The 57,671-nt window shown below is 40.3% G+C and carries 55 protein-coding genes, 1 rRNA gene and 1 pseudogene (1 of these 57 running past the window's edge); 3 read left to right on the plus strand and 54 right to left on the minus strand.

Annotated features, from left to right (window positions below; translation table 11 throughout):
• Positions 1-420: 420 nt before the first annotated feature.
• The 27 genes from HMPREF1504_RS09020 to ylxM all read right to left on the minus strand — a co-directional run bounded on the left by HMPREF1504_RS09020 (position 421) and on the right by ylxM (position 23,619).
• A 16S ribosomal RNA gene (locus HMPREF1504_RS09020) occupies positions 421-1,983 on the minus strand.
• 507 nt (positions 1,984-2,490) lie between these two features.
• The gene (locus HMPREF1504_RS09025) at positions 2,491-3,666 is read right to left on the minus strand and encodes an MFS transporter (RefSeq protein ID WP_038125191.1); all 1,176 of its coding nucleotides are present in this window, start codon (positions 3,664-3,666) and stop codon (positions 2,491-2,493) included.
• A gap of 143 nt (positions 3,667-3,809) precedes the next feature.
• The gene (secF, locus tag HMPREF1504_RS09030; RefSeq protein WP_005378319.1) at positions 3,810-4,700 is read right to left on the minus strand and encodes a protein translocase subunit SecF; all 891 of its coding nucleotides are present in this window, start codon (positions 4,698-4,700) and stop codon (positions 3,810-3,812) included.
• On the minus strand, positions 4,697-5,971 hold the full coding sequence (gene secD, locus HMPREF1504_RS09035; protein ID WP_005378325.1) for a protein translocase subunit SecD: 1,275 nt from the start codon (positions 5,969-5,971) through the stop codon (positions 4,697-4,699). Before secD ends, secF begins: the two co-directional genes overlap by 4 nt.
• Positions 5,972-5,986: 15 nt before the next feature.
• The gene (locus HMPREF1504_RS09040; protein ID WP_005378327.1) at positions 5,987-6,553 is read right to left on the minus strand and encodes a 5-formyltetrahydrofolate cyclo-ligase; all 567 of its coding nucleotides are present in this window, start codon (positions 6,551-6,553) and stop codon (positions 5,987-5,989) included.
• A complete protein-coding gene (gene yajC, locus HMPREF1504_RS09045; protein WP_005378318.1) occupies positions 6,553-6,843 on the minus strand; it encodes a preprotein translocase subunit YajC in 291 nt (96 codons plus the stop codon). The genes HMPREF1504_RS09040 and yajC overlap by 1 nt, the downstream gene beginning before the upstream one ends.
• 78 nt (positions 6,844-6,921) lie before the next feature.
• The gene (gene tgt / locus HMPREF1504_RS09050) at positions 6,922-8,037 is read right to left on the minus strand and encodes a tRNA guanosine(34) transglycosylase Tgt (protein WP_005378320.1); all 1,116 of its coding nucleotides are present in this window, start codon (positions 8,035-8,037) and stop codon (positions 6,922-6,924) included.
• Between the two features lie 8 nt (positions 8,038-8,045).
• Entirely contained in the window at positions 8,046-9,071 is a 1,026-nt protein-coding gene (gene queA / locus HMPREF1504_RS09055) for a tRNA preQ1(34) S-adenosylmethionine ribosyltransferase-isomerase QueA (protein WP_038125192.1), read from the minus strand.
• Positions 9,072-9,079: 8 nt separating this feature from the next.
• A complete protein-coding gene (locus HMPREF1504_RS09060) occupies positions 9,080-10,675 on the minus strand; it encodes a SpoIID/LytB domain-containing protein (RefSeq protein WP_038125193.1) in 1,596 nt (531 codons plus the stop codon).
• A gap of 1 nt (position 10,676) precedes the next feature.
• A complete protein-coding gene (ruvB, locus tag HMPREF1504_RS09065; protein WP_005378326.1) occupies positions 10,677-11,681 on the minus strand; it encodes a Holliday junction branch migration DNA helicase RuvB in 1,005 nt (334 codons plus the stop codon).
• Between the two features lie 2 nt (positions 11,682-11,683).
• Positions 11,684-12,292 (minus strand): Holliday junction branch migration protein RuvA, encoded by a 609-nt coding sequence (ruvA, locus tag HMPREF1504_RS09070; protein WP_005378323.1) that lies wholly within the window; start codon positions 12,290-12,292, stop codon positions 11,684-11,686.
• Positions 12,289-12,786, minus strand: a complete 498-nt coding sequence (ruvC, locus tag HMPREF1504_RS09075; RefSeq protein WP_005381796.1) for a crossover junction endodeoxyribonuclease RuvC — start codon at positions 12,784-12,786, stop codon at positions 12,289-12,291. The genes ruvA and ruvC overlap by 4 nt, the downstream gene beginning before the upstream one ends.
• 186 nt (positions 12,787-12,972) lie before the next feature.
• Positions 12,973-13,710, minus strand: coding sequence for a YebC/PmpR family DNA-binding transcriptional regulator (locus tag HMPREF1504_RS09080; protein WP_038125194.1), 738 nt, complete (start codon positions 13,708-13,710; stop codon positions 12,973-12,975).
• 9 nt (positions 13,711-13,719) lie between these two features.
• The gene (locus tag HMPREF1504_RS09085; protein WP_005377916.1) at positions 13,720-14,292 is read right to left on the minus strand and encodes an RNA methyltransferase; all 573 of its coding nucleotides are present in this window, start codon (positions 14,290-14,292) and stop codon (positions 13,720-13,722) included.
• Between the two features lie 57 nt (positions 14,293-14,349).
• Positions 14,350-14,910: a hypothetical protein gene (locus HMPREF1504_RS09090; RefSeq protein ID WP_005377925.1), complete on the minus strand. Its 561-nt coding sequence runs from the start codon at positions 14,908-14,910 to the stop codon at positions 14,350-14,352.
• 11 nt (positions 14,911-14,921) lie between these two features.
• Positions 14,922-15,353, minus strand: a complete 432-nt coding sequence (locus tag HMPREF1504_RS09095) for a DUF350 domain-containing protein (RefSeq protein ID WP_005377920.1) — start codon at positions 15,351-15,353, stop codon at positions 14,922-14,924.
• A gap of 10 nt (positions 15,354-15,363) precedes the next feature.
• The gene (locus HMPREF1504_RS09100) at positions 15,364-16,434 is read right to left on the minus strand and encodes a hypothetical protein (protein ID WP_038125195.1); all 1,071 of its coding nucleotides are present in this window, start codon (positions 16,432-16,434) and stop codon (positions 15,364-15,366) included.
• A gap of 104 nt (positions 16,435-16,538) precedes the next feature.
• Positions 16,539-17,846 carry a glutathionylspermidine synthase family protein gene (locus tag HMPREF1504_RS09105; RefSeq protein ID WP_038125196.1) on the minus strand — a complete coding sequence of 436 codons (1,308 nt, stop codon included), beginning with the start codon at positions 17,844-17,846 and terminating at the stop codon, positions 16,539-16,541.
• Between the two features lie 14 nt (positions 17,847-17,860).
• Positions 17,861-18,433: a hypothetical protein gene (locus HMPREF1504_RS09110; RefSeq protein WP_038125197.1), complete on the minus strand. Its 573-nt coding sequence runs from the start codon at positions 18,431-18,433 to the stop codon at positions 17,861-17,863.
• Positions 18,434-18,477: 44 nt separating this feature from the next.
• Complete coding sequence (locus HMPREF1504_RS09115; RefSeq protein WP_038125198.1) at positions 18,478-19,524, minus strand: DUF4178 domain-containing protein; 1,047 nt, start codon at positions 19,522-19,524, stop codon at positions 18,478-18,480.
• A complete protein-coding gene (gene trmD / locus HMPREF1504_RS09120) occupies positions 19,521-20,336 on the minus strand; it encodes a tRNA (guanosine(37)-N1)-methyltransferase TrmD (protein ID WP_038125199.1) in 816 nt (271 codons plus the stop codon). Before trmD ends, HMPREF1504_RS09115 begins: the two co-directional genes overlap by 4 nt.
• 114 nt (positions 20,337-20,450) lie before the next feature.
• Positions 20,451-20,948, minus strand: coding sequence for a ribosome maturation factor RimM (gene rimM, locus HMPREF1504_RS09125; RefSeq protein WP_038125200.1), 498 nt, complete (start codon positions 20,946-20,948; stop codon positions 20,451-20,453).
• Positions 20,948-21,355, minus strand: a complete 408-nt coding sequence (locus tag HMPREF1504_RS09130) for a YlqD family protein (protein ID WP_005377933.1) — start codon at positions 21,353-21,355, stop codon at positions 20,948-20,950. Before HMPREF1504_RS09130 ends, rimM begins: the two co-directional genes overlap by 1 nt.
• Before the next feature lie 15 nt (positions 21,356-21,370).
• Entirely contained in the window at positions 21,371-21,598 is a 228-nt protein-coding gene (locus HMPREF1504_RS09135; protein WP_004695567.1) for a KH domain-containing protein, read from the minus strand.
• Between the two features lie 21 nt (positions 21,599-21,619).
• Positions 21,620-21,883 (minus strand): 30S ribosomal protein S16, encoded by a 264-nt coding sequence (gene rpsP / locus HMPREF1504_RS09140; protein ID WP_005377914.1) that lies wholly within the window; start codon positions 21,881-21,883, stop codon positions 21,620-21,622.
• A 58-nt stretch (positions 21,884-21,941) separates the two neighbouring features.
• A complete protein-coding gene (gene ffh, locus HMPREF1504_RS09145) occupies positions 21,942-23,294 on the minus strand; it encodes a signal recognition particle protein (protein WP_005381771.1) in 1,353 nt (450 codons plus the stop codon).
• A gap of 1 nt (position 23,295) precedes the next feature.
• Positions 23,296-23,619: a YlxM family DNA-binding protein gene (gene ylxM / locus HMPREF1504_RS09150; RefSeq protein WP_005377912.1), complete on the minus strand. Its 324-nt coding sequence runs from the start codon at positions 23,617-23,619 to the stop codon at positions 23,296-23,298.
• A gap of 189 nt (positions 23,620-23,808) precedes the next feature.
• Between ylxM and HMPREF1504_RS09155 the strand changes: the two genes are divergently transcribed.
• On the plus strand, positions 23,809-25,134 hold the full coding sequence (locus HMPREF1504_RS09155; protein WP_038125201.1) for an FAD-containing oxidoreductase: 1,326 nt from the start codon (positions 23,809-23,811) through the stop codon (positions 25,132-25,134).
• 129 nt (positions 25,135-25,263) lie between these two features.
• Here HMPREF1504_RS09155 and HMPREF1504_RS09160 read toward each other — a convergent pair whose 3' ends face one another.
• Together HMPREF1504_RS09160 and HMPREF1504_RS09165 are read right to left on the minus strand one after the other, a co-directional pair.
• Positions 25,264-25,791 (minus strand): ECF transporter S component, encoded by a 528-nt coding sequence (locus HMPREF1504_RS09160; protein WP_005383003.1) that lies wholly within the window; start codon positions 25,789-25,791, stop codon positions 25,264-25,266.
• Between the two features lie 151 nt (positions 25,792-25,942).
• A complete protein-coding gene (locus HMPREF1504_RS09165) occupies positions 25,943-28,117 on the minus strand; it encodes a cation-translocating P-type ATPase (RefSeq protein ID WP_038125202.1) in 2,175 nt (724 codons plus the stop codon).
• Between the two features lie 339 nt (positions 28,118-28,456).
• Between HMPREF1504_RS09165 and HMPREF1504_RS09170 the strand changes: the two genes are divergently transcribed.
• Positions 28,457-29,107, plus strand: coding sequence for a YigZ family protein (locus HMPREF1504_RS09170; RefSeq protein ID WP_038125203.1), 651 nt, complete (start codon positions 28,457-28,459; stop codon positions 29,105-29,107).
• A 28-nt stretch (positions 29,108-29,135) separates the two neighbouring features.
• Here HMPREF1504_RS09170 and HMPREF1504_RS09175 read toward each other — a convergent pair whose 3' ends face one another.
• Positions 29,136-29,324: a hypothetical protein gene (locus tag HMPREF1504_RS09175; RefSeq protein ID WP_005377902.1), complete on the minus strand. Its 189-nt coding sequence runs from the start codon at positions 29,322-29,324 to the stop codon at positions 29,136-29,138.
• Positions 29,325-29,514: 190 nt separating this feature from the next.
• Here HMPREF1504_RS09175 and HMPREF1504_RS09180 point away from each other — a divergent pair, with 190 nt between their 5' ends.
• Complete coding sequence (locus HMPREF1504_RS09180; protein ID WP_005381802.1) at positions 29,515-30,405, plus strand: LysR family transcriptional regulator; 891 nt, start codon at positions 29,515-29,517, stop codon at positions 30,403-30,405.
• An 89-nt stretch (positions 30,406-30,494) separates the two neighbouring features.
• Here HMPREF1504_RS09180 and HMPREF1504_RS09185 read toward each other — a convergent pair whose 3' ends face one another.
• The 24 genes and pseudogenes from HMPREF1504_RS09185 to HMPREF1504_RS09300 all read right to left on the minus strand — a co-directional run.
• Positions 30,495-31,445 carry a dihydroorotate dehydrogenase gene (locus tag HMPREF1504_RS09185; RefSeq protein ID WP_038125204.1) on the minus strand — a complete coding sequence of 317 codons (951 nt, stop codon included), beginning with the start codon at positions 31,443-31,445 and terminating at the stop codon, positions 30,495-30,497.
• On the minus strand, positions 31,445-32,212 hold the full coding sequence (locus HMPREF1504_RS09190) for a dihydroorotate dehydrogenase electron transfer subunit (protein WP_038125205.1): 768 nt from the start codon (positions 32,210-32,212) through the stop codon (positions 31,445-31,447). Before HMPREF1504_RS09190 ends, HMPREF1504_RS09185 begins: the two co-directional genes overlap by 1 nt.
• A 4-nt stretch (positions 32,213-32,216) precedes the next feature.
• Positions 32,217-35,417, minus strand: coding sequence for a carbamoyl-phosphate synthase large subunit (gene carB, locus HMPREF1504_RS09195; protein ID WP_038125206.1), 3,201 nt, complete (start codon positions 35,415-35,417; stop codon positions 32,217-32,219).
• A 1-nt stretch (position 35,418) separates the two neighbouring features.
• A complete protein-coding gene (carA, locus tag HMPREF1504_RS09200; RefSeq protein WP_005377893.1) occupies positions 35,419-36,486 on the minus strand; it encodes a glutamine-hydrolyzing carbamoyl-phosphate synthase small subunit in 1,068 nt (355 codons plus the stop codon).
• On the minus strand, positions 36,486-37,772 hold the full coding sequence (locus HMPREF1504_RS09205) for a dihydroorotase (protein ID WP_038125207.1): 1,287 nt from the start codon (positions 37,770-37,772) through the stop codon (positions 36,486-36,488). The genes carA and HMPREF1504_RS09205 overlap by 1 nt, the downstream gene beginning before the upstream one ends.
• Positions 37,756-38,706: an aspartate carbamoyltransferase catalytic subunit gene (locus HMPREF1504_RS09210; RefSeq protein WP_005377928.1), complete on the minus strand. Its 951-nt coding sequence runs from the start codon at positions 38,704-38,706 to the stop codon at positions 37,756-37,758. Before HMPREF1504_RS09210 ends, HMPREF1504_RS09205 begins: the two co-directional genes overlap by 17 nt.
• 289 nt (positions 38,707-38,995) lie before the next feature.
• Complete coding sequence (locus HMPREF1504_RS09215; RefSeq protein WP_038125208.1) at positions 38,996-41,677, minus strand: ATPase; 2,682 nt, start codon at positions 41,675-41,677, stop codon at positions 38,996-38,998.
• A 4-nt stretch (positions 41,678-41,681) separates the two neighbouring features.
• On the minus strand, positions 41,682-42,629 hold the full coding sequence (gene whiA, locus HMPREF1504_RS09220) for a DNA-binding protein WhiA (RefSeq protein WP_038125209.1): 948 nt from the start codon (positions 42,627-42,629) through the stop codon (positions 41,682-41,684).
• A gap of 12 nt (positions 42,630-42,641) precedes the next feature.
• Entirely contained in the window at positions 42,642-43,991 is a 1,350-nt protein-coding gene (yvcK, locus tag HMPREF1504_RS09225) for a uridine diphosphate-N-acetylglucosamine-binding protein YvcK (protein ID WP_005381793.1), read from the minus strand.
• Positions 43,992-44,002: 11 nt separating this feature from the next.
• The gene (rapZ, locus tag HMPREF1504_RS09230) at positions 44,003-44,914 is read right to left on the minus strand and encodes an RNase adapter RapZ (RefSeq protein WP_038125210.1); all 912 of its coding nucleotides are present in this window, start codon (positions 44,912-44,914) and stop codon (positions 44,003-44,005) included.
• Positions 44,915-44,925: 11 nt separating this feature from the next.
• The gene (locus tag HMPREF1504_RS09235; protein ID WP_038125211.1) at positions 44,926-45,738 is read right to left on the minus strand and encodes a Cof-type HAD-IIB family hydrolase; all 813 of its coding nucleotides are present in this window, start codon (positions 45,736-45,738) and stop codon (positions 44,926-44,928) included.
• Between the two features lie 107 nt (positions 45,739-45,845).
• The gene (locus HMPREF1504_RS09240) at positions 45,846-47,090 is read right to left on the minus strand and encodes a putative porin (protein WP_038125212.1); all 1,245 of its coding nucleotides are present in this window, start codon (positions 47,088-47,090) and stop codon (positions 45,846-45,848) included.
• A 559-nt stretch (positions 47,091-47,649) separates the two neighbouring features.
• Entirely contained in the window at positions 47,650-48,912 is a 1,263-nt protein-coding gene (locus HMPREF1504_RS09245; RefSeq protein ID WP_038125213.1) for an S-layer homology domain-containing protein, read from the minus strand.
• 497 nt (positions 48,913-49,409) lie between these two features.
• Positions 49,410-50,060, minus strand: a pseudogene (locus tag HMPREF1504_RS09250) (putative porin); the annotation flags it as partial.
• A gap of 171 nt (positions 50,061-50,231) precedes the next feature.
• Complete coding sequence (lepB, locus tag HMPREF1504_RS09255; protein ID WP_005381809.1) at positions 50,232-50,804, minus strand: signal peptidase I; 573 nt, start codon at positions 50,802-50,804, stop codon at positions 50,232-50,234.
• Positions 50,805-50,814: 10 nt separating this feature from the next.
• A complete protein-coding gene (locus HMPREF1504_RS09260; protein ID WP_038125214.1) occupies positions 50,815-51,684 on the minus strand; it encodes a YitT family protein in 870 nt (289 codons plus the stop codon).
• The gene (locus HMPREF1504_RS09265) at positions 51,677-52,201 is read right to left on the minus strand and encodes a hypothetical protein (protein WP_038125215.1); all 525 of its coding nucleotides are present in this window, start codon (positions 52,199-52,201) and stop codon (positions 51,677-51,679) included. The genes HMPREF1504_RS09260 and HMPREF1504_RS09265 overlap by 8 nt, the downstream gene beginning before the upstream one ends.
• 96 nt (positions 52,202-52,297) lie before the next feature.
• Positions 52,298-53,506 carry a DUF3084 domain-containing protein gene (locus tag HMPREF1504_RS09270; RefSeq protein WP_038125216.1) on the minus strand — a complete coding sequence of 403 codons (1,209 nt, stop codon included), beginning with the start codon at positions 53,504-53,506 and terminating at the stop codon, positions 52,298-52,300.
• Positions 53,507-53,551: 45 nt separating this feature from the next.
• Entirely contained in the window at positions 53,552-54,643 is a 1,092-nt protein-coding gene (locus HMPREF1504_RS09275; RefSeq protein ID WP_005376634.1) for an LptF/LptG family permease, read from the minus strand.
• An 8-nt stretch (positions 54,644-54,651) separates the two neighbouring features.
• A complete protein-coding gene (gene lptB, locus HMPREF1504_RS09280; protein WP_005376602.1) occupies positions 54,652-55,371 on the minus strand; it encodes an LPS export ABC transporter ATP-binding protein in 720 nt (239 codons plus the stop codon).
• 13 nt (positions 55,372-55,384) lie between these two features.
• Positions 55,385-56,104, minus strand: coding sequence for an LptA/OstA family protein (locus HMPREF1504_RS09285; protein WP_005376608.1), 720 nt, complete (start codon positions 56,102-56,104; stop codon positions 55,385-55,387).
• 15 nt (positions 56,105-56,119) lie between these two features.
• The gene (gene lptC / locus HMPREF1504_RS09290; RefSeq protein WP_005376610.1) at positions 56,120-56,656 is read right to left on the minus strand and encodes an LPS export ABC transporter periplasmic protein LptC; all 537 of its coding nucleotides are present in this window, start codon (positions 56,654-56,656) and stop codon (positions 56,120-56,122) included.
• Entirely contained in the window at positions 56,643-57,575 is a 933-nt protein-coding gene (locus HMPREF1504_RS09295; RefSeq protein ID WP_005376592.1) for a lysophospholipid acyltransferase family protein, read from the minus strand. The genes lptC and HMPREF1504_RS09295 overlap by 14 nt, the downstream gene beginning before the upstream one ends.
• A 14-nt stretch (positions 57,576-57,589) precedes the next feature.
• Positions 57,590-57,671, minus strand: the end of a protein-coding gene (locus HMPREF1504_RS09300) for an HAD family hydrolase (protein ID WP_005376638.1). It continues 440 nt past the right edge of the window; only the last 82 of its 522 coding nucleotides appear in the window; its start codon lies beyond the right edge, outside the window; its stop codon occupies positions 57,590-57,592.

Raw genomic sequence — 57,671 nt, forward strand, 5'->3', positions numbered from 1 at the left:
AAAATCATATTTAAGATTTTTAGACATGCATTAGATACATTGTCGTTTTTTGTAGCCGTACATTTTCATGTACGTCACCAATAAGTCAGAGAATTATTTCCTATGTGCTCGGGTCAACCTACTTAGAAATTCTAAGAGATGACCTTACAAATATATAATAATTATCTTCTATGCAGTTTTCAAAGAACAAATCTGCCGATAAATTCCGTGTTACTCGTCGTTGCATTCGTTTCACTTGTCTTACGTAATTACCATTACGTGGCGACGTCGTTCAACTCATGCGCCTAGATTAACGCGTAATTTATACGTCATATTAAATTGAGAAATCATTTACAGATCTCTCAAAACCGAACAATGTTAGGTGCCAAAGTGTCGACCTAAGTGACATCCAAGCTCTTGGCTCGGTGTATGTCTCCCTAGAAAGGAGGTGATCCAGCCGCACCTTCCGATACGGCTACCTTGTTACGACTTCACCCCAATCATCGACTTTACCTTAGACGGCTGGCTCCCGAAGGTTACCCCACCGGCTTTGGGCACTTCCGACTTTCGTGGTGTGACGGGCGGTGTGTACAAGGCCCGGGAACGTATTCACCGCAGTATGCTGACCTGCGATTACTAGCGATTCCGACTTCACGTAGGCGAGTTGCAGCCTACGATCCGAACTGAGAGAGTGTTTCTCGGGTTTGCTCCACCTCGCGGTTTCGCTTCCGTCTATTAACTCCCATTGTAGTACGTGTGTAGCCCAGGTCATAAGGGGCATGATGATTTGACGTCATCCCCGCCTTCCTCCGCATTGTCTGCGGCAGTCTCTCATGAGTTCCCACCCGAAGTGCTGGCAACATAAGATAGGGGTTGCGCTCGTTGCGGGACTTAACCCAACATCTCACGACACGAGCTGACGACAACCGTGCACCACCTGTTTTCTGGCTTCCGAAGAAGAGGAACCATCTCTGGTTCTGTCCATCAATGTCAAGACCTGGTAAGGTTCTTCGCGTTGCGTCGAATTAAACCACATACTCCACCGCTTGTGCGGGCCCCCGTCAATTCCTTTGAGTTTCAACCTTGCGGTCGTACTCCCCAGGCGGGGTACTTATTGCGTTAACTCCGGCACAGAAGGGGTCGATACCTCCTACACCTAGTACCCATCGTTTACGGCCAGGACTACCGGGGTATCTAATCCCGTTCGCTCCCCTGGCTTTCGCGCCTCAGCGTCAGTTTTCGTCCAGAAAGTCGCCTTCGCCACTGGTGTTCTTCCTAATATCTACGCATTTCACCGCTACACTAGGAATTCCACTTTCCTCTCCGATACTCTAGATTGGCAGTTTCCATCCCATCACGGGGTTAAGCCCCGAACTTTTAAGACAGACTGACCAATCCGCCTGCGCGCGCTTTACGCCCAATAATTCCGGACAACGCTTGCCACCTACGTATTACCGCGGCTGCTGGCACGTAGTTAGCCGTGGCTTTCTATTCCGGTACCGTCAAATCCTCGCACTATTTGCACAAGAACCATTCGTCCCGATTAACAGAGCTTTACAACCCGAAGGCCGTCATCACTCACGCGGCGTTGCTCCGTCAGACTTTCGTCCATTGCGGAAGATTCCCCACTGCTGCCTCCCGTAGGAGTCTGGGCCGTGTCTCAGTCCCAATGTGGCCGTTCATCCTCTCAGACCGGCTACTGATCATCGCCTTGGTGGGCCGTTACCCCTCCAACTAGCTAATCAGACGCAATCCCCTCCTTCAGTGATAGCTTATAAATAGAGGCCACCTTTCATCCAGTCTCGATGCCGAGATTGGATCGTATGCGGTATTAGCAGTCGTTTCCAACTGTTGTCCCCCTCTGAAGGGCAGGTTGATTACGCGTTACTCACCCGTTCGCCACTAAGATTGATAGAAGCAAGCTTCCATCGCTCTTCGTTCGACTTGCATGTGTTAAGCACGCCGCCAGCGTTCGTCCTGAGCCAGGATCAAACTCTCCAAGATATCTTGAAGCTATTTGAGTAGCTCAATATTTGTTGTCGTTACATGTATGTAACTTTGAATTATGGTTGGTTTTGACTATGTCAAAACCCGCACTCTGGCATATGTTCAATCATATGATTGATTACCTATCATTGTTCAGTTTTCAAAGATCTGTTTGCTAGTCACTGTCGTGCGCTAGCGACTTGATTATAATACCAAGTTCAGAGTATTTCGTCAAGCACTTTTTTAAAACTTTTTGAATTAAATTCAACGGTTTTAATGATGTGCTGTCATCCGAATTACGCTGTGTCCTAACGACTTGTATTAGTATATCACAAACAAAGAAAACGTCAACCGCTTTTTCACCACTTTTTACAACTTCATTATTAACTCATTTATATTCAATGTTTTGCCTTACGTAGCTTGTTACTATATCATTACTATTTCATATAAAAAACACGTATTTACCTAGTATTTTGATAGTTTACTATCATACATACTATAAGAAATACGTGCTTTTTATAATGCTTATTCCGCTATATATGAGTGTTTACGAATTACAAAATGATATAAAGCCAATGCTATGATCATTATGAGTGATGTAATTTGATATAAAGATTGATATCCTAATGCATTTGCAATTAAGGCTAAGATAACCGATCCAGCCCCGACGGCTATATCAAGTGCTAAAAAGTATGTGGCTGTAGAAACGCCTGCACGTTCTATTGGTGCTGATTGAACTGCTAACGCTTGAAATGCAGGTTGAGCTGCTCCATAGCCTAGCCCAAGTAATGGCGCAGTACAAATAATCCCAACCGGAGTCGATACCACTCCAAGAATAGCGAGGCCTACGATAAATAGGCCTACACCAGGATAGATGACGAACCGTGATCCATATCTAGCATATACTTTACCTACTAATGGTCGGCTAATAATTATCATGAGCGCAAACAAAGCAAAGAACACACTCCCCCATACACCTGCTCTCATACTATTCAATTCAATAGGAATAAATACTAGAACACCAGAGTATGTAAAACCTATAAACAATCCCATTAATGCCCAAGGAAGACTTCGTTTCTCTATAAACTGAGATATACTCCATCCCTTAGAAGATTTTTGTTTCGATTTAGCTAACTCTTTTGGCAATCGAATGACATTACTCAAAATAAAAGCTAGCGCAGTCATTATAGTCAGAAATATATATAGCGCTGAACTTCCATAGGCTTGTAATGCATATAAGCCAACAGCAGGACCTAATACCATAGCAATATTTGAGAATACAGCAAACATATTGATGCCTTCACCTTTGCGTGAAGCAGGCAAAACAACTACGGCCAGTGCTGCCATAACAGTAGTACCTAATGCAAATATAGCGCCATGTAAACCCCGTAGCACAAAAATCGTTTGTAACGATGTGGTTAAATTAAACAACCCCATAATAATAAAGAATAAAACAGATGAAATCAATAAAATTATGCGTTTGTCCAATCCATCAATTAAACGTCCTGCAAAAGGACGACATAAGATGGTCCCGATTTGGAAGTATGTCATAGCCAATCCCGCATCTAAAGCGGTGCCACCTAATTCAGCTGTTAAAATTATGGGCAATGCCGCCACTAAGACATATTGGGTCATATAAAAAATGCCACTACTTACACCATAATTGATAAAAGCAGGACTCCATAAACGTTCTGAACTCACTATATCACTCTTTCTACTTAAAACCTTATATAGTATTTATTGTATGTTATTTCTATTTGAATCACAATGATCTTACTCATAAGAAAAACCCCAATCGCAATAAAATGCGATTAGGGTTTATAGCTTTCACCATAACAATCAAATTATTGATTGCGAATATCGTTCTTATTTCTATTTTTCCAGAGCACCCATAAAGATGTAGCGACACAGATGGAGGAGTATGCACCACTGGCGAAACCAATAATCATACATAGAGCGAAGTTTTTTGTTGTATCCCCACCAAATACAAATAGAGATACACAGGCAAACATTACAGTAGCTAATGTATAGATACTACGATGAATACTTTGTGCAATAGAAGCATTCGCCAAATCTTCAAATGTATCAGTACGTTTATGAGTATGAGCATTTTCACGAACGCGGTCAAAGATAACTACAGATTCGTTCATGGAATAACCTACAACGGTTAAGATGGCCGCCAAGAAAGATGCATCGATTTCTAATTGGAAGAATGAGAATACACCTAATACCATAATCAAATCATGGAAAATAGCAGTCAATGCAGATACGGCTATTCTATATTCAAAACGATAAGAAATATAGAGCGCCAATACAGCAAAGGCAATAACAAGATTCAATAGCGCATGTTGCGTTACTTCAGAGCCGATAACAGCACCAACGGTTTCAATACGTTTTACTGTGTTTTCACCGATATCACTATTCAATTTTTCTACTACAGCTGCACTTTCACTTGGCTCCAAGTTACGAGTTCGAATCATAACATCTTCGCCTGCTGTTTCTGCAGTATCACCAGACAATTGAATTTGTGCATTTTCAAGGTCGAATGTTTTCAATACATCACGAACTTGGCTAACCTCTACAGGTTTAGTGAATTGAACCTCTACAATGGTACCACCAGTATAGTCAATACCAAAGTTAAAGCCTTTTGTAAAAATAGAAATTAAACTAATGATTACTAGAATGGAGGAAATCACAAACCACCAACGATGATGTCTAATTACGTTGAAACTCATTTGCGCTTACCTCCTTTCAAAGATTTTGGTGCAAAATCATCAGAACTTTTACTTGGTGAGATATTAGCACCAAACCAGAATGGATGATTAGTAAAGTTACAATCAATTAATAGGCGAAGCAAGAAATGGCTGACAGTAATCGCTGTAAACATACTTACAACAACACCTACGCCCAAGCTGATAGCAAACCCCCTTACCGGACCAGAGCCTAAGACTGTCAAGATACCAGCTGTGATGATAACGGATACGTTCGCATCAGTGATTGTAGAAAGAGCCCGTTTAAAACCAGCCTCCATAGCAACACGCATGGATTTACCAGAGAAAACCTCTTCCTTAAAACGTTCGAAAATCAGGATGTTCGCATCTACCGCAACACCCATAGACAAGATAATACCCGCAATGCCCGGCAAGGTCATAGTTGCATTAAAACCTTTACCTAACACGAGAAGTAATAACATAACATATACAAGCAATGCTACATTGGCAACAAAGCCGGATAAACGATAGAGCAAAAGCAAGAATACCATGATCATGGCAATACCAGCGCCAAATGCTACTACGGATTTATCCTTTGAGTCTTGACCCAAAGAAGGACCTACAGTACGAACTTCAAGGACATTAATTTTTACAGGTAATGCACCAGAACGCAATAAAATTGCTAAATCTTTTGCTTCATCTAAGGACTTACTACCAGAAATAGTAGCCTTACCACCGGTAATAGCTTGTTGTACTACAGGGTTTGTGAGTACTTCACCATCGAGAGTAATGGAAATATGACGACCAATATTTTTAGATGTTAAATCAGCAAATTTCTTTGCCCCTTCATCACTAAGCTCGATAGCAACTAAAGGTTGTTTATTTTGACCCATTTCCTCTTTTGCATCTTTTAGGTCATCACCGGTCATAACAGTTTCGCCTTTTTCATTTTTAAATTCAAGGACCGCTGTTTTACCGATACGTTTCATTGCTTCATCAGGATCTTTAACACCTGGTAATTCAATGATAATACGTTTTGCCCCTTCCCGTTGCACAATAGGTTCGGACAGACCCATTTCATTAATGCGTCGTTCAAGAATTTGTTTTGCTCGTTCTACCGCATCATTATCAGCTGTACCATGCTCAGTATCCTCTGCTTCTAGCACAATATGCGTACCACCTTGTAAATCAAGGCCTTGTTTTAATGAACCAGCTAGAGGTCCAATAAAATACGCAAAACAACCAATAATTGCAGCAATAACGACTAAGAATTTAACTATAGCCTTGCCTTTCAAAATCGTTGCTCCCTTCTAAATAACATGAATTACACCCTGTTCTGTAACGATAGCGGGCATACGTTGATCATAGCGTTCCATCGGAATCGGGTTTTTCATAATTTGCGCTTCCCATGCGACACCGATATAGTTCGATGGTGAAAGTTCCTTAAGGAAACGATCATAATAACCATTTCCCATTCCCATACGACCACCAAGCCGATCAAATCCGGCACCAGGCACTAGCACAAAATCAATATCCTTAGGGTTTATGATTTCATAGGGCTCCTTTGGGACACGGATATTTAGGACGCCATGCACTACATCGTGAAGATTATGAAGTCGTACAGCAATCATCGTAGTCTTATCAGTACAAACAGGTACATAAACGCGTTTACCTGCCTGTAAAGCATGTTCTATAACATCATCCAAATTGGCTTCTTTAGGCATCGCTAAATAGGCCATAATCGATTGTGCCTGTTCATACTGAGGTAATTTAACAATCTCATGACATAGCTTAGGTGCCCAAGATTCACAATCTGCAATAGATAAAGCAGCGCGCTGGGACTTGCACGCCTGGCGCACTGCTTCTTTTGTTATCATTACTTAGTTTCCTTATTTTTTTTAGAAACTACGGATGCGATAGCAGTACGAGCAAATGTCATTTCTACTTTTTCCGCTACTTGTACCTTAACTTTTTCATCATCAAGTTCGATAATTTCGCCATAGATACCACCAATAGTTACAATTTTTTGGCCTTTTTTCAAGCTGCTCAACAAATTAGTACGTTCTTTTTGTTGTTTCTTTTGTGGACGCCACAACAAGAAATAAAAAATTACGACCATCAAAAGGATTGGCCAGCTAGTTTGTAAAATTTGTTCGATATCACCCATGGGTAATCCTCCTCACTAAAATTCATCTTATCTTTATAAGTATATCTATTCAAAATGAATTTGACTAGTTTTTTTATATTATTTATTAAAGTTATCCCAAAATTGCATTCTAAATTGAGGGAATCGATCCTCTAAAATAGCTTTACGCATCTGGCGCATAAACTCTAATAAGAAATATAAATTATGGTATGTAACAAGTCTCAATGCTAAAATTTCTTCCGCCTTATATAAGTGGCGTAAATAAGCACGAGAATAATTTTTACATGTATAACATTGACAACCTTCTTCAAGAGGGCCCCAGTCATGCGCATATTGAGCATTTCGAATATTAAGACGCCCATGCCAAGTCATGGCCATCCCATTTCGCGCAACCCGTGTAGGATATACGCAGTCAAACATATCAATACCGCGAGCCACCCCTTCTACCAAACAGTCAGCTGTACCAACGCCCATCAAATAACGAGCTTTATTGGTTGGCAACAACGGTGTTGTATATTCGAGAATTTCATTCATCAAATCATGTGGTTCCCCTACAGATAAACCACCAATGCTGTATCCTTCAAAGTCCATCGCCACTAATTCAGCTGCACTTTGTTTGCGCAAGTCTTTATACATACCGCCTTGCACAATACCGAACATACCTTGTCTATCATGAGCATGACGAGCCTCTTGACATCGATGTGCCCAACGCGTAGTACGCGCTGTAGAGCGTTTCGCATAATCATGTTCTGCAGGATAAGGAATGCATTCATCAAAGGCCATCGCAATATCAGATCCAAGTTGTTCCTGTACTTTTGTGGCCACCTCTGGGGAAAGAAATTGTTTAGATCCATCGATATGAGATCTAAATGTTACCCCTTCTTCGGTAATCTTACGCATATCGCCTAAGCTAAATACTTGGAAACCACCACTATCCGTAAGGATTGCTTGATCCCAGTTCATAAATTTATGAAGGCCACCAGCTTCCTCTACGAGTTCAGGACCAGGTCTCAAGAACAAATGATAGGTGTTGCTTAAAATCACTTGTGACCCAATGGCCTTTAGCTCTTCTGGCGTCATCGTTTTTACTGTCGCCTGTGTCCCGACGGGCATAAACATAGGTGTTTCATACGTACCATGTGGCGTATGTAACAATCCCGCACGGGCACCTGTGTGAGGACATGTTTTCTGTAATTCATATGTAATACTCGGCATAGAATCTCCTAACGTATAAACATAGCATCGCCAAAACTAAAGAATCGATATCGTTCTTTTACAGCTGCTTTATAAGCTGCTAAACAATGTTCACGACCGGCTAGTGCACTAATGAGCATTAATAATGTAGATTGTGGTAAATGGAAATTGGTTACCAATGCATCTACCATCTTAAATTTATAGCCCGGATAGATAAAGATTTTTGTCCACCCACTTGTGGCATGTAGTATACCATCATCAGTAGAGGCTGATTCCAAGGTGCGAATCGATGTAGTACCTACTGCAATAATACGCTTACCCTTAGATTTTGCTTCATTAATACGACGCGCTGTATCTTCAGATACGCTGTAGAATTCGCTATGCATATCGTGATCTTCAATAGTTTCTACGGATACAGGTCTAAAGGTACCTAAACCAACATGAAGGGTAACAAACTCGAGCTCTACACCTTTAGCTTTAATTTTTTCTAATAGTTCCGGTGTAAAGTGTAGTCCCGCTGTTGGAGCCGCAGCAGATCCTTTTTCCTTTGCATACACAGTTTGATAGCAATCCTTATCCTCAAGTTTTTCATGAATATATGGTGGTAATGGCATTTCACCAATTTCTTGAATAATATCATCAAATACACCATCGCAGGTAAATTCCACGATACGACCGCCAAAATCGGTTTTATCTAGCACAGTTGCTTTCAACCGATCATCAAACACGATGACCTGTCCAATCGGACATTTCTTACCTGGTTTAACGAGACATTCCCAGCGATTTTCTCCACATGGTGTAAGTAATAAAACCTCCACCTTGCCACCGGAACCCTCTCGTTGACCATATAATCGAGCTGGGATAACCTTCGTATTATTAAACACGAGGACATCTCCTGCTTGTAATTCATCAAGTAAATCGTAAAAATGCGCTTTATGTGTATACTCACCAGTTATTTTATCCAATGTAAGCAAGCGCGATGTGTCGCGAGGCTCTACAGGATGTTGAGCAATAAGCTCCTCTGGTAAATCATAATCAAAATCTGTAACTTTCATTCTTATCCTTAATACATTTTTTTCAATGTAATACCACTATAGTAATGTCTTAAAATTGTTTGATAATAATTGGTATCACCCGTACCAGCTCGTTTCGCCATTTCAGCGGCGCCCCATTGTGACATACCAAGACCATGGCCCCACCCATGACCTTTAATGTACACTGTATCATTCTTGCCTGTGAAAGTATGATACGACTTACCGGTTGAACTTGCTGGATTTTGATTGACATAAAAATCAAATAATGTTGACTTTAAACCTAACATGCCCCGCAAATCATCACCGCTTACCGTAACCTTACCAGCAGTACCAACGAAGGTCGCCGATTTAATACGCCCAGATACGCCTCTATCGGCTGTAGCCTTGCCAGGATTTCCCAATGGGGTTAATTGAATACTTTTCAACTTACCCACTCCCTTACTAGCAGCATTTAACTTGCCCTCTAAAGCGCTACGGCTTGTGGATACAGTCCAATTTGACGCACTAGAATTGCTATTTGAAAAATCTTTAACACCTTTTAAGTACGGAATATCATTGCCCCATACATTGACACTGTCCTCGGTATAGCCACCACCATCAGAATGGAACAAGGCATTAATAGGACGATTATTATATAGCATAACAACGCCTTTAGTATGATTAACAGCAGCCGTAGTACTTTGTGTTTCACCGCTCACACCACCATATACTTGATGATCTGTAGACGTGCTCACATCATAGAGCTGATTTTTATTTTGCTCCATCGTATGTAGTGCATACGTACGAGCCGCTACAGCTTGCGCTTCTAAGGCCGCTGCTGGCCAAGATGGAATCGCCTCTTGTGGAACAACACCATATAAATACGATTCCAATGGAACTGCATTAATAACCATCATAGCTCCATTATTGGCCCGCAATGTAAGAGCCCCTCGATACGCTTTACCTTCAAAGGTAAAAATGTCACCACTCGTAGGTTTTAATGTGACAACAGAATCAAGAGCTTTGCCATTAACAGCAATCTTATTGCCTCGTACACCTACGGATATAACCTTATGACTACCAACCTTACCATTATTGCTAGTAAGAACGGTTACACCATTTGCACTCGATACGGAGGCATCTTGACGACGAGATCCAAGTAAAACGCGAACGTCCGGTGTATTTTCTACACGAACGCGCGTTGTTACTTGTTCTACTTGATTCTTCGTCACCACTGCAGCCGTTGCACGAGATGCTGTAGTAGAAGTTGTAATCTTCGGTTTTACAGCAGTAGTATTAGCAACCTTTGGTTTTGCATTGGCTACGGTCGTACCCTTTGGTTTTACGTTTGATTGTGCAGTAACCTTAGGTTTAACAGTTGTAGTTGCTGTAACTTTAGGTCTAATAGTCGTAGATGCAGTAACCTTTGGCACCGGTTTTGTAACAAGCGGTTTAAACGTGGATTTTCCAATAGTTCCACGCACAGCTTTTACAGGAGTTTTTCCCGACACCATTGTTGATGATTTAGCTACAACAGGTTTTGTTCCCGATTTACCTACTACCTGTGCAGCCTCAACAGTTGCAAAACTATGAATGCCTAACAATAATGTTGTCATAATCATTAATGGTAATTGTTTCTTTTTCATTTTATTTCCCTGTTTGCGAAATACCTAGATGATCATAAGCCAATTTAGTAGCCACACGCCCCCGCGGTGTTCTACCTAAAAATCCCAATTGCATCAAATATGGTTCATACACATCTTCGATGGTATCTCTCTCTTCACTGACAGCAGCCGCTATTGTTTCTATCCCCACAGGGCCACCATCATAATTTTCAATAATACACTTCAACACTCGTCTATCAATGCGGTCAAGTCCCATCTTATCCACATGTAGACGTTTTAGCGCTTCATCTGCAATATCCGCAGTAATAACGCCATTCCCCACAACTTGTGCAAAATCGCGAACCCGTTTCAACAAACGATTCGCAATACGCGGTGTTCCTCTCGAGCGACGAGCTATTTCACTAGCACCAGCCTGCTCAATGCCGATATTCAAAATATCCGCTGCACGAGTTACGATAAATTCTAATTCTTCTTGTTTGTAATATTCCAATCGACTCACGATACCGAATCGATCACGCAATGGTGCAGCCAATGCCCCAGCTCGTGTCGTCGCACCAACCAACGTAAACTTTGGTAAATCAATGCGGACGGAACGCGCACTTGGTCCCTTGCCGATGATGATATCCAAGGCATAGTCCTCCATAGCAGAGTACAATACCTCTTCTACACTTCGTGAAAGTCGATGAATCTCATCGATAAACAAAACATCATGTTCATCAAGATTCGTCAAAATAGCAGCTAAATCTCCGGCCTTTTCTATAGCAGGACCTGATGTTATACGAAAATTAACACCCAGCTCATTAGCAATAATGCCAGCTAATGTGGTCTTACCTAGCCCTGGAGGACCATATAACAGAACATGATCTAAGGCTTCACCACGCTGTTTAGTAGCTTGAATATAAATATTCAGATTATCCTTAGCCTCTCGTTGGCCAATATACTCATTAAAATACTTAGGTCGAAGACTATATTGCCATACGTCCTCTTCTCGATCACCGCCGCCTACGAGGCGTACTTCTTCGTTCATGGCTAACGTCCTTTCCCAAGTTCAACTAAACAAGCTTTTATCAATGCAGATACATCTTTTGAACCATCGTTTAAGGATTCAACTAGTGCTTCCACATCTTTTTGCGCATATCCTAATGATACCAGTGCCTCAATCGCCTCCCCGCTCGGTCCGCTATGAGTAACACCAATTGATTGGATGGCTGAAGGTGTTTCAACACTAATCTGAGTCATCTTCACTAACTTATCCTTTAATTCTAGGACAAGACGCTCTGCCGACTTTTTCCCTATACCCGGTAATTTTGTTAATTGTTGTACCTGACCATTAATAACAGCCAATTTGAAAGCCTCTGGCGTCATGCCTGACAATATGCCTAAGCCTACCTTTGGCCCAATCCCAGAAACAGAAATGAGCAGAATAAAAAGTTCGTACTCATCCTCTGTCCAGAATCCGTATAGTTGCATCGCATCTTCCCGAACATTGAGATAGGTAAACAATGTGGCCTCTTGCCCCTCTATTAATTGTTGTCGTGTAGTGGTTGGCACATACACACGGTACCCTACACCATGTACATCTACATAACAAGATTCCTTGAATAGATGTGTTACAATGCCTCGTACATACCCAATCATTTAATTAACCTCATCAATCTATCTTGGTGAGAACTATGCGCCGTACAAATGGCAACTGCTAATGCATCCGCCGTATCATCGGGCTTAATTTTCTCACGAATCCCCAAAATATTCATGGTCATGTAAATAACCTGATTTTTATCGGCCTTACCATAACCGGTAACAGCCTGTTTAATTTGTAATGGCGTATATTCATATATAGGTATTCTCTGTTGCTCTGCGGCCAGCAATATAATCCCACGCGCTTGACCTACCTTAATCGCCGTCGTTACATTACGATTAAAAAAGAGTTCTTCTACACCAAATTTATCCGGCTTATATTCCTCTAAAATATCGCTTAAATCATTAAATAAGATTTCTAAACGCTGTGCATCCGTTAGCTCCTTCGGGGTCGTAATAGCCCCATAGGCTACTGGCGTTAGCTTGCTTCCCTGCACGTCAATAATGCCATAGCCACAAATTGCCGTACCTGGGTCGATTCCTATAATCCGCACTCCATCCCCCTCAGTTTAAAAATGAGATAAGCCAAAGCTTACCTCGTAACACTCATAATCTATTTTATTATAGCATATTAGAACATCGAAATTCATGAAATCACGATATTTTTATTACCTTTTTACAAGGAGAAACTAGAGGAAGACAAAAAATGAGGAGTGCTCCTAGAGCACTCCCTGTTTCTATTATTCTTCTTCGTCGTCTGGCAAAATACCATTGTGATATACGTTTTGTACATCATCAAGGTCATCCAAAACATCGAGCATTTTTTGCATTTTTTCAGCATCGTCACCAGATAATTCGATAGTTGTATCTGGAATCATGGTAATCTTCGCCACTTCAGTTTCTATACCCGCATCAGCCAAGGCTTGTTCTACTGCATCATAATCTTCTGGTGTTGTATAGATTTCAAATACATCATCTTCCGCTTTAAGATCTTCTGCACCCGCATCAAGAGCCAACAATGTCAATTCATCTTCATCGTGACCTTCTTTATCGATAACGAATACGCCTTTAGATTTAAACATCCAGCCTACACAACCGCTTTCACCAAGATTACCACCTTGTTTGGAGAAGGCATGGCGCACATCGGCAGCCGCACGATTACGATTATCCGTCATAACCTCTACGGTAACAGCAACACCGGCAGGACCATAACCTTCATATACGATTTCTTCGTATGCGTTCATATCCGTAGCGCCAACGCCTTTATCGATGGCACGTTGAATATTATCCTTAGGAATATTGTTTTCACGAGCTTTTTGTAAAGCCAATTTCAAGCGCATATTACCTGTTGGATCCGCACCACCCATACGTGCTGCTACGGTAATTTCACGACCGATTTTCGTAGCCAATTTAGCCTTCAATGCATCGGTTTTACCTTTTTTATGTTTAATATTTGCCCATTTTGAATGTCCTGACATAGACGCCTCCTATTTATTCCACCATGCTTCGCCCCGTAATCGATCCAAGATGATTGAAACGGCACTACGCACAGATAAATGATTGTATTCACCATGGCCATATATAGGTTCTAAAATATAGTCAAAGCTTTCCATCGTTTCTTTTGTCATACCATAACCGGTACCAAATAATACTAACACAGGGCGGCCCTCATTTTCAAGGTGTTCACGCATCCGTGCATAGGAAATTGTATTATCATAAGTTCTAGCATCGGTAGTTGCTACGATTGGTTTTACCCCTTCCAGTTCCTCGATAGTACGCACCGCAACAGCGATAGAATTAACGAGTTCAACGCCTGTGAAAGCATCCTTTCTGTCCGGATTATAGGTACTACCAAAACCAGATTTCCAATGTTCCATAATGGTAGCCGCTAACTCTCGTTGAGCTGGTATATTATGAATCACAAAATATTTAGATACATCATAGGTGATAGATGCGCGTGCAATATCGTGAATATCATAATTGGTAATGGCCGTCGTTATCACATCTTTATGCTTATTCATAATCGGATAATGAACGAGCCCAATATATAAATTTGCCAATGCTAAATCTCCTAATTTCTAAACAACTTCCATCAACATATAGTATCATCGCATCCATTATGAAGCACTAGACCGTGCACCAGCACTACCAAAACCAGACTTTTGCCCTATAGATGATGCTTTCTTACTTCTATTGTTCTCATAACTACGAAAGGTTCTTCCACCTCCATAGCCATGTATAGTTGATCCTGATGACGTATATTCATTAGGTTGTTCATACGGTTTTAATGGCGATACCGCGCGATATGTCATAGTTCGTCCATCCATACGTGCCGTAGGAGGATTAAACCCATGAAACATATAATACCCAGCTGCAATAGTTGGTAACAAACTTGCCAAACCAGCATCCCACACTAAGTTTCCACCATTATCACGGTGAAAGGTAACTGAACGATTATCGTCATACAAGGCGGTTTCTTTTCCATCGCCATGGTTTAAAAGAGAATACCGATTACCTTGACTATCCTTTAATCGAACCTCCCCTTCATTTGCCTCTGGATAAACCTTATCACACACAGCATAGGAGATATCGTTCCAGTATGAATACACACCTACAAGACCAGCAACTGCGGCGAAAGCACCTGTAAGGTATATGGTTTTCTTACTTGGCTTATACATAAAACGCTCCCTTAGTGCACAGCACCGCTAATAACAAGAGCAAGACCAACGAAAATGCCAAATACAAGAATACCAGCCGCTGTATTACCACGCATAATTTCTTCGGATAATTTATATTTACGATGCCAAATATTGATAAACATATAACCCGTTACAAATAGTATAATACCTAGCACAGCGTATACAACACTGGCTACAATGCCATGTAACAGGGACGTATCAGCCGTAGTCACGGCTGGTGACATAATAACAGCGCGCAAAATTTCACCGATACCGATAAATGATCCCGCTGAAAGCCACGCCACAGCACAGTTACCACGCTTAATTTCTTCACTAAATTTTCCAGGCACGAAGAAATCGATAACCGTGTTCGCCGTTAACATCAGTATAATACCAAAACAAGCATAAAAAATTGTCAATAATACATCTGGTATATAAATCATAATAAGCCTCCTAATAATATAATTTTGTATTGGATGTGTTGTTAGAGTTGCTGGTAGGATACAATCGTTCGCGTCCCGTATTATCCCCTAGTCGAACCATGGTCGCATAGTTATCGAGAATATGAGAGCTGATTAATGTACGATCAATAATTTTCCAATCCTCTTGTGTTAATTTTGATTGTTCACATACCTTAACCCTAGTTTGTCCATCCGTATTAGTGATGAGATACACCAAGTCCCCAGAATAAAATACAATAACTTCATGTCCCTCTTCTAAGTTATCCCGCTCATTCTTAATATCACCATTCACAGAATCAATCAAGTCTAATGCGGTACTAACAGGATCTAGTGTAGACGTGTATACATAGTCGCTATCCAAATCTGTTTTTGTATAATATGCAGATGTGTCATGCATATGTTCTTTTGCCGTGTAAGGCACTCCAAACATATCGCGTATACTATGCCAAGACAAATCATTGTCCGACCAAAATAGAAATAGTAAAAATAGTACACCATACCCCACGCCAACAGCAATAGATCCAAACCTCTTTTTCATTGATTTGTTACGCATCTTTTGCTTAATAGCTTGAGCGGCTGCATCATTACAAAGACGAATGTTCACCAAGGGCACTCGTGATCCTTCGGCAAACATTTTTTTACCTTCAAACCACTCTTCTTCAAAGAATACACTAGCACCGCCTTCACAAGGTAGCTGATATTCTCGATATCCTGCGCGGTCCCCTACGGAGGCACCACTTTCACCATCCACATCGACAACCTTTTCTAAACCGATTTGATGTAATGTAAAATCTTTCCCCGGCCGTGTATGAAAGGATGTTCTAGATACGGTACACCATTCATTATCATTATACTCAATGGTTAACCATATTTTATCGATTCCCTCAACAGCCTCTAGTCCATATTCATGCCAATAATCACCAGGTGATTTTGTCATAGACGGCTGGCCCCTATAGGATTGTTCCTTATCTGCTTTTGGAATAATCTCTATATATTTAATTTTCTCAGTGATTACATAACGGCTGCCATGAACCTCTAAGACATCATAACAATTAAACTCCATACGCACCCTCTCTAAAGTAGACATAACCACAACTGCTGCGAAGTACACCTATTATCCTTCGTTTAACCATACTCTATATGGTCAAAAATTACATAGTATTTCTCTTACTCTATTAGTAATGGTACAAAGTATGCTTCTGTACCAGCTATCTCCTCTGGGGAAAAACGACACCCTACCGCGGAGGCTTGATCGCCAAGCATAAAACAGGATAAGGTTAAAAATCCATCTTTCACTCCACAATCCACTGTATGAGTAAAACGTTTCTGCTGTATAAAGTCTTGATACATAACCTTTTTACTGTCACGACAAACGATATCGTCATAGTTATCAACTAGCTTTTCCATGTAAAGCTCAGATGTATCACCACGCTTTTGAACAACTTGTACATGCCTTCCTTCACGGCCCCAAATTTCCTTTTGAATATAAAGGCCATCATCAAGAGCTGAAAAATCATTTTCAAAATAGGATGGTGCCAAATAACGCTCGATGATATCTCGATCCGGTTTCGTATAAAATTGATCTGTTAAATACAACGCATACACTAAAGACATAAAGGATTTATTTTGTAGAATAATGGACTCTGGCGGATTAAAAAGAGCAAATGTATCATCCTCGTACAAATCTAAGAACATTTCACCCAAAGGTTCGCCATCTAGTGTTTGTTCATCAATCAAAAGTTCCATGGGATGCAATCGATACAATAGAGTCGCATGACTACCATCTTCTAAAGGAATGCCCTCATCATCAATCTTCATATCATAAAAGGATATGAATCGCGTATCTGCCTCAGGACAGGCTGTTTTTAATTCCCTCATAAGGAATTGTGTTGTACCGTAGTCTTCAAAATAATCATGAAAACAAGAGAATACAAAGGGATTCTTAGGTAGGCTCTCTCTATTTACCCGCATAGATTCATATTGGTTTCTACCATACTTAGCAGATAAAACAGCGTCATACATGCGCTTTAAAAATGTATGTAATTCATTTCGGCATTCTATATTAGGATGTTTTCGTCCTACATAATTAGCTGCCACTTCATTGGCATAATAGCTTTCAATAAGAAAACATGGCGTATCTGCATTAAGTTCTACCATCTGCAAATTGCCATTTACATCGAGAACAAAATCAAAGCGTGATAACCACGTCGGTAACCCTAAGGCATTCGACTTATGTAAATAAGGAATTAAATTATCTGGCATATCCATATTTCGAGCAAAGTCATCTGGTGCCATTTGAAATACTTTTGCAGCTTTACAAAATATTTGAAATAATCTACGTGAAGCATGGCGAATTTCATCGTAAAAGTCGGATGAAAAGGCCTGCATAGACAAGGAAGGATACCGATCATCATACCCTTCATATTCTACGAAATTAAATATGTTTCTATCAAGCTCATCAATATAGGATTTCATTGTTCATCCTTTCATTAAGAGGCACCGCTCGAAGTTCGAGCCCCTACACTACCAAAGCCATACTTTTCACCAATTCTATGTGCTCGATTACTTGTTTTAGTATTGTAACGATTTCTAGTCATTTCATTAATAGTTCTAGCCACTCTTGCACTATTAGATTTACTAGCGCCTGTACTTGCATCAAAAGGTGTAAGAGGTGATGTAGCGCGATAGGTCATACTAGGTGCATCCATATATGCCGTTGGAGCTGAAAAGCCATGGAACGCATAGTAACCTACCGCCAAAGTCGGAATCAAACTGGCTAAGCCTGCATCCCATATAATATCACCCTTCTCATCACGATGAAAGGTAACAGATTTTTCTGCATCATCATAGAGTGCCGTTTCTTTTCCATCACCGTGATTAATCAAGGTATAGCTTTTACCTTCATCATCAACGAGCCGTACTTCCCCATTATTCGCTTCTGGTTTGACCACATCACATAGAGCATAACTAATATCATCCCAATAGGAATAAACACCTACAAGAGCTGCTATAGATGTAAAGGCTATGGCTATGTAAACAGTATTCTTACTTGGTTCATACATACAATATTCCTTCGTTTGATTTCGTAACTGAAATCAATACTATCTCAATCTTTTATTATATTTGATAACGTCTTACGTCCCTGCTTATTCTTTAATTCCACCATATACGCATATCGTAACAATATTTCACTGTCATTTCTAATAGTCGCTATACGTGTATTCTCCGAATCTGACAAGTTTTTTAATTGCCCCACTTCAACATACGTAGTGCCATTAACCACACTAATAACAGATACCTCTTTAGTCGTATAAATGACAATCCATCGCTCAGAGGACTTAGTATCTTGTTTAATGGTATAAACCTTGCCATACACAGCATCGATAAGATCGATAGCCGTTGCATTAGGATCTTGCTTTGACGTATATACCATCAAACCGTCTTTCGTGCCTTGCGGTTCATAATAATAGGAATCTTTAATGCGCTCTTCCATGGTATATGGGAATCCTACTTCATCACGCAGTTCATGCCAAGTCATATCTCCTATAAACAAATATCCCAAAAAAAATAAAATGATTCCCCAACTCAGACCCAATCGTGTCCATTCTTTTCTGCGCGCTGCATTACGAATCTTTTTACTCACTGCTTGAGCAGCCTGATCTCGCCGTCGATGTACATCAGACAAACGAATCCGCTCACCTTGAGCCTGATCCGTCAAACCACCATGCCAGTCCTCAATAAAGAATACATAGGTCTTATCATTTTTAATCGTTCTATATTCTTTATAATCGGCCTTATCACCGCTTCTAGCTTTACTTTCGCCCTTAACAGACATGACGCGTTGTAAGCCTTTATCGTACATTTTATATCCTTTAGGCGGCGTTGAACGTAAAATAGTCTCTGAAAAGGTACAATAGTCTTTTTCCCCATTTACAATGGTGAGCCATTTTTTATCTTCACCATCCACTGGCATAAGACCATATTCGGTCCAATTCTTAGCCCCTTTATGAGTACCTAATTCATTATTATACATTTCATCATTAAGAGTATAATTCACTGTCTTTTCTATGATGAATTCTTGATAGGAGATAACTTCAGTAACTACGTATCGCTTTCCCTGAATCTCTACAACATCATAACATTTAAAATTCATAGCCTAGACTCTTCTTCAACAATTGCTTTTAAAAGTTTAATTTCCTCTTTTGTTAATGGTCGTTCCAACAAATCAGGACGCAACAATCGTGTCCGTTTTAGTGCTTCCTTTTGACGCCATGTGGCAATATTTTTATGATGACCACTGCGTAAAACATCCGGTACAGTCCACCCTCTGAATTCTGGAGGCTTTGTATATTGCGGACATTCTAAAAGGGGCTCATAAAATGAATCCTCTTGAGCCCCACTAGCAGCCCCTAATACGCCAGGAATCATACGAGCCACCGCATCAGCTACGACCATAGCAGGTAACTCGCCACCTGTTAACACATAGTCACCAATGGAAATGGTTTCATCTACTAGATGCTCCTCTACACGATAGTCAACACCTTCATAATGGCCACATACGAGAATCAGTTGATCATAAGTTGCTAGTTCTCTAGCCTTCTCCTGTGTGAAAGGTTGACCCGTAGGACCCATAAATACAATGCGACGACGTATACTTTCACTAGGATTACCAATGAGGCTCATCTCATCACACATCTCATCCGTTTCATAGTTGCCATTAATAGCACTATCATAGTTAGAGGCAACAGATTCTACGGCCTCAAAAATAGGAGGCGCCATCATGAGCATACCGGCCCCACCACCATACGGTGTATCATCCACTTGTCCATGTTTATTATGACTAAAATCGCGCGGATTCGTCACAGCCATATCTAGCCGTCCCGCCTCTATGGCTCGTTTTATGATGGAATGACTAAAGAAGGCATCAAAAAACTCTGGAAACAAGGATATAATATCTATTTTCACAACAGGCCTCCCCCGAATACACTTATTATTATCATATATCTATATATAGCTATCTTATAATTAATTCTATCATAAGACACCTATAAATAGATATAAAAAAACCGCCTAAATGGATTATACCCACTCAGGCGGATCAACGATCATCATGCGTTTGTCCATATCGATGTCAATGATAACATCATCAATGGCTGCAAACAATTGATCTGGTTCCCCTTCTTTGGAAACCACATATACATCATTAGCTCCCGGTTGTAATACATCCGTCAATGTACCAAGTACATTGCCCTTTGTATCTTGCACCTCAAGGCCAATCATATCAAAGATATAGTAACGGCCTTCTGGTAATTCTACCAAATCTTCACGACGTACTTGAATCTCTTTCTTAGAGAATAATTCAGCGGTGTTGCGATCAGGAATTTCCTTAAACGAAGCTAATACGAATTGTTTATGAAATCGTGCGGATGCAACGTGGTATTCTTTACCATCGATGTAACAGGCATCCATATGCATGAACCGTTCTGGAAAATCGGTTCTAGGCATAATACGAAGATCACCCCGCACGCCGTGCGGGGCGATGATAACACCTATAGTGATGAAATCGTTAGGCTTCATTATTGACGAAACGCAACGATTTTACCGTCTTCTAATAGGATTTCAGCGCCCATCATGGCATCCAAATTATCCCCGATTTTAACGGTAACTGTTTGCTCTAATGTACCTTGAGGAATTTCAGTCCCCAATGTCAATTCTTGAGCGTCTTTCAATTTAGCTGTTACTTCTTCTTTGAAAGCCAAGCGTTTATTTTTCTCTTCGTCGATTTGTTGACGAATTGCAGTAAGACTTGTCGCATCAACTTTAGCTGCATCAGCTAAAATACGTTGAGCTTGAAACTCAATTGCTTCCAAATCTTTATTCACCATATCAAGGCGAGTTTCAAGATCGGATACAATTTTCGCTTTCAAATCTTCTGTTACTTTTGCTTTTACTGCTACAGGGACACGTAATGTCATTTCTTCCATTGGAACACTCCCCTTTTAGACAATATCAACAGATATCTTTTTGTTCTCTTTAATAGCCGCCGCTTTCACCACAGAGCGAATTGCTTTTGCAATTCGACCTTGTTTTCCGATGACTTTACCCATATCCTCTGGAGCTACATGAAGTTCATAGACCTCAACATTGCCCTTTTGGACCATGGTAACAGAAACGGCATCAGGCTGCTTCACTAATGATTTCGCAATTAATGAAATTAATTCTATCATCACAGTATGCCTCTCTATTAATTACTTTTTAGCGTCTGCAAATTTTTGCATAACGCCTTGTTTTTTGAACAAGGAGCGAACAGTGTCAGTAGGCTGAGCACCTTTAGCTAACCAAGCCAAAGCTTTTTCTTCGTCTACATTAACGATAGCTGGTTGTTTAGTAGCATCATATTGACCAATTGTGTCAACAGGACGACCTTCACGTGGAGCACGTGAGTCAGCAACTACGATACGGTAGAAAGGAGCTTTTTTAGCACCTAAACGGGTCAAACGAATTTTTAACATGTGGGATTCACCTCCTTATAATGATGTGCTGGACAGGTTCAGCGCCCCTGTCCATGTATTACATAAACGGTAATTTTGGCATTCCAGGGAAGCCACCCTTACCGCCACGCAATCCTTGTAAACGCTTCATCATCTTCCGCGCTTCTTCGAATTGTTTTAATAAGCGATTGACGTCTTGTACTTGTGTACCTGACCCCATCGCAATACGCTTACGACGAGAACCATTTAAAATATTTGGATCTTGTCGTTCTGCAGCCGTCATAGATTTGATGATAGCCTCAATGCGACGTACTTCTTTACTATTCAAATCAAGGTCTTTTAATTGATCCTTAATTTGACCCATGCCTGGTAACATGCCAATAATATTTTGCAATGGTCCTAACTTTCTCACCTGATTCATCTGTTTCAAGAAATCATCTAAGGTGAAATTGTTTTTCGCCATTTTTTGCGCCATTTCACGAGCTTCTTCTTCATCAATAGCGCCTTGTACGCTTTCAATAAGAGTTTTGAAATCCCCTAAATCGAGGATACGAGAAGCCATGCGGTCTGGATAGAATACATCGAAACCATCCATTTTTTCGCTTACGCCCGTAAACTTGATTGGCAAACCGGTTACAGCCTTAATGGATAATGCAGCACCACCGCGCGCATCACCATCGAGTTTAGTAAGGATAACACCGTCAACGCCTAATTTTTCATTAAACGTTTGTGCTGTCGTCACCGCGTCCTGACCAATCATAGAGTCTACAACGAGTAGAATTTCATGAGGTCGAACAGCAGCTTTAATGTTGGACAACTCGTCCATGAGAACTTCGTCTATAGCCAAACGACCTGCTGTATCGATGATAACAACATCTTTCAACATATGCGTGCTTTGCTCTACGGCACGACGCGCAATATCTACTGGATTAGCTCCTGGTGTTTCATCAGCAAATACAGGGATATCGATTTGCTTACCTACTACTTGCAATTGCTTAATCGCTGCTGGACGGTATACGTCAGCGGCTACGAGCATTGGATGTTTACCTTGTTTGCGAAGGTATACAGCCAATTTACCAGCCGTAGTCGTTTTACCAGCACCTTGTAAACCAACAAGCATAATAATTGTTGGAGGCTTACTGGAAATCATGATACGGCTTTGCGTACCACCTAGGAGAGCTGTCAACTCATCATTAACGATTTTAATAACCGTTTGAGCTGGGTTCAAGGATCCGAACACCTCTTCACCAAGGGCCTTTTCTTTAATGGATTTAACGAAATCTTTCGCCACCATAAAGTTTACGTCCGCTTCTAAGAGAGCAGTTCGTACCTGACGCAACGCAAGATTGACATCTTCTTCTGTAATTTTGCCCTTACCTTTTAAGGATTTAAAGGCGTCTTGCAGTTTTTCTGACAAACTATCGAATGCCATATTATCCCTCCATTTGCGTCAATAATTGTTGTACCCGCGATTGTGAAAGCACATCCGCTGGCAACGTATCTTTTAATTCACTTATCACTTGCTCTCGTGCCTCATATTGAGCCACCAAGTGTAATTTAGATTCATAGTCATTTAAAATATGACGTGCACGCTGTAAATTATCATGTACAGCTTGCCTAGATACGCCAAGCTCCTCAGCAATTTCTCCAAGGGACATATCATCTTCGTGGTGAAGTTGTAAGGACATGCGTTGCTTATCCGTCAACAATGGCCCATAGAAATCAAGGAGTAAACTGATAAGTACTCGTTCTTCCATTTCGCCACCTCCATCACTGTCAAGTCATATTACTTTACATATACTACAGCATAAAAAAAGATGTGTCAAGTAGAAATACTTAACATCTAAATTATAGAGAATTATTTTCATATTTTACTTTTATATCTACTGTAATATGTTATAATAAACACATCTAATATTTTCAATATAAAAAATAGGAGGTATTGTATGAATACCAAACATTATGATCTTGTCGTCCTAGGTTTCGGCAAAGCCGGTAAAACATTAGCAGCTAAATTGGGCTCCATGGGCAAAGCCGTAGCTATGATTGAAGAAAATCCACTCATGTATGGTGGCACATGTATTAATATCGCATGTATCCCAACTAAAACGATGATTATAGCCGCATCAAAAGGCTTATCTTACGATCAAGTATTAAACCAACGCGAGGTAGTTACATCTCGTTTACGCAATAAAAACTTCGCTATGTTAGATACTAATGAACATGTCGATGTATATACTGGACATGGTGAATTCATTAGTAATAAAGAAATCGCCGTTACAGCTGGGGAAGACAAAATCATCTTATCTAGTGAAACAATTATTATTAACACTGGTGCTGTAGCGATTAAGCCTAACATTGATGGCATCAGCGCAGCAACAGGCTTCTATAACAGCACAGAAATTCAACAATTATCGCCTCAACCAAATACACTAGGTGTTATCGGTGCTGGTCCTATCGGCCTTGAATTTGCCAGCCTATATGCTAAACTAGGTACAAAGGTAACCGTATTTAATATTGAATCTAGCATCTTAAAACGGGAGGAACCGATTGTACAAGAATTAGCTAACGAGTACTTGACTGAGCAAGGTATTACTATTCTTAACGATATAACATTAAACTCTGTATCTAATGATGGCAACAAACCTGTTATTACTGCAAACAGTCAAAACTATACATTTGATGCCGTTTTATATGCTACAGGTCGCAAACCAAATACAGCTAACATCGGTTTAGAAAATACGGATATTACTACTAACGAACGCGGCGCTATCGTAGTGAATGATACATGTGAAAGCTCCGTTCCTGGCGTATATGCAGTAGGCGATGTAAACGGTGGTCCTCAATTTACGTATATTTCTCTCGATGACTTCCGCATTGTATTTGGTGCACTTACAGGAAATGGCCAATACACATTAAAAGATCGCAAAAATATTCCTTACACAACATTTTTAACACCGCCACTGGCTCGTATAGGTCTCACAGAAGAAGATGCTATCAACAAAGGCTATACAGTTAAAACTAAAGAAATGCTCGTAGCCACCATGCCAAGAGCTCATGTAAACGACTATTTAAAAGGTGCTTTTAAAATTGTAGTAAATGCAGATAACGATTTAATCCTCGGTGCTACACTTTATTCTCAAGGTGCTGAAGAGTTGATTAATCTCATTAAAATGGCTATGGATAACAACATTCCATATACATACTTCAAAAATCAAATCTTCACTCATCCTACCATGGCAGAAAACCTAAACGACCTTTGTAACTTTTAATGCCATAAACAAAATCAATAAACAAATGATATAAAATGAAAATAAAAGGGCGTTCATTAGCTTATATATATGCTAATAAGCGCCCTTTTACTATTTAGAGAAATAAGATGCGATTTAAATTATTCTCTATTAGTTTTTTGTAAATAATCTACGTACTACCTTTTGTAGTTTTGGTGTCAATATAATAGCCACCACAATACCTGCAGCACTTGTAATTAAGGAGTATTGAATTTTGCTAGCTGCTACGGCTGCACTTTCAAGAACAAACCACCATGCTAAGAAATAGCCAAATGCAGTCCAAATTGTACCAATAATAAGAGCAATCAAAATGCGTGTAAAGGATGCTGTCGGCTTTGTAATGGATGGTGGCAAGTAACCTGCTGTCATACCACCTACAATAAGACCTGCAATACCTTTAATAAAGAAAGAGAATACAATGTATTGCGTATGTCCACCAAAGAGGTCAAATAATGCAGAACCAATAGCCGCACCTAAACCACCATATAAACCGCCAAAAAGAATGGATGATGTAAATAATGCAGCAGATCCTAAGTGAACCATGGCCCCACCTGGTATTTCAATGCGAATTGTAGTTGCTACTGCACATAAGGCAGCAATAAAGCCAATATAAACAATATCTCGTGTTTTTAATTTCATAGATAGCACCTTTCTTTTAGCTGAATAACTATATTTAGTATAACAAATCTCAATCAGTCTAAAAACACCGATTTCGCAGGAATTAAGTAACAAAGCACCTATACCTTCGTATAGGTGCTTTATAGTATTTGATTATACTCTATGCGTAATCTTAAATTTTAGCTCGTTTTAAACGAAGTGAGTTGCTTACAACAGTAACGGAGCTAAATGCCATCGCAGTACCTGCAATCATAGGATTCAAAGCACCTACAGCAGCCAAAGGAATACCGATACAGTTAAAGATCAATGCCCAGAATAGATTTTGTTTAATATTGGTCATCGTCTTACGGCTAAGACGTACAGCTTGTACCAATGTATGCAAATCATTGCGTACCAAAACGATATCTGCTGCTTCTACGGCGATATCTGTACCACTGCCGATAGCAAAACCGATATCTGCAGTTACAAGAGCTGGAGCATCGTTGATACCATCGCCAACCATACCAACTACAAGGCCTTTATCTTGCAATTCTTTTACCTTGCTAGCCTTATCTTGAGGCAACACTTCAGCAATTACATGAGTAATGCCTGCTTGTTTTGCAATATATTGAGCTGTACGGCGATTATCACCGGTAAGCATCCATACATCGATGCCTTGAGACTGTAGTTCTTTTACAACCTCAATAGTTTCAGGACGCAATTCATCTTCTACAGCCCATAATGCACTGATAACACCATCTACAGCGAGAACAGATACAGATGCACCTTGTTCTTCAAAATGTTGAATATCATCTTGCACCTTAGATAAATCATAACCAAGTTCACTCATCCAGCGGCTATGACCAAGTTGTACAGATACACCTTGGTAAGCACCTTGCAAGCCTTTACCCGGTACATCGCCAAAGCTTTCAAGTTCAACAGCCTTCCCCTTGTAGCCATGATCTTCACCATAATAAACCATAGCCTTAGCAATCGGATGCGATGTGCCGCTTTCAAGAGCCATCATGATGGACATGTTCGTACTTTCATCACCACTATAATTTTTGAAAGCCGTTACATCGAGCACGCCTTGTGTAAGGGTACCTGTTTTATCCATAACGATAGCATCGAGTTTACCAGCTTTTTCAAGATATTCCGCACTCTTGATGAGAACACCATGTTCTGCGCCAAGGCCAGAACCTACCATGATGGATGTCGGTGTAGCAAGGCCAAGCGCACATGGACAAGCGATTACTAGAACAGCGGTCGCATTAATAAGGGCTACATTGATAGAATCGCCTACAATAAAGTACCACACGAGACCAGTTAGTACAGCAAGGCCAATAACAGTTGGTACGAAGTATTGAGCCACAACATCCGCAATACGTTGAATGCTTGCTTTAGATGTTTGAGCTTCCTCTACGACCTTGATAATTTGAGATAACATCGTGTCGCTACCAATGCGCTTCGCTTCCATTGTGAAAGCACCACTTAAATTGATAGTCGCCCCAATAACCTCAGAGCCCACTTGTTTTTCTACAGGTAAGCTTTCACCTGTAAGCATAGCTTCATCAACAGTAGAGTAACCTTCTGTAATAGTACCGTCTACAGGAATCTTTTCACCGGCGCGCACTTGTAATACATCGCCAGCTACCACCTTAGAGGTAGGAATATCTACAAATTCACCATCTCGCAATACATGAGCCGTTGCCGGTTGCAAAGCAATTAGTTTTTGAAGCGCTTCAGACGTACGCCCCTTGGCTACCTCTTCTAACAATTTACCTAGAAGGATAAATGTGATAAGCCATGCAGAGGTTTCAAAGTAAATACCATGAGGACCAAGTTCTGGATGGAACTGCCAATTATAAATACTGAACAAATACGCCACACTCGTACCCATAACAACGAGGACATCCATCGTAAGAGCCCCATTCTTTACGGCACTCCATGCACTCTTATAGAACATGAGACCCGGGCCAAATTGAGCGATAGTGGCTAATACAAATTCAACCCAAACCGGCAACGCTTGAATACCAAAACGATGCAAGGTCATGTTGATCATCATCGGTACCGCCATACAAGCCGCAATAATAAGGCGTGTAATATGTGGTTTTAAATTAACCTTTTCTATTTCCTGTTTCGTTTCATCCGCTTCAGTAGCACCAAAACCGATATTCGTTATGGCATCGATAATTTGTTGTGGTTCTACAGTAGCGCCATCCTTAAACTCTACGCTCCCCTTACGGGTTAGTAGGTTAACCTTTACAGAAGCTACGCCATCCACCTTGGATACGACGTTTTCAACGCGTTTTACACAGGCTGCACAATGCATGCCCGTAATGTCAAACTCTTGTTTTTTTGTACTCATATATAACTTCCTTCGAAACAATTCAAATCAGAGATTCATAAAATATAATAAATACAGTATATTTGTAATATTTATCACATGAGCTAATACTCATATATCTACTATTTATAATAACATAGATTCTCAATTCGTCAATATCCTACTAAAACTAGAGGGTTATTCCTTTTCTGTAAGGGAATTAATAATTGCGATTGTAGCGCTATATATTGTGTAAATAAATATATATATTATTAAACATTATCGCTCATAATCTATACATTACCTTTATAAATAGCTTATAATAAAGTGATGATGATGAATAAATACTATAGTGGTAGAAATAAGAATGGAGGTGAGGAAATGCCAGATACAACTAGCCCTACCGTGGAATTCATATCCATTGCCAAAGAATTCCGCCATGAATATGTAGTGGAGAAATCCAGATTTATCACTACCGTATATCCATGTAGTACCGAAGAGGATGCGCAATCTTTTATCGCCCGTATCAATAAAGAGTTTTGGGATGCTCGGCATAATTGTACGGCCTTCGCATTAGGACCAAAGCAAGAACAACAACGCTCGTCCGATAATGGTGAACCATCGGGCACTGCTGGAAAGCCTATGCTAGAAGTCTTGAAAAAGATAGGTATTACAAATGTAGCCATTGTGGTAACACGCTACTTTGGCGGTATAAAACTAGGGGCTGGTGGATTAATCCGAGCATACTCCCACTCCGTTGCTGAAACATTGCGTCTTGCACCAAAGGAATTGCATACCACAAGAACACAATTACAAGCGATTATTGACTATGCACTATATGGCACAATAGAACGCTATCTACAGGATGCACAACTACATTATGAGGCTACCTTTGGAGAAAAAATAGATCTTACGATTTTAGTGCCATCTATCGATATAGAACGGATACAAAAAGAGCTCCAAGACATGAGTCATGGAGCTGCTACGTGTAATGTATTAGATGCTATCGAAGTGGTATTACCACTAGATTAAGTGTTCAATCAATTCGTACACTAACTAATTAGTTGCCATTATGAACTAAACCAGTAATGCCTTGATTCATTTCATGACGTTTTTCCGTTGTCAATGGATGTGGCCATACGCGTTCTAATTGTTTTTTACGACTAACACCAGCATTATGTGCTGTCATTAATCTACGTGCTTCCCAATTACGAATTGCTTTACTTAATGTTCTTTTTACTACGCCCATAGTAGTACTCACTTTCCTAGTCAATGCAACTATATCAAAAATATTGATGAGATTATTAAAACAACTTTTTATGTGCTTTTATTCTCTTGATGTGTATAGTATATATGACATTTCTTAAAAGGTAAAATAACTATTCCTTTATTAGTTATAAATTTTAATTATTATGATTTGTGTATTAAAGGGGGATTTTATGGACACATCGTATTATCACAATTTTATAACCCTTGTTCAAACAGGAAACATGACACAAGCTGCAGAAATTCTCCACATTACACAACCGGCTTTGAGTAAGCAGCTAAAGTATTTAGAGGCAGAATTTGGAGCTCAACTCATCAATATTAAACGAGGTCAACGAGGTTCCAATTTACAACTTACCGATGCAGGTAAAATTTTTTATGAAAAAGCACAGCAATTATGTTCTATTGAAGAATCCACGTATAATGCAGTACAACAGTTAAATTCACGTATCGAAGGTACGCTGCGCATCGCTACCTCCGCATCCCGTTCCACCCCCATCGTACAACAATATTTGCCGGCATTCTCCATGAAATATCCATCTGTACACTTTGAGATTTACGAAGGACTCATGACCAATGTAGTAAAACAGCTCATCAGTGGCAGTGCAGAAATTGGAATTGCTAATATCCAAATGGTAGATACTGAAAAATTTGATATTCTCTTAACCCAAGAGGAACATCTATACGCATTGTTTAGACGCGATGTGTTTTGGACTGATCGCGAACACGATACCATTACCTGGGATGATATTAAACAATGCCCCCTCTCCTTATCTGGTGGATCTGTAAGAATGATTATGCAATCATCCTTAACAGATATGGAACATCTAAATGTGAGCGCTATTACGACTACCAAAACATCGGCCATTGAATGGGCATCATCCGGTCGTACGGTAGCACTGGTCCCAATGGATGCCAAAGAAATGGTAAATCACCGCAAAATGTCACGCATTAAATTACCTGAATTTTCCGGTGACTACAAAAAAGCATTCATAACCTTAAAAGGTCATGCCCTTTCACCGGTGGCACAACAATTTATAGATTTCTATAAGGCCTACGTATAATACATTTACCAATATTGATACGAAATAATTACATATACACAAAAAAGCAGGAACTGGCATCGCCAATTCCTGCTTTTGTTATAGATCGACTATGATTGATGTACGGCACCAATAATATCAGTAATACTGTTTAGATTATATCGTTCCACATAATCGCCCATTTCACGAGCAATACGAGAAATAGCGGTTGGATCAACCATCGTAGCGGTACCAACTTGTACGGCCTGAGCACCGGCCATCATAAATTCGATAGCATCAGTACCACTCATGATACCACCAAGGCCTATAATAGGAATAGTAACGCCTTTATAGACTTGATGAACCATGCGAAGCGCCACAGGTTTTACTGCTGGACCAGATAGACCGCCATAAATATTACCTAACAATGGTTTACGACGATGGATATCAATAGCCATACCCAACAAGGTGTTGATAAGACTTACCCCATTACCACCACCGGCTTCTACAGCCTTTGCAATTTCCACGATATCTGTTACATTTGGTGAAAGTTTTACAATAACCGGCTTATCGGTTACTTTACGAACCGCTTTAGTTACTTGTTCAACAACCTTTGGGTCTACGCCAAATGCCATACCTTCACTCTCTACATTTGGACATGATACATTGACTTCAAGGCCTGCAATACCATCCACAGATAGTGTTTCTGCCATCCAAGCAAACTCCTCTACTGTACCAGCAGACATATTAGCTAGTAGCGGTACATCATATTTCTTAAGTTCTGGCAAAATATCCGTAACAAAATGTTCTGCTCCAGGATTTTCAAGGCCAATGCAGTTCAATACACCAGATGGCGTCTCTGCAATACGCGGGCCAGGATTACCATGACGACCTTTAGGCGTTAATCCTTTTACAGAGATAGCCCCCACCTCATTGCTAAGATCTAGATATCCAGCGTATTCAGGACCATTTCCAAAGGTACCAGATGCAGCGATAATAGGATTTTTCATCTTAATACCGCAATAATCGATGGCGAGTTTTGGATTTGGTGTAACGGTGTTATTTAAATCGCGTTCACTCATTAAAAGAACACCTCCTCAGCTGGGAATACAGGACCATCTTTACAAACCTTATAGCGCTTACCACCTACGCCATCACAAGCACAGCCTAAACAACCACCTGTACCACAGCCCATCCGTTCTTCTAAGGACACTTGGCAAGGTACATTGAGCTCTTTAGCCACTTGAGCCACACCTTTCATCATCGGTGTAGGGCCACAAGTCATAACGGAAGTGAATGTATTAGAATTAATTAGTTCAGGCATAATAGCTGTTGGGAACCCCTTTGTACCTACACTGCCATCATCTGTTGTGATATGAACCTGTACAGCTGTATCCTTGAACAAATCAGCCCAGAAGGTTTCGCTTTCATTTCTAAAGCCCAAGATAACGTGTGCAGACTCGCCATCTTGTAAATGGGACGCAATACAAAGCATCGGTGCAATACCAACGCCACCGCCAACGAGAAGCATATTCTCAGATGTTACAAATGGTTCGCCCAAGGGACCCAAACAATCTAATGTATCACCAGGCACGAGGCGAGTCATAATATCCGTCCCCTTACCTACGACGCGGTACAAAAGGGTAATCGTACCCTTTTGTACATCAAATCCAGCATAGCTAATAGGGCGACGCAATAATGGCGCCGTAGAGTCCGCTACACGAACATTACAAAACTGACCTACCTTTGCTTCTGCTGCTTGTTTTGGTGCGTGAATATCCATAATCCACACATCAGAGCCTATTTGCTCATTGCGAACGACTTCGCCCTGTTCTACATAGCCACTCATGGTTTTACTCCAATTCAAAATCTTGTAATGCTTCTACATTGTAGTTAGCATCATCTTTACGGTTTGCCACAACGCGCAATACTTCGCGAGCTGTATCAAGACTTGTTAAGCATGGTGTACCCATTTCTACAGCAAGACGACGCAATTGGAAACCTTCACGTTCAGGCCGTTTACCAGCTGTCAATGTATTAAGTACGAGATCCACCTTATCTTGGCGAATGTGGTCAGCACAGTTGTCTTCGCCTTCATGGATTTTATTAACGACCTTGCAATTAACACCATGTTCGATGAAGTATTTGCCTGTACCACCAGTCGCTTCGATGTGATAGCCAAGGTCGATGAAACCTTTTGCAAGTTCACAAGCTTCTGCTTTATCGCGGTCTGCAACAGTCATAAGGATTGTACCATCTTCTGGGATACGCATGTTTGCACCATTAATAGCTTTAAACAATGCTTCAGAATAGGTACGACCAATACCCATAACTTCACCAGTAGATTTCATTTCAGGTCCAAGAGCGATTTCTACAAGACCCATTTTAGAGAAGGAGAATACCGGTGCTTTTACAGCCACATATGGTTTATTAGGTACAAGTCCTAAAGGTAAGCCTAAATCTTTTAAGCTTTCACCAAGGGCAATTCGAGTTGCACATTCTACCATATTAATACCTGTAACCTTAGAAATAAATGGTACAGTACGGCTAGAACGAGGGTTAACTTCAATTACATTAAGTTCGCCATCAGCCACGATGTATTGAATATTAAGAACGCCCTTAACATTAAGGCCAATTGCAATACGGCGTGTATAATCTACGATTTGATCGATAATTTCTTGACTTAAATGTTGTGCTGGATAAACTGCCATGGAGTCACCGGAATGAACACCGGCGCGTTCGATTTGTTCCATGATGCCAGGGATACATACGTCGGTACCGTCGGAAATAGCATCAACCTCTACCTCCATACCAACCATGTAACGGTCGATAAGAACTGGATGTTCTTTGGACGCTACTACGGCTTCCTTCATATATACATCAAGTTCTTTATCATTATATACGATTTCCATAGCACGACCGCCCAATACATAGGAAGGACGAACGATCAATGGGTATTTTAAGTTCTTAGCAGCTGCTTGCGCTTCTTCATCAGATGTAACAAGAGCACCTACTGGACGAGGAATACCAAGTTTTGCCAATAATTCGTCAAAACGTTCACGGTCTTCTGCCATGTCGATACTATCTACGGATGTACCGAGAATTTTTACACCGCGTTTAGCCAATGGGCCCGCCAAGTTAATAGCTGTTTGACCACCAAATTGAGCAATAACGCCAGCTGGTTTTTCTTTATTGATGATCTCCATAACATCGTCCACTGTTAATGGTTCGAAGTACAAGGAATCAGAAATATCGAAGTCTGTAGACACTGTTTCTGGGTTATTATTGATCATAATGGATTGGTAACCCGCTTTGCGAAGTGCCCAAGAGGAATGTACGGAGCAGTAATCAAACTCTACACCTTGACCGATACGAATTGGACCGGAACCAAGTACTACAACGGATTTTTCACCTAGTGGTTTAACTTCGTCTTCTTGTGCATAAGCACTATAGTAGTATGGAGTTTTAGATTCGAATTCTGCAGCACATGTATCTACATATTTATAGGTTGGAAGAATATTCCATTCTTTGCGTTTCGCCTTTACGTCTTCTGCCGTTGTATTCGCATAGCGCGCAATAACAGTATCAGGGAAGGAATAACGTTTAGCTAGACGCAATACATCTTGATTCAAACCATGTTCAGTTAACGTTTTCTCTACATTGACGATATTCTTGATTTTTTCAATGAAGAATGTATCGATTTTAGTAATGTAGTGGATTTTTTCTACACTAATCCCCTTACGAAGTGCTTCAGCCACAACGTAGATACGTTCATCATCTACTAAATGTAAACGTTCAATCAATTGTTCAATGGACTCATGAGCGATTTTCTTAAGCTCAATATGGTCTAAACCGATTTCCAAGGAGCGGATAGCTTTCAATAAAGAACCTTCCAAGGTACGGTCAATAGCCATAACTTCGCCTGTAGCCTTCATTTGAGTGCCCAATGTGCGGTCCGCCAAATTGAATTTTTCAAATGGCCAACGAGGGAATTTAGTTACCACATAGTCAAGTGTTGGTTCGAAGCACGCTTTTGTTTCACCTGTTACAGCATTGGTAATTTGATCCAATGTCATGCCTACTGCAATTTTTGCAGCTACCTTAGCGATTGGATAACCAGTTGCTTTAGATGCCAATGCAGAGGAACGGGATACACGAGGGTTTACTTCGATAACGATATATTCGTTACTATCTGGATTCAAAGCGTATTGTACGTTACAACCACCTTCGATTTTCAAATAGCGAATGATGTCAACAGATGCGGTACGAAGCATTTGGTATTGAATATCGTTCAATGTTTGGCTTGGTGCCACAACAATGGAGTCACCTGTATGTACACCTACAGGGTCGATATTTTCCATGTTACATACGATGATACAGTTGTCTGCACTATCGCGCATGACTTCGTATTCTATTTCTTTCCAACCTGCAACGGAACGTTCCGCCAAGATTTGGTGAATTGGTGAAAGTTTCAAACCACGGCGTGTGATTTCATACATTTCATCTTCGTTATGCGCAATACCGCCACCAGTACCGCCCAATGTATAAGCTGGACGGATGATGATAGGATAGCCGATGCGATTTGCAAAGGCTACGGCTTCTTCAAGGTCATTGAAGATGTCGGATTCAGGAACTGGTTGATTGATTTCCTTCATCGCTTCCTTGAACAATTCGCGATCTTCTGCATGTTTAATAGCTTCTAATGTCGTACCAAGCAACTTAACGCCATACTCTTCGAGTACGCCAGCTTCTGATAATTGAACGGCCATATTTAGACCTACTTGGCCACCCAATGTTGCCAATAAGCCCCAAGGGCGTTCTTTTTTAATAACTTCTGTTACGAACTCAAGGCTAATAGGTTCTACATATACACGGTCTGCAATATCTGTATCTGTCATGATTGTTGCAGGGTTAGAGTTAACCAATACTACCTTATAGCCTTCTTCACGAAGGGAACGGCACGCTTGTGTACCAGCATAGTCGAATTCTGCTGCTTGGCCGATAATAATTGGACCAGAACCAATTACGAGTACTTTTTTTGCTTCTGTGGTCATATTATTTTCCCTTTCTCATCATATCTTCAAATTCATCAAACAAATATAGGTTATCAGTAGGTCCAGGGGACGCTTCTGGATGGTATTGAACGGAGAAGATTGGCAATTCTTTGTGGCGCATACCTTCTACAGTACCATCATTCACACTGCGATGTGTGATTTCAATATAATCAGGCAAAGAAGAATCATCTACGGCAAAGCCATGATTTTGAGATGTAATATATACACGGCCGGTACGAAGATCTTGTACAGGATGGTTAGAACCACGGTGACCAAATTTAAGTTTGAATGTAGTGCCACCGTATGCTTGTGCCAACACTTGGTGCCCCATGCAGATACCAAAGATTGGTTTCTTACCAAACATTTTCTTCACTTCTTCTACTGCATAACCTAGATCTTGAGGATCTCCAGGGCCATTGGACAAGAAAATGCCATCAGGATTAACAGCGAGTACATCTTCTGCTTTAGAATCTGCTGGGAATACAGTTAAACGGCAACCAGCAAGCTCTAAGGATCGAAGAATATTTTCTTTTACACCATAATCCATTACAGCCACATGGAATTCTGCATTTTTATCGCCACGCATGCCTTGCCATTTTGTAGTGACGCGCATAACTTGGTCTGTAGGCAAATCTTGTTTAAATAATTTTTGAATATCTTCCATCGGATAATCAGCACGCACAAGTACGCCTTTCATAACACCATGGTTACGAATAGTACGAGTAATAGCACGCGTATCTACATCATAGAGGCAAGGAATGCCATGCAAACGTAAATATTCGCTGAACAAACCTTCATTTTGCCAATTGGATGGGAAGTCACATAGTTCACCTACGATAAAGCCTTTACAGTATGGTTTAGGACCTTGTGTAATAGCATTTAATGTACCATAGTTACCAACGAGTGGATATGTTAATGTAATAATTTGATCCGCATAGGATGGGTCAGTCAAAATTTCTTGATATCCAGTCATGCCTGTATTAAACACAACCTCGCCCACTGTAGGAGCGCCGCCTAATAAGGAACCTTCAAATACGGAACCATCTTCCAGAACTAATTTGCCTTTCATTATAGGACCACGCCCTCCTTCATAACGATGTTACCGTCTACAACGGTAAGTTTTGCTTTACCAGTAACAATCATGCCATCAAATGGGCTGACTTTACCTTTTGTATAGAATTTATTTCTATCTACTGTCCATTGTTCTGTAGTAGAGAATACTGTAATATCCGCTGGTTTACCAACTTCTAATACACCTGCATCTAGATGCATCAACTCAGCTGGACGTGTACTCATGTAGTACACCACTTGGTCGATGCTAAGTTTATCTGGACCATAGGCATTAGTAATAACGCCAGCCAAGGATGTTTCAAGCCCGCTAAAACCATTTGGAGCGCAGCAGAATTCGTGGTCTTTTTCTTCGAATGCATGTGGTGCATGGTCAGTGATAATAGCATCAATGGTGCCATCTTTTAAACCTTCTAGCAATGCTTGACGATGATCTTCAGAACGAATTGGCGGTGCCATTTTGAAAGCCGGATTATATTCGCGCAAATATTCATCAGTAAAGGATAGATGTTGGCTTGTTATCTCACAAGTTACATTAACCCCTTTAGCCTTTGCACGGCGTACCATATCCACCGTATTTTTACTACTTACGTGAGCGATATGGATATGACCACCTGTCATTTCCGCTAGTAAAATATCGCGAGCTACCGCCAAATCTTCAGCTACAGCTGGACGCCCGATAACGCCCATTTCATAAGATACGAAACCTTCATGCATGTGACCATTTTTAGTCAAGCTAATATCTTCTGCATGGTCGATAACCATTTTATTGAACATGGATGAATATTCCAACGCACGACGCATGAAAGCAGCACTTTCTACATAGTGTCCATCATCAGAATACGCTACAACACCAGCCTCAGCCATATCACCTAATTCAGCAAGTTCTTTACCTTCAAGGTTCTTGGATACAGCACCAATGAATTCTACTTTTACGACACCAGTAAGTTCAGCTTGTTTTTTCAAACCTCGTACAAGAGCTGCATTGTCTACTACTGGTGTTGTATTCGCCATGGTCACGACGCGTGTAAAACCACCTGCAGCTGCCGCTTGTGTACCAGAATGAAAATCTTCTTTTGCCTCTTGGCCTGGTTCACGCAAATGTGTATGAATATCGATGAGGCCCGGTGCTACGATAAGTCCTGTTGCATCATAAACTTCAGCACCATCTGCACTTAAATTTTGACCGATGGCTGCAATTTTACCATCTTTCACGAGAACGTCTGCTACTTCATGTTGTTGTTTTGCCGGATTGACTACCGTACCATTTTTAATAAGCAAGCTCACTACCGTCACCTCCATGAATTGTTAAGTATAACACAGCCATACGAACGGATACACCATTGCGTACTTGTTCTTGAATTACGGATTGATCCCAGTAGGCTACATCTGGGGAAATTTCAAGGCCACGGTTCATTGGGCCTGGATGCATAACCATAACATCATCTTTTGCTAGGCTTAATACATCTTTATTGATACCAAAGATACGCGCATATTCGCGATTTGTTGGATATAGAGCGGAGTGAATGCGTTCTAATTGGATGCGAAGAACATTGACAACGTCTGCGTCTTTTACAGCTTCACGCACATCGTGATGAATGGTAACACCCATTTTTTCAAGTTCAGGATAGAGCATAGTACGAGGACCTGCCAAGTGAACGTCGGCCCCCATTTTAGTAAGACCGTAAACATCGGAGCGAGCTACACGGCTATGCATAATATCGCCTACGATAACGACTTTTTTACCTTCTAATGAACCTTTGCGTTCAATGATGGAGAACATATCGAGCAATGCTTGTGTTGGATGTTCATGGGCACCATCGCCAGCATTGATAATGATAGGATCAACGGCTTTTGTCGCATAGAGAGGAGCCCCTTCTGCACTACTGCGCATTACGATGGCATCCGTCCCCATATAGGACAATGTTAATAATGTATCGCGGAAGCTTTCACCCTTACCCATAGAGGAACCACTTGGTGTAATATTGATTACATCTGCCCCTAAATATTTACCTGCTAGTTCAAAAGAACTACGCGTACGTGTACTAGGTTCCATGAATAGATTGATAATCGCCTTACCTTTCAAATAAGGGATTTTTTTGTCATCAGACAAAACAACCTTCTTCATCTTTTTCGCTACATCTAGAATTAATTTAATTTCTTCTGGTGTAGCATGTTGTAACCCTAACAAATGTTTGCCATGTAAGCTCACTTGTCCCATGATTGCCTCCTAACCGTATAACAAAAAAGACCTCTTGCCCCAGGGCAAAAGGTCGAATAGTTTGCACAAAGAAGCCCTTGAGGGCGCTTCAACTATATGTCCTTTTTTAGCCTCTCTGGACCAATTTAAAAGGGATTTTGTAATGCTACAGTATCTCGTACTGTATATTGCACTTATCTCTATTCATTGTACTGAAATTACCTGTGAAAGTCAATGTAATTCCCATGAAGAAACACAAATCGGATGCCTCAACAGGCATCCGATTTAATATGTAAATCCACCGATTCGTTTACTGTTGTTTTCTTGTCAACTGATCAATAGATACCGCATTTTGTGTAGTATCTTCATCTTGATTGGCAGATGTATTAACATCATCTAACTCGGCAAAGCTACGACGTTTACCACCTTGTGCTGCAATACGCGCTGCTTCACGTTCTTCTGCCAATTTTTGACGTGCAATTTCTGCGTTTCGCTTGGCGATAATTTGTCGTTGTGCAGCTAAGCGGATTTCTTCAGCCCGTTGAGCTGCTTTTTTCTGAGCTTCCCGTTGAATATCAGCACGACGGCGTGCCTCTTTGGCTTGTTCTTGAGCAATTTCGTATTCACGGTACCGTTTTTCTGCCAATTGACGAGCTTCTTCAGCTTTTCTAGCCGCTTCTGCTTGTTCCTTCGCAATACGTTCACGCTCTGCTTTACGTGCCGCTTCTGCAGCGCGGTTTTCTTCGCGGATGCGAGCTTCCTCAGCTTGTCGAGCGGCTTCCGCAATACGTTCTGCTTCCGCAATTCTTGCAACTTCAGCCTTACGAGCCTCTTCGGCACGGCGTGCTTCTTCGGCTTTACGCGCTTCTTCGGCCCGTTTTGCTTCCTCTGCAATACGACGTTCTTCGGCTTTACGCGCTTCTTCTTGAGCTTTTGCAATAGCTGCTAGGCGCTCTTCCTCAGCTTTACGTGCCGCTTCTTGTCGAGCCATTTCGGCCTTGCGCAATGCTTCCTGACGAGCTTCTTCGGCTTTTCTAGCCTCTTCAGTGCGTTTTGCTTCGGCTGCAATTCGATCAGCCTCTGCTTTGGCTTCTGCAGCTTTACGTTTTTCTTCAGCCCGACGAGCCGCCTCTTGACGCGCCGCTTCTGCTTTTCTAGCCGCTTCTTGGCGTTCTGCTTCGTTTTTAGCCGCTTGTTCTGCCGCTTTACGCTCTGCTTCAATACGAGCTGCTTCTGCACGTTGTTCAGCCAAAATGCGTTCTTCTTCAGCCTTACGCTGCGCTTCTAAACGTTGTGCTTCTAATTTTGCTGCATATTCACGAGCTTTTTGCTCGGCTGCTTCTCGAGCAGCTTGCTCACGTTCTGCTTTTTCACGAGCTGCTTGTTCGGCTGCGATGCGTGCTGCCTCTGCTTTTTGAGCATCAGCCTTGGCTTTTTGTTCGGCTGCAATACGAGCCGCTTCAGCCTTAGCCGCATCATCTTTCGCCTTTTGCTCTGCTGCAATGCGTGCTGCTTCCGCTTTTTGGGCATCAGCCTTAGCTTTTTGTTCAGCCAATTGTCGATCAGCTTCCGCCTTAGCACGTGCTCGTTCAGCAGCTGCATCGGCTTTTGCCTTGAGTTTAGCTTGTTCCTCTGCATCTCGTTTATCAAGCTCAGCCTGTCTATCTTGAGCTGCTTTATGAGCAGCAGCTGCCTTTTCAGCCGCTAATTTAGCTGCCTCTGCTAATTGATGAGCTTGTTCTTCTTTTTGAGTCTTCGCTGCTACATATTTTTCTTCAATAGCCACCTTCTTAGCTGCTTCGGCTGCTTCTTTTTGCGCCTCTGCTTCTAATGCACGCTGACCAGCTTCATTAGTGGCCAATACGCGCGCATATTGAGGGTTTGCTAACGCTTCTGGAATCAGTAAAAAACGAACTGGTAAATTCGAAGCACCAGCCGGCATGAAATCGATGGTCAGCGTATCGCCACCGTAATAGTTCCCCATGTATCGAGAATCTAATACAGTATTATGACCTAATGCCATTAAACCATCATCACCACCGATATGATAGGTCATGCTTTCACTAGGAGCCTTCTGCCAACGACGTTGTGCTTTCACAGTAAAAGACCCCGAATAACCGCCGCCTAATGGATTGAAATAGAGGCGGAAAGGATCCTCGCCGCTTGTAGGAATTTTAACGGTATAAGAAATACCATAGTTCCCTGAGTCCTTAACATAGGCCTTATTGTCGAGCTCATCCACGCCCTCTACAAAACGGTCTTCTCTATCATTGCCCAGTTCCACATAGGCGCCACCTAATGTGGTATTATATTCTTTTGTTACTGCCATTTCGCGCTCAGCACCGGTGAAAGTACCACGCAACCGCACATGGTCTATAGGCAAATTATTCACCCAATACGAGGACTCAATAGAGTTTAGATTCATAGGAATCATCATAACCCGTGCAAATACGGGAGCACTCGTTTGCAAATCTACGATACCTGTAAATAGAGCATCTTTAGGTATTGGGGAATGTTCTAAATCGGTAAATACGAGTTGACGACTTTTGGGAGGCATCACAAAGGAATACAATGATTTATCCGTCAATGGTTGCTCTAATTCCTTTCGTGATAAATCACGGCCCGCCGCAAAATAATCAGATGTGGCGATGGATTTTAATTCACGGAACACGGCAATGCCATTTGGTTCATTACCGGTATTCTCCAAGATAATGGCAATCTTATGAGGTTCAGCCATTTCATTTACATGGTAAAAGTAGATACGCCCTTTCCCATTAATGCTACCAGCACTTAAAACGCCGCCTACGGGACCTACATATTCAGGACTATCAGATAATAGCAATGTATCCTTCTGCGCTTGTAATTCCGCTGGTAATGGAGTAAACGAAAAATATCCTATGGAGTTCAAATCAATATCGCTTGCTGCATGACCTGTTAATGCTCCCATAACTGCTAACATCGTCGCTAGCTTATATGTTTTCTTAAATAACATAATATTAAACCTCTTCCAGCCCCATAGGATCATATGTAAGGGCTAATGCTTCTAACTTTTTCAAACGATGTCCAATACCTGATTTAGATAAGGTACCATTCATCATTTCTTCTAATTCTTTTAAACTTGCTTCCGGATTATTCCAGCGCAATCTAGCTACAATTTTCAATTTATCCGGCAATGCATCAATACCTATATGCGCATCCAATATACGGATGGCTTTCACTTGACGTACCGCTGCATCTACGGTTTTTTGTAAATTTGCAGTCTCACAATTTACCTGTCGATTGATCTGATTGCGAACGGTCTTCATGATGCGTACATTTTCAAATTCCATCAATGCCGATTGAGCACCCATGACCTGTAAACAATTTGTTACCGCATCGCCTTCTTTAAGATATACCACATATTCTTCTTTACGCTCTGTCAGACCTGCATGAATGTGAAATAATTTCAATACATATACAATTTCTCGTGCAAAAGCTTCGTTGCCCGTCATAAACTCAAGATGGTAATCACTTTGTGGTTTATTAACGGATCCGCCCCCTAAAAAAGCGCCGCGCAAGAAGGCGCGTCGCGCCTCCATTGAGTGTAACCACTTCCGTGGCAACTGTTCGGTAACAGGCCACAATGCCAAATCTTCTAAGGCTTGACGCCCCTCTTGTGATGGATCCACCGTTAATGTATACATATTCTTTTTCCGCAAATTTAAACCTTGGCGCACCATAACATGGGTCGGCAATTCGTATTGTTTTTTAAGTATACCTAGCAAACGTCTAGCCACCGCATTATTAGCAGTGGCTAGTCGTATACCGATAGCTCCCTTCATACCGAGCAATAAGGAACCACCCATGCGCAATAAGCAGGATGCTTCAATCTTCATGGCTACATCGGTATCCGTTTCAGGCTCATAGGCACATAATTCATTTTTTACATCTTCTGCAAAAGACATAGGTTTTCCTTTCTAATGATCAGCACGGCGTAAATAGTATTCTAATACCCGTGGTTCCATATCTGATTTCATAGCATATATGATATCCATAAGGACCTTACCTAAACGTTCTGGGTCATGAATAGCCGGTTTTTCTTGGCTAATGAGCGTTGCTCTAACCGTGCGAATCCCCATGTCTTGTAAACGTTTAGAATCGATGGCCACAGGCTCTGAACCGACTGCGCTATACTGTTCTACCATTTGAATTGGCAAAGGTCCATCATTGGCGAGAACCGTATCGATGATGCCGCCCCCACTATGGTCGATGATAGCTTGTACGTGGTCAGCCAATGTGTAGCCTGACGTTTCACCAGGTTGTGTCATTACATTGGCAATGTAAATTTTATTGGCCTTACTAGCGCGCACATGGTCCGCGATTTTGTCGGTCAATAAATTAGGAATGATACTCGTATAGAGACTACCAGGCCCTAATATGATAACATCTGCTTCATCAATGGCGCGCAATGCAGCGCCTTCTGGTTTTGGATGTTCAGGACTACTAAATACGCGTTTAATCTTCTTTCCTGCGTGTGGAATATTACTTTCACCATCCACAATTGTGCCATCAATGAGTTCAGCGCTAAGTTGAATAAATTCTGTAGACGACGGAATGACACGACCGCGGACACGCAATAATTTACTAGCTGCTTCGAGGGCCTCCTCTATATCGCCATCATAAACCTGTGCCAACGCCGTAATAAAGAGATTTCCAAAGCTATGACCAGAGAGCTCATTGTTCCCTTCAAAACGATAGCGAAAAAGATTTTCCATAACCCCTTCTTGTTCTGCAAGAGCCACAAGACAGTTGCGTAAATCGCCAGGTGCAATCATTTTAAAATCTTCTCGCAAGCGACCGGAAGAACCGCCATCATCGGCAACCGTAACGATAGCCGATAAATTAGATGTGTGAGCTTTCAAACCGCGCAATAAATTGGATAAGCCCGTACCACCACCAATAACTACGATTTTAGGTCCTTTATCAAGGCGGATATTTTGAAAGATAATATCCGATACCTTGCTAGATGGATCTGGTAAAACAGCACGGATAATGGTTTTAATAACCTTGCTCGTACCAACTAAAATCAAGACAGCCGCTATACCGATAAGTACTGCGCCCACTAAAATCAATACATTGTAATTATAATATCCCGTTAAGGAATAGGAATAGGCAAGAACAATATCCTCTATATACGATAACCATTGATAGTTAAATAATAGTGAAATGCCTATGATTAATAAGCCTACCCCCAAGCTATAGAGAGCAAGCCAACGTTTTATATTAAGGCCCGGGATTAACCACCGGAACCAACGTTTTCGTAACATATAATCCCCTTTTAATCCCCTAGATCTGCTTGATGTGGATTAAAATCTTCTTCCACATTATTCTTCATCATATCCCGATGTTCCACCGTGACACGATAACCTTTTTCTAATAAATGAGCATACAAAGCCTCTGCCATGGCAACAGAGCGGTGCATACCGCCTGTACAGCCAACGGCTACAATAAATTGAGCTTTCCCTTCCTTCTCATAATTAGGCACAAGGAAATCCATGGTATTAAAATAGTGTGTTTTAAATTCATCCGTTACGTCAAAGGAGTGAATATAGTCGTTAACAACTTGTACGCGCCCCGTTTTATGACGGTATTCTGGAATATAGAACGGATTTGGCAAGAAACGAACGTCCCAAATCATATCTGCATCCAATGGCAAGCCGTATTTAAAGCCAAAGCTAACAACAGTTACCGACATACCGTGTTTATCCGCCACTTGAGTAAAGCGTTTTTTCAAGTATTCCTTTAAGGATGCGGTTTTCATATCTGTTGTATCGATAATATAATCTGCTTTATGGCGCACAGAATCTAGAATTTGACGTTCTTTTCTTAGGCCTGTTGTAATGCGCCCACTTGGTGCGAGTGGATGACTACGTCGAGATTCTTTATAACGGCGAATCAAGGTTTCATCGCTAGCATCCATGAAAACGATTTCATAATCTACCTTCATCTCTTTCAAAGTCTCTAACGAAGTAGATAAAGCCTCAAAGAATTCGCCGCCACGAATATCGACAACGAGGGCTACGCGATTGGTACGGTCCCCACCTTGACGACAAATTTCACTCAGTTTCGGAATTAATACAGGCGGAATATTGTCTACACAGAGATAGCCCATATCTTCTAATGCCTGTAATACCTGTGTTTTTCCAGCACCAGACATGCCAGTTACGATTAATAAACGAAATGCTTCCATACCTTACTCCATTATAATAAATGTTCTTCAATCCAATGAGCTACGCCATCTTCATTATGATGTCCACATACCTCACTGGCTACCGATTTTACATGATCTACAGCATTTTCAACGGCTACTGAGTACCCCGTTTTAGATAGCATAGATATATCATTTTCTGCATTGCCAAAGGAAACAATATGCTCTAAGCCAATTCCATATTGCTGTGCTAACTGCTCTAACGCATCGCCCTTAGATACATGAGGTGCAATGATTTCTAAAAAATCCTTTTGGCTCCGCACTAACGTAGCCGTATCCCCTACAACGGGCCTCAATGTATCAATGATAGAATCTATGTTTTCAACAGTATCTATAGCAATTAATTTATTCGGCTCTTGTGAAAGTTCATACAACGAATCGCCTAAAAATTCAGCTTTAGCCCCCGTTTGACGTTCATATACATCCGATTGCCAATCCTGATGATGACACAATAGATAATCATCTACATAAGATTGAATATGCCATCCATATTGACTAGCTATGTTCCAAATGCGTTGCACCGTATCTAATGGCACAGTCCGCTCAAATAGCTTACGACCTGATTCCAATTCTTGTATAAGACCTCCAGAAAATAAAATCATTGGCACATTACCAAGCTGCAATGACATGCCAACAGGCTTTGCCGTTTGGTACATACGACCTGTCGCAATAGTGATACGAATGCCTTTATCTTGTAATCGATGCAATACATCCTTAGTATACTCTGACACCGTGTTATCACTACGCAACAAGGTTTCATCACAATCGATAGCCACCATCTGAATATGTGAAAAAGAAGGATTCATCAGCAGACCCCCTTATATAATTACTGTATTTATCTATTATACCATTTATAAGGGGTACAAAAAAAGAGACTCCCGAAGGAGTCCCTTTTATATTTGTAACTATCAAATTAGAATTTGTAGTTAAGGTCTGCACGGTAGAAGTCACCTTTGTCAGTACCGTTTTGAGTTTTCCAGTCGAAACCATAGTAAGCGGACAAGCCAACGTTGTTTTGCAATGCATAATCAACAGTCGCTAACCAACCTTTGGAATCAGCACCATATTTTTGGTTCCATGTAGAATCAACGATTGGAGCATTTTCTTTTTGGTTGAAGTATTGAGCTTTAACATCCCAAGTACCTTGTTTAGCTTGTTTGTAGTTGCCATAACCAACGCCTGCAGTCCAAGCTTGAGATTTAGCTACGTTGGAAGCTTTCAACCATTCGCCACCAACCCAAACTTTATCAAAGTTAAGATCTGTGTTGAAGCCGTAAATATTTTTAACGTTTTTACCACCAAGTTGAAGATCTTCACCATTTACATGAGTGTAGAAACCGCCAACATTAGCATGTTTACCAACATTACCGTTCAAATTAACGATAGCAAGTTCTGGATTATCTTTTCTTGCTGTACCTTCAGCTGCACCAGATACTGCATAACCATAAGCTGCTTGGAAGTTAACTTTGTCATTACCTGCATTAAATTGAGCACCATCAAATGTACCATCAAATGCTAAACCGCCACCAACAACTTGGCCAAAACGACCAGCTTTAACAGATACGCGTTCACCGAATTTATGATTTACATAAGCACGGTCTACGGAAACGCCAACATTAGAACCATGGGCAGCATCACCAAATTCAAAATTATCGGAAGCTAAACGAACTACTGCATCAGTGCGGTCGTTTACTTTTGCATTGAATTGGATACGTGCACGAGCATCGAATTTGGAATTTTCATTATTTGTGTCACCTGCTTTATGTGCTTGATCGCGGTAACGAAGACGCATATCGCCAGTTACTTTTACGTTACCAACGCGGTCTTCTAAACGAGCTACACGAACGCCCAAGTTGTTCAATTCGTTGGAGAATTCATCAGCCAAACGGTTGATCATAGCTTGTTGTTCAGCGTTAGCGCGGTCTTGGTTAGCCATAGCTTTAGCTACCATTTGAGCCATTTCGTAACGAGTGATATCATTTTGGCCTTTGAAAGTACCATCTGGATAACCGTTAACGATACCAGCAGCTGCTAATTGAGAAACTGCTTGGTATGCCCAAGAATCAGGAGTTACATCGGAGAATGGGTTAGCTGCGAATGCAGTAGTTACACCCAAAACTGCTGTTGCTGCAAAGATTGCTGCGAATTGTTTTTTCATAGTTGAATTCCTTCTTTCTGAAAAATAAGAATAAAATTGTTTTCACAAGTTGCGATTCACAATTCATTCTAATTTCAAGATTTAGAATTCTCTTGGGAGTGTCCACGTTTCCTCGCCATAATTCTTCATCGAGATTTCAGTATGTTTTGCTTACCGCTTCTTGTTGCCATGATATTAGCACGAAGATTTTTTGATGTAAACCCTTTTTTCTCATTTACATTCTCATTTGAAAAATTTTATTTTTTAAACTCTTGGAAAAGTTAGATTTTATCTAAATTTCTTACAACTCAAAAAAATCAAAATTTTATACAAATTTATCCATTTTTTCTTATAATGATATTTATTCTCATATACATTATAAAGTTTTGCTTATAAAATAATAACTAATTATTTTATCTTATTAATATCACTTCATAATTGAGTCATTTTATACTCATACTACATATTGCATTTTACGATTTTCACATACAAAAAGGAGCCCTCCAAGGAGGACTCCTTTATATATACTATTATATGTTATTAAGAGATGGTTTTCATAATAGTGTTATTTGATTATCAATTAGAATTTGTAGTTAAGTTCTGCACGATAGAAATCGGATAAGTCTTTACCGCTTTGGTCTTTAGAGTTGAAACCATAACCAGCACTTAAGCCTACGTTATCTTGTACAGCGTAATCAACTGTCGCTACATAACCTTTGTAACCGTTATTTGTGTTAGTTAAATCATATGCTTGATCCCAAGTGGAGCTTACGATTGGTGCATTAGCTTTTTGGTTAAAGTATTGACCTTTCACATCCCAAGTACCTTTCTTAGCGATGTCGTAGTTACCATAACCTACACCAGCTGTCCAAGCTTGAGAATTAGCTACGTCAGAAGCTTTCAACCATTCACCGCCAACCCATACTTTATCTTTGCGGAAGTCCGCATTGAAGCCGTATACGTTTTGGTGATCATTAGCAACGCTAACACCATTGTGTTTTAAATTACCGCTAGACAATCTGGAATAGAAACCACCAACGGAGGATTCTTGACCGATTTTGCCTTTAACACCTACATAAGATACAGATGGGTTATCAGATTTAGCATTGCCTGCTGAAGCGCCTTCCATCATGTAACCATAAGCACCTTGTACTTGGATTTTATCATTACCAACGTTCAATTGAGCACCGTCGAATGTATCATCGTACATTAAACCGCCACCAATTGTTTGATTGAAACGACCAGCCTTAGCGGATACGTTTTGACCAAATCTGTGATCTACATATGCACGGTCGATTTTAGCAGTTGTACCATTGGAAGCATCACCGAATTCATAGCCACCTTTAACACGAACTACTGCATCAGTTTTGTCATTTACTTTTGCATTGAATTGAACACGAGCACGGCCGTCAGTTAAAGATTTGCTATCAGTTTTGTAAACGCCTTTGTCTTCAGATTCTTGATAACGGATACGAGCATCACCAGTAACTTTTACATTACCTACACGGTCTTCCAATTTGGAAACGCGTACGCCCAAGTTGTTCAATTCGTTAGAGAATTCATCAGCCAAACGATTGATCATTGCTTGTTGTTCTGCATTAGCTTTATCTTGGTTAGCCATTGCTTTAGCTACCATTTGAGCCATTTCGTAACGGGTGATATCGTTTTGACCTTTGAAAGTACCATCTGGGTAACCATTAACGATGCCAGCTGCTGCTAATTGAGATACAGCTTGGTATGCCCAAGAATCAGGAGTTACATCGGAAAATGGGTTAGCTGCGAATGCGCTTGTTACACCTAAAAGAGCTGTTGCTGCAAATACTGCTGCGAATTGTTTTTTCATAATAGATTCCTTCTTTCTGATATAGTCTTTTTGACTAACAAATTTAGAAAAAAATATATATTATCAGAAGACTGTACATCTAGTTATGATCTATATAAGAACATCCTGATGAGTATCCACGTTTCCTCTTCTTCTGTTCTTGTATATCCCACAACTTGGTGTGTTGTCTTTCTGTGATGTCAATATACATCTGATCAACAAATTTGTAAAGCATTTTATACAATTAAATATGATGAAATTTCTTTCATGAAATAATTTTACACAATAAAATCAGTATTTATCTATATTTATCAAAATTAAATTTTGTAAAATTTCATCTTATTTACGTATAAAACAATATATTTTAAGCTATCATACTATCCCGATTAATATGCAAAACTAATAAATATGATTTTAATTAATTAGTTGCAATAAAAATAAGACCTATCATCTCTGATAGATCTTATTTCATAGGTATTAATTAGAATTTAAATAATAAGTCTGCACGATAGTAATCAATTACCTTCATATTTTTGTGTCTTGAATACAGGCGCATTCTTTTCTTGGTTGTAGTAATCAAGAGCTACACGCCAGGAATTTTTCTTAGTGATTTTATAGTCGCCCCATTTAACGCCTACATTCCATACATCACTATTGCTAAGGCCTGTTGCGGTCACCCATTCAGCATTAGTTGCAAGTGACATTTCACTATTATTATCTTTAGAGGCCTTACTAAAACGACCTAATGTAGGATAACCATAAGCGGCATTAACTTTCAATTTTCCAACTTGTGTTGTATACCCAATACCATCAAAGTTACTAGAATAGATTAAACCATCACCAAAGCTTTGTGTATAGCGACCAATATCTACCATATGATTCTTCCCAAATTTATGCTCTACATAAGCTAAATCAAAGGACATGGTATGATCTTTAGATGCATCACCAAGTTCAATAGATCCTGTTGTTAATCGTGCTTTCACAGATGTATTCTTATTAACTTTAGCATCCATATTCAAACGTACACGAGCGGCAAATTTACCTTCCGAATCTAGATTATCAATGCCTTCCTTTTCAACATAGTTAATACGAGCATCTCCAGTAAACTTAACATTCCCTACGCGGTCCTCTAAGGCAGACACGCGCACACCAAGATTATATAAATCATTCATTGTTATATGTATAAAAGAGATAGATTGTAAGCAATATAGTTCTTCATATAATATAACATATAAAAAAGAACGTACATTACGTTTCAGTAATATACGTTCTCATATAAAGCATTATAGCATTGATCTGTAACACTTAAGACCTTAGATTTTTATATATTCTATTATCTATTATAGGGCATATTCTACAAAACCTAGCACATGATCTACAGGTACAGGTCCGATGAATCGGCTGTCACTAGAATGATTGCGATTATCCCCCATTACAAACACATGCCCTTCAGGTACTACAACAGGTGTAGAACGGCTATAGTTCATTGTAGGATCTTTTGTATAAGGTTCTTGAAGCTCTTCGCCATTACGCCAAACATGACCATCTTTAAACTCTAATGTGTCACCAGGTCTACCGATAACGCGTTTTACCCACACATCATTTGTTTGAGCCGATTTATCGATAACGCTTACATAGTTCATCAATGGTTCTTTCACATCATCGGTCCATGTACGTTCACGGTTCACACGGCTATCAATGATAACAATTTGACCATAGTCAGGTACATCACGCATAATATGTTGCCACTTGGTAACGATTAAATATTGACCATTATGTAACGTATCCTCCATGGATTCACCGGATACCCGTGTTGGTTGTACGATAAAAATATGAATGACCATTGCAATAACTAACGCCAATACAATGGCATATATCCAATCTAATGTTTCTTTTACAAATTTATTATTCATTAGAGCCCCCTTAATGTCCACTCTTAGTAAAACGTCCACCAAATACATCGTGTACATCTTGAATGGTTATAAATGCTGATGGATCCACTTCATATACAGCATCCTTCAAACGCGTAATCTCTAAACGAGTTACAACTGAATACAATGCATGCTTAGGTGTTTTCAAATAACCACCTTCACCATATAATATGGTAACGCCTCGATTTAGTTTTGCATTTAATGTATCCGCAATTTTCTCTGAATTCTCTGCATCAGTAATAATCATAACACCCTTTGATTCCTCAAGGCCTGTAATTGTAATATCAATCATTTTATAGGCGATAAAATAGGCTACTAAGGAATACATAGCACTATCCCAACTATATACAAATCCGGCAGCCCCTAAGATGACTAAATTCATGGCCATTACAATCTCGCCTACAGAAAATGTAGTTCGTTTATCAAAAATAATAGCTACGATTTCCGACCCATCTAAGCAGCCCCCATTACGTATAATAAGGCCTACGCCAATACCAAGTATGATACCACCAAAAATGGCACCTAAAAAAGGATTGGTTGTAATTGGAGTAAATTCATGGGCAAAGGATGAAAATATGGCCATCCAAACGATAGAAAATAATGTAGATATGGTGAATACCTTGCCATTAATGCGATAGCCAATATACAAGAATGGAATATTAATTAATACTACAAATATACTAAACGATATCCGCGTAAGTTCAGCTGTCATCAAAGATATACCAACAACGCCACCATCGATGATATTATTTGGCACTAAAAATAGATCTAGGCCCACTGTATAAATCAGGGCCCCTATAATCATCCAAATACATCGCAGTAGCATACTGGACCAATGTATCTTTTTTATCACATTACTCATGTGTATCTCCTTCATTATATAATTTTTTAATTGCCGCTAAACGTTTAGCTTCTAAATCATCTTCTGCTTTACAGTCTTGAAGTTTATTATGATCCTCTTCCTTCAATTGTTTAGTATATCGCTTACCAATGACATAGGCTGTTAAGTCATCTACTGGTTCAGGTGGAAATTGCATGCCTTTTGGTACGAATCTACGCCAACCGGTAGGTGGATTATATTGCCAATACAATTTACGAGCCTCTTCAGTACTATGTGATTCATCAATCAAACTCGTCGTAATTTTATGATTTCGCCCAATTTGTTGTATAGATGGATACAAATGCTTATGATTGGTACCATTACCACATACGATATGATGTATACCAAGATAAGTACTTAATATACTTTCAAAGGAACTATTAAATGTCTTAGTTTCTACAATGGTTCGATATATTAACTCACCTGCTTGTGAAAGAATAGCTACGCCTGTCTTTTCATTCCCTGGATCCACAGCGGCTATATACGATATATTATTCATACTATTTTCCTCATTCCTCAATACAATAGTTATATTTTATCACAAAATAAAAGACCTATGTATTAAATCTTAATACATAGGCCATTTATATAGAAACTAATTTGATTTTATAAGTTTACCCGTATCTGTCATCTGTGTAATACGCAATTTTATATGTATAGGGCCAGATGAATATGTATCACCATCAGCATACGCCTCTACATACACCTTGCCATGTAACATACCAATACGACGTATCGCAGAAAATAATTCATCTCCAGGTATTGTACCAATATCTCCAGATAACGAATCTGGTATAACCCCTTTAGACTTAGCCTCTTCATTGACTTGTTTCAAGAAACGAAGCATATTGACTTGAGCATTACTACCACCATCGATAACAGACGTAGCAATCACGTCACCTGATTTATAAATAAATTGTTGTGGATACACGTGAATCGTCGCAACTGCTGGTTCACCAGCAATGATATTACCAGCTGCCACCACTTGGATAACCATAGGCGTTTTAGATTCTTCAATTTTAGAAATGGCAACCTCTATATTTTGACGGTCTACATATACAACAGATTCACCATGATCTTCAACACCTAAGCGACGAAGTACGAGCTTATTTGTATCTTCCACAATACTATTAACCGCATCACGCGCTTCATTGGGAGATAAACCATTACGCACTACTGCCTGTGCTAATAATTGGTCGACTTGGAATAAAATCGTACCTTCTCTAAGATGAATAATCCCCGTTTTTAACTCTTCTTGTGTTTTCTGCAAGTCGGCAATATGTTTTTCCATACTAGCCCGTGTAGCTTCCAAGGCAGCTAATTTTTTAGAGGCCTCATCATAGGAGGCTTGTAATGCAGATAGTTCTGCCTCTGTAGCAACCTTTGCAGCCTCTGCATCAGCTAATTCTTGACGGCTTTGTTCAACCTCTTTGCGAATTGTTTCAATCTCAGCCATACGGTCCGCTAATTCTTTTTTATTAGCTTCCAATAGAGCTTGACCTCGTTCTAATTCAGCATTTTTAGCAGCTACCTCTGCTGTTAGCTGATTCATATCTGCCCGCAATTGATCCATCCCAAAAAGCGCAGTACGTACGCTTTGCGATGTAATTGTAAGAACACCAACCGTGGCAGCTGCAACGAGTAGACCTGTTACAATCGTTACAATAATCGATGTATGCTTAGGACGCAATCCAAAGAGGGACATTCTACGCTTACCGACCTTTGTTCCTAGTTTATCACCCATATAGGCAATAAGCCCGCCCATGATAGCGATAATAACGAGAATCTTTAATCCTACAAGCATGGTGTCCCTCCTTTCAAAATAAATTGTAATCCAACATACTATCTATTAGCGTGAAACACGCCAATTTAAATATAATCCGGCAATGATACCTAATGTATCAGGAATCATTGCTGCCATCCACGTTGGTAATGCACCACCCTTACCAAGAGCTCCGGCAAAGGTCATCACACCATAGTAAATAAAGATAATTAAAATACTGATACCAAATCCGATAGACGAACTAGACCTTTGTTTTTGCAAGCCCAACGGTGCACCTACTAAGGCAAATACAAAGCTTGCCAACGGAATGGTAAAACGTTGATACATTTCCATTTCTAACTTATTAGAATTTGTATATGCAGCTTTATATGCTTTAATTTGATGACGCAATTCTTTAATCGTCAATTCTTCTGGTTTACGTTGATCTTGTTGTACTTCATTTGGTGAAGATTTAATTGGCAATACTTGTTCTTTAAACTTCATTGTCCGCTCTACACCTTCACCGGCCGATACGTCATAGATTATACCGCTATGCATGACCCATACTTGGCCATTCCATTCAGCATTTTCCGCATTTTCTACCTGTTGTAGTTCACCTTTGTCATTGAATTGTTGCACCGTAATCATGCTTAGTTTTTTACTTTCACTATCATAGTGTTTAGCATACATCAATGTACTAAGATTGTCACCATTCATAGATTTTAGCACAATATGATTTTGCGTTTGTGGCGATGCATTCTTCATAATTTCTTCGCGCACAATGGTTTGGTACATATTGTTTGTACGTGGTACAACAAATTCATTAAATGCTACAGCACCAATAGAAATAAGCAACGCTAAAATATATACAGGCATTGCAAGTCGTAAAAAACTAAGGCCACCAGCCCTCATAACTACGATTTCACTAGTACTACTTAGTCTGCTGAAAGCCATCAGCGAACCAAGCAATACAGACATAGGGAATGTCAATAAAATAATGCTTGGCATAGCTAAAAAGAAGGCTTTCATAACGAGTAGTAGCGGAGCACCATATTCAGTTATATATTGAGCAATGCGGAATAATGTACCTGTACCAATGAAAATACTGGTAAAAGCAAATACCCCAAATAGGAATGGACCTACAAAGGCTTTTAAAATATATTTATCTAATAAGCGCATGGTCCCTCCTATAATTTAAAATTGTTACCTAAATAATGTTCACGAGCAATTGGGTTATTGGCAATTTCATCAGGTGTACCTTCCAATAAGATCTTACCTGTGCTTAGAATATATGCCTTATCAACAATGCCTAATGTTTCTCGCACATTATGGTCTGTAATAAGAATGCCGATTCCTCTATTTTTTACTTGTAAAATAATTTGTTGAATATCGGCAACTGCAATTGGGTCTACGCCGGCAAATGGTTCATCCAATAAGATAAAATTCGGTTCTAAAGCCAAACAGCGAGCAATCTCTACACGCCGCCGTTCACCACCGGATAGTTGCATCCCCTTACGATCTCGCACATGACCAATATTAAATTCATCAATAAGAGAGTTTACAATTTGATCGATTTCATCACGATTTTTATTTGTTGTTTCCAACATGGCACGAATATTTTCCTCAACAGTCATAGATCTAAAAATCGATGCCTCTTGGGGTAAATAACCAATGCCTTCCGCTGCCCGCTTATACATCGGTAACATCGTGATATCCTTACCATCAACTGTAATAATACCTGTCGTCGGTTTTTCAATGCCTACAATCATGTAGAACGATGTAGTCTTACCAGCCCCATTAGGCCCCAATAGCCCCACGACTTGTCCTTTTTCAACATGAAGACTTACACCATCTACTACATTCCGACCATTAAATGTTTTGACTAGGTTCTTAGTTTCTATATACATACATTAATCCTTACTAGTTCGGTGTGATAACTAATGTACTACGTCCGCCTAATGTTTCCGCAGAGTTATCCTTCAAGTACAATTTTAACTCAGGCGCATTCAACACATTGCCATTTTGTACTGCATGTGCTGAGCCAGTAAGCAATACAACCCCATCATTTTGATTAGGCGTTTGCGTATATGTAGCACGATCTGCCGAACCAGATACATTTTTATCTGGATTATTAAATGTTACACCACCTTGTGCAACGGCGCGAATTTCTTTCAACCAACCTTCTACTTGGTTACCTGTCAATGTAGTGCCTTCTGCAATTAATTTAGCATTTCCCACTACCTTACCATATTCAGTATCAGAGTTGTACTCAACAGAGTCACCAAAGATTTGGCGATCATCCCGTTGCAAATGAACATCCCCCTCTGCACTGAACTGGTTATCATTTACACTATGTACAGATTGTGCGGACATGGACATATTATCGCCAATCATGGAAACGCCACCTTCTAGGGATGCTTCACGAGTTTTAGTATTGTACCATCCATTCGCACCAGTCATAGTTTTATCTTGTTGTGTAATTACTACATTACCAGATGCCTCTGCACGACCTGTATTACCATCATAGGATAATGTATCCGCACTAATGGTCAACGGACCTTCATTGGCAGCCCAAGCAGTAACAGATAGCATCATCATTGCTGAGATTACAGCTAATCCCATATATTTTTTCTTATTCATCGCAATTCCTCAACTTTACTTTTTCGTCAATTTAGCATGACCAATCGCTTTGATTTGTTTCAACGACATATTACCTTCTAACTTATCACCAGTTAAGGTAATATCTTTTGAATCATAAGTGAAAGCCGTTTTTGATGTAAGCATTTTAGTTTTGTTATCAAAATGTAATGCATCGGTCTTAAAATTAGCCCCTTCCGTATTGGTAGCTGTTACACCACCATCAATATCAAGGGAACTATGATCGCCAGACAATACAGCATGAGGTGCCGTAATCGTTGTTGTCACATCATCTTGATAGAAAAGACCCTTTAAATTAGTGAGTACAATCGATTTTGAACGAGGGTCATACTCGATTTTCTCTGCAGATAGGGCCCATACCAACTTACCGTCCTTCTCTTCTTGAAGCTCGGCACCTTGGAAATTCACCAGTTGCCCATTATTAGCCCCTTTAGAAGAAGAGTCTCCAGAGTCGTGCAAAATGAACGCTATTAGACCAACTAGAGCAATGACGATAGCCACGACAATAGCGATTAATTTTTTATTGTTTTTCATGTGCTCTCTCCCGAATCTCTAGTTTCTTATAATAATCAACGATTTCGCTCATCTTAGTCATCCATCGATGTTGGAACCAAATCCACTCATCAGGATGTTCACGAATAAAGTCTTCTGTTACGCGTACACACTCTTCTGTCAACGTATACATATCTACATCATCATCGCCACTATTATTGTAATGTAATGGTGGCAAGATATGAACAATATGTCCGCCTTCAGGCTTTCTAGATGTAAAAATTGGTACTACAGGAGAACCGAATTTTTTAGCAAATGTAGCCGGTCCTACAACAGCGGAAGAAGGTTGCCCTAAAAATGGCACCGGTAACCCGTGAATATATCCATCTTGATCGGCCAAAAAACCCAACAATTTCTTCTTTTTCAATGCTTTTGCAGCAGAAACTATTTCATTACCACCGCTGGCAAACACATCGAGGCCAACCATTTCACGATATTCATTCATAAAGCGTGTAAATTGTGCATTAGGTTGTTTTTTTACAATAGTTGTAGATGGATAACCATGTGCAGCTAACGCAGCCCCCATCCATTCCCAATTGCCTACATGCCCAGTAAGAACAATGACGCCTTTATCTTCTTTAATAGCATTATCCAAATGCTCTACACCGCGCATTTCGATATGCTCATTAATAAATTTCTTAGTCAAATTCGGCATATACAGAATTTCCATAACGCTTCGACCTAGGTTTTTGAATAGCTTTTCAATTAAAGCCTCTGCCTGTTCGTCATTCATATTCATGCCAATTTTTATATTTTTAATGCCTCTTAGCTTTTGCTTTTTTGCAATAACTCCATACAGGGGTCCTAAGCTAGCACCTATGAGCAAAATGAGCTTATACGGCAATCGACATACAAGCCAACTGATTCCCTTAACGACATGGTATTGCCATTCATTATTCATTCTGCTCACCTCCTTTATTGACCATGGTTATGAGCCTCCATAGCATAGTCTTTTACGACTGAATCCCACATGTTTTGAGCTTTTAAAATATATTCA

The sequence above is a fragment of the Veillonella sp. ICM51a genome, from assembly GCF_000524355.1.
Classification (GTDB): domain Bacteria; phylum Bacillota; class Negativicutes; order Veillonellales; family Veillonellaceae; genus Veillonella; species Veillonella atypica.

Bases quoted from the DNA above. Each gene is read 5' to 3' on its own strand.
- HMPREF1504_RS09060 (WP_038125193.1), bottom strand. From the start codon at position 10,675: ATGAAAAAGAAACAATTACCATTAATGATTATGACAACATTATTGTTA.
- HMPREF1504_RS09260 (WP_038125214.1), bottom strand. From the start codon at position 51,684: ATGAGTAATGTGATAAAAAAGATACATTGGTCCAGTATGCTACTGCGA.
- rpsP (WP_005377914.1), bottom strand. From the start codon at position 21,883: ATGTTAAAAATTCGTTTGACCCGTTTAGGTGCTAAAAAAGCTCCTTTC.
- HMPREF1504_RS09185 (WP_038125204.1), bottom strand. From the start codon at position 31,445: ATGAGTGAACGCGATTTAAATAACACCGTTACACCAAATCCAAAACTC.
- HMPREF1504_RS09135 (WP_004695567.1), bottom strand. From the start codon at position 21,598: ATGATAGAATTAATTTCATTAATTGCGAAATCATTAGTGAAGCAGCCT.
- HMPREF1504_RS09285 (WP_005376608.1), bottom strand. From the start codon at position 56,104: ATGAATAAGAAAAAATATATGGGATTAGCTGTAATCTCAGCAATGATG.
- rimM (WP_038125200.1), bottom strand. From the start codon at position 20,948: ATGAAGCCTAACGATTTCATCACTATAGGTGTTATCATCGCCCCGCAC.
- ffh (WP_005381771.1), bottom strand. From the start codon at position 23,294: ATGGCATTCGATAGTTTGTCAGAAAAACTGCAAGACGCCTTTAAATCC.
- queA (WP_038125192.1), bottom strand. From the start codon at position 9,071: ATGAAAGTTACAGATTTTGATTATGATTTACCAGAGGAGCTTATTGCT.
- HMPREF1504_RS09090 (WP_005377925.1), bottom strand. From the start codon at position 14,910: ATGTATAAGCCAAGTAAGAAAACCATATACCTTACAGGTGCTTTCGCC.
- HMPREF1504_RS09235 (WP_038125211.1), bottom strand. From the start codon at position 45,738: ATGAATCCTTCTTTTTCACATATTCAGATGGTGGCTATCGATTGTGAT.
- yajC (WP_005378318.1), bottom strand. From the start codon at position 6,843: ATGGGTGATATCGAACAAATTTTACAAACTAGCTGGCCAATCCTTTTG.
- HMPREF1504_RS09080 (WP_038125194.1), bottom strand. From the start codon at position 13,710: ATGTCAGGACATTCAAAATGGGCAAATATTAAACATAAAAAAGGTAAA.
- HMPREF1504_RS09155 (WP_038125201.1), top strand. From the start codon at position 23,809: ATGAATACCAAACATTATGATCTTGTCGTCCTAGGTTTCGGCAAAGCC.
- whiA (WP_038125209.1), bottom strand. From the start codon at position 42,629: ATGTCTTTTGCAGAAGATGTAAAAAATGAATTATGTGCCTATGAGCCT.
- HMPREF1504_RS09210 (WP_005377928.1), bottom strand. From the start codon at position 38,706: ATGGGACAAGTGAGCTTACATGGCAAACATTTGTTAGGGTTACAACAT.
- yvcK (WP_005381793.1), bottom strand. From the start codon at position 43,991: ATGTTACGAAAACGTTGGTTCCGGTGGTTAATCCCGGGCCTTAATATA.
- HMPREF1504_RS09165 (WP_038125202.1), bottom strand. From the start codon at position 28,117: ATGAGTACAAAAAAACAAGAGTTTGACATTACGGGCATGCATTGTGCA.
- HMPREF1504_RS09095 (WP_005377920.1), bottom strand. From the start codon at position 15,353: ATGATTTATATACCAGATGTATTATTGACAATTTTTTATGCTTGTTTT.
- tgt (WP_005378320.1), bottom strand. From the start codon at position 8,037: ATGCCGAGTATTACATATGAATTACAGAAAACATGTCCTCACACAGGT.
- HMPREF1504_RS09240 (WP_038125212.1), bottom strand. From the start codon at position 47,090: ATGAAAAAACAATTCGCAGCAATCTTTGCAGCAACAGCAGTTTTGGGT.
- rapZ (WP_038125210.1), bottom strand. From the start codon at position 44,914: ATGGAAGCATTTCGTTTATTAATCGTAACTGGCATGTCTGGTGCTGGA.
- secF (WP_005378319.1), bottom strand. From the start codon at position 4,700: ATGAGTTTCAACGTAATTAGACATCATCGTTGGTGGTTTGTGATTTCC.
- HMPREF1504_RS09180 (WP_005381802.1), top strand. From the start codon at position 29,515: ATGGACACATCGTATTATCACAATTTTATAACCCTTGTTCAAACAGGA.
- ruvA (WP_005378323.1), bottom strand. From the start codon at position 12,292: ATGATTGGGTATGTACGAGGCATTGTAACACATCTATTCAAGGAATCT.
- HMPREF1504_RS09160 (WP_005383003.1), bottom strand. From the start codon at position 25,791: ATGAAATTAAAAACACGAGATATTGTTTATATTGGCTTTATTGCTGCC.
- HMPREF1504_RS09190 (WP_038125205.1), bottom strand. From the start codon at position 32,212: ATGAGTGGCTATGTAGAACAGGGCGAAGTCGTTCGCAATGAGCAAATA.
- carA (WP_005377893.1), bottom strand. From the start codon at position 36,486: ATGAAAGGCAAATTAGTTCTGGAAGATGGTTCCGTATTTGAAGGTTCC.
- ylxM (WP_005377912.1), bottom strand. From the start codon at position 23,619: ATGGAAGAACGAGTACTTATCAGTTTACTCCTTGATTTCTATGGGCCA.
- HMPREF1504_RS09275 (WP_005376634.1), bottom strand. From the start codon at position 54,643: ATGCGCTTATTAGATAAATATATTTTAAAAGCCTTTGTAGGTCCATTC.
- HMPREF1504_RS09040 (WP_005378327.1), bottom strand. From the start codon at position 6,553: ATGATAACAAAAGAAGCAGTGCGCCAGGCGTGCAAGTCCCAGCGCGCT.
- carB (WP_038125206.1), bottom strand. From the start codon at position 35,417: ATGACCACAGAAGCAAAAAAAGTACTCGTAATTGGTTCTGGTCCAATT.
- lepB (WP_005381809.1), bottom strand. From the start codon at position 50,804: ATGAATAATAAATTTGTAAAAGAAACATTAGATTGGATATATGCCATT.
- HMPREF1504_RS09170 (WP_038125203.1), top strand. From the start codon at position 28,457: ATGCCAGATACAACTAGCCCTACCGTGGAATTCATATCCATTGCCAAA.
- HMPREF1504_RS09115 (WP_038125198.1), bottom strand. From the start codon at position 19,524: ATGAATTTTAAATGTTATGATGTTGTAGAGATTCAGGGAAAGCGATAC.
- HMPREF1504_RS09110 (WP_038125197.1), bottom strand. From the start codon at position 18,433: ATGTATGAACCAAGTAAGAATACTGTTTACATAGCCATAGCCTTTACA.
- HMPREF1504_RS09130 (WP_005377933.1), bottom strand. From the start codon at position 21,355: ATGGAAGAAATGACATTACGTGTCCCTGTAGCAGTAAAAGCAAAAGTA.
- HMPREF1504_RS09265 (WP_038125215.1), bottom strand. From the start codon at position 52,201: ATGAATAATATATCGTATATAGCCGCTGTGGATCCAGGGAATGAAAAG.
- HMPREF1504_RS09295 (WP_005376592.1), bottom strand. From the start codon at position 57,575: ATGAATAATGAATGGCAATACCATGTCGTTAAGGGAATCAGTTGGCTT.
- HMPREF1504_RS09245 (WP_038125213.1), bottom strand. From the start codon at position 48,912: ATGAAAAAACAATTCGCAGCAGTATTTGCAGCAACAGCTCTTTTAGGT.
- HMPREF1504_RS09105 (WP_038125196.1), bottom strand. From the start codon at position 17,846: ATGAAATCCTATATTGATGAGCTTGATAGAAACATATTTAATTTCGTA.
- HMPREF1504_RS09215 (WP_038125208.1), bottom strand. From the start codon at position 41,677: ATGTTATTTAAGAAAACATATAAGCTAGCGACGATGTTAGCAGTTATG.
- HMPREF1504_RS09175 (WP_005377902.1), bottom strand. From the start codon at position 29,324: ATGGGCGTAGTAAAAAGAACATTAAGTAAAGCAATTCGTAATTGGGAA.
- lptC (WP_005376610.1), bottom strand. From the start codon at position 56,656: ATGAAAAACAATAAAAAATTAATCGCTATTGTCGTGGCTATCGTCATT.
- ruvB (WP_005378326.1), bottom strand. From the start codon at position 11,681: ATGAACGAAGAAGTACGCCTCGTAGGCGGCGGTGATCGAGAAGAGGAC.
- lptB (WP_005376602.1), bottom strand. From the start codon at position 55,371: ATGTATATAGAAACTAAGAACCTAGTCAAAACATTTAATGGTCGGAAT.
- HMPREF1504_RS09270 (WP_038125216.1), bottom strand. From the start codon at position 53,506: ATGCTTGTAGGATTAAAGATTCTCGTTATTATCGCTATCATGGGCGGG.
- HMPREF1504_RS09100 (WP_038125195.1), bottom strand. From the start codon at position 16,434: ATGGAGTTTAATTGTTATGATGTCTTAGAGGTTCATGGCAGCCGTTAT.